This is a genomic window from Afipia birgiae 34632 (assembly GCF_000308295.2).
GTDB classification, from domain to species: Bacteria; Pseudomonadota; Alphaproteobacteria; order Rhizobiales; family Xanthobacteraceae; genus Afipia; species Afipia birgiae.
The window spans coordinates 2,376,077-2,433,747 of the sequence record NZ_HG326652.1 but is presented as its reverse complement, the minus strand read 5'-3'; the positions used below and the strand labels follow the sequence as shown (position 1 = coordinate 2,433,747).

Sequence of the window (57,671 nt, the reverse complement as noted above, 5' to 3'; positions counted from 1 at the left end):
GCATAGGGAACTATGGTAGCCTTCAACCGCTTCCAGAGCGGAACGCGGCCTGAAGTCGCCGTTAGATATCCGGATGCGAACAGGAAGATCGGAACACAGGGTCGCAGGGCTGCATCGATCACTTTTATCCATGATGCATCGATCGATTGTGGCAACGAGTGAATTCCGATCACCATCAGGATGGCGATGCCCCGCATGGTGTCGATTCCGGAATCCCGGTTTACGGCTGGCGTCTCCGGCGAGGTCCGGCGAGCGGGAACGTGTGCGACCGCCGTCATTGTCATTGCGCGCGCCTTTGCGGAGTGCCAACGGAAGCGGGTGCGACAGCGCGGTGCGTGCGACGATCGAAAGCGTTATTGAGCATGCGCCGCAGCGGGGTCTCGAAGAAGCGATAGGACAGGACGCTCGCTCCCGCGAGCATTGCCACGGCGACAGGCAGCGACCACAGCTTTCCCCCGGGAATGCCACCCAGATAGCGTGCGCCGAACGTCAGAACGACGGTGGCGACTGGGATGTGAAGCATATAGCAGGAGTATGTATATGAAGAGGCGCGGTCGAACCCGAGCTGCGACACCGCGGTGGGTGTTTCAGATACGTCGTGCTGTATCGCGAGCACGGCGATTGCATAGACGACGACAAGCGCTGCCATATCCGGGAGCAGCCAGCCCAGAGCAAAAAATAGCACCAAACCAGCCGTCAGCATTCCGGGGACGATAGACCAGCGTGCGATCTGATGCCGGAACACATAACAGGCAACGCCAAGATTGAATCCCGGCAACGCCCTGAAGACGCCCCCCTTGTTGATCCACTCAGCCCATGGCTCGCTGCCAGTTGCGATTACGTAGATGCTGTTGGCAAGGGCAGGAAGCACAACAAGCGGAATCACCAGTGCTCTATGCCGCGCGGCCAGGAGAGCAACGATCGGAAACAGGAGGTAGCAGAACATTTCGGCTGACAATGACCAACTCGGGAAATTGAAGGTCAGCCGTTGCCCATCGATCGCGTGAAGCAGCAGAAGTTGTGCGGGTAGATCAGACAAGGGGTAGCGGGCAGGATTGTCGGTCTTCGCAAGTCCGAAGTATATCGCGGCGGCAACAGCGAGATAGAACGCCAGCGTTGCCAGATGAAGCGGATAGATGCGGGCCAGCCGGCGCCAAATGAAGCGTCCAGCCGATGCGAGGTCATTGACCTTGCCGAGATACTGGCTTGCGATGACAAATCCGGACACCACGAAGAAGAGATCGACGAACAGATTGAAATGCTCGGTGTGGTCGACCATGAAACGCCCAGCAGGATGATCCTTGACGTAATCCGCATAATGCAAAAGAACGACAGCGGATGCAGCGATGATCCGTAATCCGTCCAGATGTCGGGTGTCGTTGCTCTTCAATAACCGATCCTCAGTTGGTGTGCGCCTGACCGATTTGTGTTGCGTCAGGGTGCGACGCTTCGCTTCCTAGAATCAGCGCGCGGGCGTCGCTGAGAAAGCGCCATAATCAGGTCGATGACAGCGCCGCGATCGGATGAGGCTAATGCGTTCCAGCGCGCCAAATTTTCTGTTCCGCGAGCTGCAAATGATGTCCGCCATGCAGGTTCCGATAGCGCAGCGGTGATCGCACTCGCAGCGGCAGCGGGATCATTGGAGTCGATGAGAATGCCGGATTGACCCAGCACTTCACGGAAGATGGCCGCATTGGGTGCCGCGATCGGAAGACCTGCATACTGGGCCTCCAGCAGAGGCAGACCGAGGCCTTCCTCGTGAGATGTGCAGATAAAAACATCCGCGCCCTGAAGAATCTCGCGGACCCGCTCGCCGGATTGGTATCCGTGCAGGATCACGCCGGGACTTTGCTCAAGGATACCCCAATCGTCTCCCCAGCCGCGTCGCCCCACAATCTCAAGGGTGGCATCGCTAAAATTTTGCTCGCGCAGCGCTGCAAGAACCCGGGCTGCGGCCACAAAGTTTTTGCGCGGCTCCACAGTGCCGAACGCGACGAGGCGAAGCGGTTCCGATTTTCCAATCGGTCTCATGCGGTCATCCGGACGCAAGTCGAACACGTTACGTACCGGCGGGCGGTACAATGTGATGTCAGCGTCGGGCCGGCAGTGAGCGGAGAGCTTGCGCTTCGTGTCGGCGGAATTGACCAGGAAGCGAGGGTAGTTCTCCACTGCGAGCTTGAAGGAGGGTGCCATATAGAGCCGCGCGCGCCGGTTGAGGTCAGCGCGGCGGGACAGCAGGAAGATGTCGTGAATGTAGGGAATGACTCGCGTTGCCAACGGCCGCAACAAGGGACTGGGAGGGAAGCCGGGGCAGAGCAAGATCGATGATGCATCAGCCAGACGTAACGGTAGTCCAAATGTTTGCGTTGCGATCATCCGGCCGGTGCCGCGCGCGGTCACGGGAGTGACGTCGAGCGGAGCAAGCGCCTCCCGCGAGAACAACTCGAGCGTGATGCGTTCCAGGCCGGTGACGTGACGTCCGAGATGGGTATGGTCAACATAGACGGTCATGGGAGTCCGATCTCAAGATTCATCAGTAAGCCCGAATTGGTTTGCCGGCGGCGGCCCGTAGCGCCGGTGCAGTCGTTTCACGCGGCAACAGCAGCGTGATGAGAGTGATGAACTGCGCTAGCTGAATGTTCTTCGACGAAAAGCTGACGGAACTCGCCGCGATCACCAGGATTAGCAGAACGATTGCCCACGCTGCAGGGTTTGCGCGTTTGAGAATTTCCACAAACAGGCAGATCAAGCCGATGGTCAGCAGAATGGTGTGAATGAGTCCGAACTGGACAACGCAGGAGATCCAGAAGTTCTCAATTCCATAATTGAGCCCAAGCTGTGCCTGCAGTGCATTTACGCGGGTGGGATTTGGGCCCATCACCAGCTCCTGCCAGTCAAAATGGGACAGAAGGTCGAATGTCGCAAAGCGCGCGAGAGCACTGCCTTTGTCTGATGAGAACCGCAGCAGCATCTTGTCGAAGATTCCGAGGTCGAATGCTGCGAAAATTCCAGCCGCCGCGATAAATAGCAGGCAAAGGGTGGCAATCACCGTCGGAAGCGAAACCTGCTTTCCGCGCAATATCAGCCAGACTGCCTTTGCTGCGACAAAGCCCAGCACCAAGAGAACCGTGATCAGGGCGGTTCTGCCGCCGAATGCCATCAATGATCCGAGACAGAAGGCAATCAGCGCGATGCGAAGCATGGCGAGGGGGCAAAGGGCGGGGCGAAGAACCAGTGCGAGAATGTACGCTCCCACGAGGCCCGATGCGGTCAACGGATGCCCGAGCAGCGCTGACGAACGCCATTCCCCAACGACCAGTACGTCGCCCAGCGTCAGTGGGATTAACCGGTGACCGGAAAAGTATTCGTAGTATCCGAGACACACGTTGAGCAGGATGGTGAGATGGGTGGCCCAAATCAGTGGCTTTCGCTGGGTCGGCGAGAGTTGCCAGATGGCGAGACACAGCACGACTGGAAGGAGAAAGGTATCGATGATCACGGTGAATGGGCGTGTCAGTACGAACATCTGAACGAGCAGAAGTGACCAGCACGCAAGATAGACAAGGATGAGCTTCGATCCTGAGAACATCCGGTCGATCTCGCCGACCGGATCGGCGTTGCGCAGGAGCAGAAGGCCGAAGGCAAGAAATGTGAGGTAGGTTGCGGGGTGGAGCTTCTCGTAGAAGCCGCCACCGGCAGTTACGTAGTGTATTTTCCAGTGGGTCAGCATTGCCGACGACAGCGTGAATGTCGCGATCACGGCCAGCAGCAACAGCAGGACAATCATCCGGTCTATCAACCAGCCGGCCATTGCGGGTTCGCGGCTTCCCGCATGGGGCGGGCGCGGGAAGCTTGTCCTGACGGGAACCGCGCCACGATGCGGCGGGAACGGGCCGTTTGCTGGAATCGCGCCCATAATTCGGGTCATCGGTCCGCGCGCCTTCATTCCGCCGGTCCCGGCTTCAGCGCGGCGCTGCCGTATGGCTTGAGATAGGCCGAGCTGCGATAGTAGTCATAGAACCGCAGTCGGCTGAGATCGACCCGTGTCAGCACCGTACCGAGAATCCTGTCACGGACCGGGGACAGCAGGTTGACGGTGTGCGTGACAACTTCCTGAGGGGTCTGATCCCATCCCATGGCAAGAATGATGCGGTCGGACAATTCGGCCAACGCGCGACCGTCCACCAGAGGTACAAGCGGCGGTGAATCGATGATGATCAATTCATAGTGCTGGCGCAGGTGATCGAGGATCTCGACGATCCGCTCGGAGAACATCAACTCGGTGATGATATCGACATCTTTCACTGCCGGTGACGGCAGGATCGAAAGGCCGGAACTCCGGTCCAGCAGAATGGCCCGATCCAGCGAGACTTGTCCTTTGGCGACCTCCATCAGTCCCGCGTTGGCATGTGGGGACAGTGCGCGCGTCAATTGCGGATTGCGAAGATCGCCATCGATCAAAAGGGTTTTGATACCGAGTGTGGCAAGCGACAGGGCGAGATTGGCCGCAAGCGTTGTCTTCCCTTCGTTATCCAGCGCTGACGTTACCAATACGACTTTCAGCGGCTGGATACGCATCGTGCGTTGAATCGCAAGACGGACAGCGCGGATCGCTTCCGCGAAGAATGTGCCGGGTTCGTCGATGGCGTAGCGCATCAAGGGCGGCTGCAACGCAGGCGGCAACAGTCTCATGGTCCTGGGATTGTAACGGCCGAGTTCATCCCGCCCGCGCTTTGCGCGCGCCGCAAGCTCGCGCGTGCCGATCAACGGGACGGCGGCGAGCGCGGGGACACCTGAAACGGCCTCCGCCTGTTCAAGCGTTTTGATGCGGCGGTCGAGATAGTCTGCCAGAAATGCGAAAATGCACCCGCCACCGAGGCCGATCATCAGGGTCAGGCCAAGAATAAGCATGTTTTTGGGCGAAGAGGGCCTGATCGGGATGCTCGCTCTCGTCACCACGCGGGAGTCGGGCATTTCGAGACTCTCCTGCGCCGAGGTTTCCTTGTATCGGGCCAGATAGGACTCATAGAGCGTACGGTTCGCTTCGGCTTCCCGCTGCAACTCACGAAGCCGGACCAGAGCCGAACCAGAGGAGCTTGATACTCCCTGTACCTGATCGAGGCTTTGCTGCAAGGACGCTTCGCGAGACTTTGCGACATCGTAGTCGTGTCGCGTGCTGTCGAGAATGCGGCGGATTTCCTCGTTGATGAGACGCTGTGTGTCCTTCAACTGCGCGCGCACATTGGCGACGAGGGGGTGCCGCACCCCGTACTTGCTCGAAAGGTCGGCTTCGTTCTTTGCGATGTCGGCATACTGCGTTCGCAGCTTGGTGATCATCTCCGAGGTGATGGCGGCGTTGATGCCGCCAGCGTCGCCACCGGATTTGGCTAGTTGCTGCACCTGGTCGTACTTTGCACGCGCCTCGGCGGTTTGCGCCCGGGCGGCGATCAGCTTGTTGTTGAGATCCGTGATCTGCTGATCATTCACCGTGACGCCCTGCGCCACGGCGAGGTTATTGGTGGAGCGAAAATCCTCGACCGCCTGCTCGGATGTGACGACCCGCGATTTCAACCCCTCGATCTGGCCATTGAGCCAACTCGCGGCGATCTTGGTCGCGTCGTATTTGGCGCGAACCTGTTCCTCGAAGTAGCTCTCGGCAATTGCGTTGGCGATCGCTGCCGCCTTTCGCGGCTCCTCTGAGCTGATGCTGATATCCACGAGAAAGGTCGTGCCTTGCCGGGTCACCTTCATCCGCTTCTGAAGAATCTCGACGGATCTTGCCCTTGCTGCGTCCTCCGGGCTTGCCCCGGCGGCCGGGCCGCTGCTGCTAAACAGGCGCCTGACGGGATCAAGAAGTCCCGGCTTCGGCGTGAATTCCGGATCGGCGGTTAGCTTAAGTTTGTCCACCACGCGATGCAGGATTGCGACGGATTGGATAAGGAGGGCCTGGCTTTCGATGGTGGCGTCATCGGTGCCGAAATTCGACAGGACCGTCTGGCTGGTATCCACCACGTTGGCGCGGCGAGGATCCACGAGAACCGTGGATGTCGCCGTATATAAAGTACTCACGGCGATGAGATAGACCAGTGCGAGCGCAATCAGAGACAGCGGCGCTGCGGCAACAGCCTTCCAGCGCCGGCGCAGGATGCGTGCCATTTCGCGCAGATCGACGGTCGGTTGTTGCCATCGCCCGGCTGCGGCGCCGACGGATTCATCCAGGGCCTGGAGATCGGAGTCAGAACTGCGCTGTAACATTGATTCCTACCTGATGTTTGTCGAAGCTGAAGGCGGGAATATCGCTGTTACGGTCGGTATATCGATGGAAGACGGAAATTGAGCCGTATCGATTCATCAAGTATTTGATCCGCGCATCGGAGGTCATCACCGTGTCCTTGCGCGGCTGTCCAAAGAAGCGGTCGTTTTCATAGCCACCCGCGAGAGAGACGATCACGTTGCGCCGGAGTTCGTAGTCGAGACCGAGTTGGAAAGCGTTTGCGAGCACCCCCGTGGAACTGGTGTCGGATGTTTCCGTCACGATCTGTTCCGCCTTGAAATGAACGTCGAGCAGGCGGGTCGGGCGCCAGGTTAACATCGCGCGATAGGATGGGCCTTCGATCGAGCCGATAGATGCAGCATCGAAGCGCTGCTGGACGTAGCCCACACCAAATTCGCCGCTGAGAAGATTGGTAAATCCGACGGTGAAACCGGATAGTGCGCGATATCCCTGCGAATCCAGCGGCTGGGCTGGAGTGCCGCGAATGTTGCGCTGGTTGCCCTCAACTCCGGCGAACCATCCCAGAACGGGCGAGAACGCATAATCGACGCGGCCATGAAGCGAATAGATCTGACCATCGCGGCCGTCCTGATTGATGATCGAGCCGTTCTCCGCTCGGGTTTGTCCATAATCATAAGAGTCGACGCGCATGCCGACCGATGTGGTTAGCCGATTGAATTCCTTGCGAACGGTCACATCGCCGGAGAACAGGTCGTAGGGGGTCGGGGAGATTGCGTTCACCGGCGAACTGAGGGTGCCAACACCTTCATTCAGATGAGCGATCTGGAAGTTGGTGAGAACGGCAAGGTCGTGCGCGATGTCGAACCAGCCATTGCCCTTCAGGCTGGCATTGGTCTGATTAAGGCTGGAATTCTCATTATATATTGTCGACTGAGCGTCCAGCTTCAGATCGATGCCGTGCCGCTCCCACAACGTATGGGCGCGCAGCGAGGGTTGAAGCACGGCCGCGATATCCGCCCGCTTCGTCGTGTTCGACGAGAAGACATTGCTGTCGTAAAGGGCACCGGATATCAGCTTGGGGCTGAACATCCAGGAACCAGCCCGAATTCCGACCGGCTCGTACCCCGGCTGCTGTCGCTTATTCACCGGCATATCCTCGGGTTGGATCTCGTTGCGTGTCTCCGAATCCGTCAGATCGGGTAGCGAGGATGGTTCGAAGACCCGTTGCGTATTCCAGGGAGCAGAGAGTTGTTCAGTGCTCGATGGTATGACCTGTGCGTACGACGGCGCGGCGAGACCAAGCATGAGAGCGGTTGCCGGCAGCTGTGCCTTTCCCAGCCTTGCAAATTTCGATCCGCGATGCGGTCGCGGCGGTGCCGCTCGTTCGCGGCTTCCGACTTCCTCGAACACTATCAACGCAACAGCACTCTTCATTAATTGTCCCGTAAGGGAAGCTCGCACGCCCGGCGGAGGTCGCCGGTGCCGGATGTCTCGGAGTAGCCCAGAAAATCATCGTGCCTTCGTCCAAAGAAACGTCATGGTGGATTCGGTTCACGCCAGCGATATCGTCACGAACGTCCTTCCCCCGGTACGCGAGAAACGCTTTCTGCGCATCTCAACGCGAAACATCGAACATCGTTCTGCGTCGCAGAGAAATTTGCATCGCAAAGAGACGGTACTATGGCGGTGCACATCTGCTCGGCGTGCAAAATCATTTTTGCAATTCGCTGGGTGGAACGTTGAAATGTGAAATCGAAATGACGATTTAGAAGAATCAAAAGAAGCGCTCGGGGACGCGGATGTTGTCGCCCGGATAAATCAACACGGGTGCATCAAGCGGATAGATTTCTTCGCCAGCGCCGCCGGCGCGCCGCAAGAACACCTTGTTCTCGTTAGCGCGATAGGTGAAACCGCCTGCGCTCGCAATTGCATCGAGCACGGTCATTCCGACGCGATACGGATATTCGCCACTCTTCTTGACCTCGCCGAGGATGTAGAAGGGCCGATAGAGCGCAATCTCGACATTGACTCGGGGGTCGCGGACGATTCCCTTCGATAAGGCGGCTGTAATCGCGCGTTCCAGCTGGCGCGTGTTGGATCCTGCGGCCCTGACGCGGCCGGCGAGCGGAATGGAAACATAGCCAGCGCTGTCGACCTCATATTCACCTGCGACATCGGGCTCACCATAAACCTTAACGCGAACCCTGTCGGTGGGGCCGAGCACATATGTTCCCGCGTTGGGAGCAGCGGAGGATTGTTGCTGTTGAGCCTGAGCGTTCGTCTTGATGAGAATGTTGAGGCTGCAAGTTGCCACAACGACAGAAAGAAGCAGGCGCGCGACGCGCGTAGACATTTGCGACATGACTCAACCCCACTCAGGCACGCGACTTGCAGACATCAATCGGAGCGAATGACTTCCTTGATGCAGCATGGAGTGATAGTCGGGAAAAAAACGGCAAAAGAATGTGATGGGTTGTTCCAATGTGCCGCCGGATTGTTCTGCCATTGATTGTGGCAACCACGACCGGCTCGTTCGCGATTGTTGCTCGCGTGCCATGCGTGATGCAGATTTTTACAGCACGAGAACTGTCGCACCCTCGATCGCGATGCATGACAGGATGCCCGTTCGCCACGCGCCGGTGTCGATGTTAATCCTGTTCTCACGAATATCCGGGTGATCCACCGGAGTGTGACCGTGCACGATCACCTTGCCATGATTGAGCTCCGAGTTCAGGAACTCGTCGCGGATCCAGAACAGATCCTCAGCATCTTGTAGGTTCATTGGAACGCCAGGCCGTATTCCAGCGTGGACGAACAGAAAGTCTCCACAAACGAAGCTGTTGCGGAGACATTGCAAGAACAATTCGTGTTCGCGGGGAAAGACCTCCAGCAATGATCGCTGAATTGCGAGTGGTGCTTCTGTTTCGAGCCGTGTGCGCGGAACAACATTATAGGACGCGAGTGTCTGGAGGCCTCCGAGCCTTGCCCAGTGATGGAGAGTGCCTGCGTCTTGCCATAGAAATCGCTCCAAGATCGCTTCATGGTTGCCGCGCAAGCAAATGGCGTGCCGGCGCACAAGGCGGACTGCGAGCACGCTGAGCACGCCACTCGAATCGGGTCCGCGATCGATATAATCGCCGAGATAGACCTCGATGACGTGCTCAACGGGCCGGCGGCGGATATCGTCGTCGATCCGTGCAATGGTTTCTGCCAAGAGATCCGAGCGTCCATGAATATCTCCCACGGCGTAGACGCGCGTGCCCGGAGGCACGACGGCGGAACTCGTGCGTAAACCACGCGGGGTTGGGGCGCCGGATCGCATCAGGAAGTTTCGTCTTGAAACAGTTTCACGGTCAAATGGATGAATCCGTGATGACAGACGCTCCGCCAGTGGAAGTCAAAAGAAAATCATCCGGATCGCCAGTATAATGAGCGCCCAAACCGCGACATTGGCGAGAATGATCCAGTTTCTGAGTCGGTGATTCGCCTTCACAGAAGGCGTTAAGGAGGCCGCATTCATTTGGTCAGCGATCATCGCTGGTTCCGCTGAAGGCGCAGACGACACAGGTGAGTCGCCGCCCGTTGTCTCGATCTTCCGTAGCCGGACAATCATCTTGCGAGCTCGCTGTGAGCCTAATCCATGTTCCCGGAGAATCTAAAGACTCTCCTTTAGTTTTTAGTGAACGATCTGCACAAAGTATCAGTGTATCAGCGCGGCCGCATGTACCCGATCTCAACGTCACAATGCGCCTGTTCGATCGGATAATCGACTCCCTTCTTGAATCTTGTCCACGTCCTTGATTGTGCATGGCAGTGTCAACGAAATTGCAGCGTAAGAAATCGGCATCGCACTCTAAGCGCTTCGCAGCGCGACAAATTTTCGCGTCGCAAAAATGTTTTGAACCTCATGCGTGACTCGCGTGCGCGAATTTTTCGTTTTGCTGCCCCATTTCGTACAAAACTTTAGGAAAGCTTGCTCGCCGTTGGAGGTGGTGCCTTCGTTGTTCGAATCGTGCTTCGCGCCTGCGAAGAATTCGAAGTGACGCTGCCTTCTGCATGCGTTGAGTTTCGTCCGATAGACGTCAAGTTGAAAGCAAGGGCAAATGGCCGCGACAGTCACGACCCGTTTTGTTCAGGACAACTCAGCAACGTCGTGGAAGGGGCCGCGGCTGATCTCGGTTCGCCCGGTCGAGTACGCGAGCAGCAGTCCCTACCGAATTCGCAACGCCTACCGCTCTCGCGCTGCCGTTCGCATGTCGCACAGCGAACCGGCCGTTGCCGTCAGTAAGCGGATCTTTGATGCATCGGCTGCCGCGTTGGCGCTGTTGTTCTTCGCCCCGTTGTTCATCGCAATCGCGATTGCCATCAAGACAACGTCACGCGGACCGGTGTTCTTCCGGCAGTATCGCTACGGGTACCGCAATCACCTGTTCAAGATTTACAAGTTTCGTTCGATGGATGTGAGCATGGGCGATGCTGCGGGTATCCAGCAGACCGTCCAAGGTGATTCCAGGGTGACCCGCGTTGGGCAGATTCTGAGAAGCACGAGTCTCGATGAGCTTCCGCAACTGATCAATGTGATCAAGGGAGATATGTCGCTTGTCGGTCCGCGCCCTCATGTGCCGGGGATGCTCGCAGCCAATATGCCTTATGAGGATCTGGTTCCTTACTATTTCCAGCGGCACACCGCGAGGCCGGGCATCACGGGCCTGGCTCAGGTGAGTGGCTGCAGAGGCAGCACAGTCGAGCCGGATCTGGCGATCGCGCGGATCGATCATGATCTCGATTACATCGAGAAGTGGTCGCTGCGGATGGATATCACCATCATCGCACGTACGGTCCGGCGGGAATTCCTGTCAGGCAGCGGCTTTTAAGGAAATGATTCGTTCTGAATCGTCCGGCTATCCCGCATTCGCTATCTCGTATCTTTGGGGGCAACAATGACGCAGCGACAAAGTCGCATTATTCCCGTTCTTCTCTCGGGTGGGACAGGTTCGCGGCTATGGCCACTATCTCGTGAAACTTACCCCAAGCAGCTGCTCTCCCTGCTTGGGGAGAAAACCCTGTTGCAGCAAACTGCGCTGCGCGTGAACGACTCCGCGATGTTCAGCGGGATGATGGTCGTCGCGAATGCGGAGCACCGCTTTGCCATTGCGGAGCAGTTGCGTGCAGTAGGTGTAGCGGAACCAACCATTGTTCTTGAGCCGTTCGGGCAGAATACGGCGCCGGCTATCGCCGTTGCCGCGCTTGTCGCCCAGGAGTCCGATCCGGATGCGATCATTCTCGCCATGCCGGTCGACCATTGGGTTGGTGATGCGGCCGCGTTCCGTGCAGCAATAGACGTTGGCATGAGAGCGGCACAGGCGGCCCAGTTTGTGTTGTTTGGACTACGACCGACTGCAGCGGCGACCGGATTCGGTTACATCCAAGCGCGTGACGAACTCGCCTCCGCGCCCGGCGTCCATCAGGTGGCGGGCTTCGTGGAAAAGCCGGATCTCCTCACCGCCGAGCGGCTTCTTGCTGCCGGCAACTATCTCTGGAACAGCGGAATCTTTCTGCTGCCGGCGCGATTGCTGATCGAGGAACTGGCGCGGCTGGCACCGGACATACTGGCGGCATGCAGGGCCGCACTGGCAGGCGCGACCCGCGATCTGGATTTTCTGCGTCTCGATGAAGCTGCTTTCCGTGCATGTCCATCCGTATCGCTCGATTACGCCGTGATGGAGAAGACAAATTCCGCCACGGTTGTTCCGGCAGATTTTGACTGGAGCGATGTCGGGAGCTGGTCGGCGCTGTGGGACATGGGCGACAAGGATCGTTCCGGTAACGTGGCGATTGGCGATGTCGTCATGGAAGATGCCAGCGGATGTTACGTCCGCGGAGAGGGGCCTCTGGTCGCCGCACTTGGGGTGGATGATCTCATAATTACAGCGACGCCAGATGTCGTTCTTGTTGCGTCAAAGGACCGGGATCAGGACGTTGCCAAACTCGTCGGACGGCTGAAAGCCAGCGGTCATCGTTCGGCGACCCAGACCCAATCCGTCCATCGCCCGTGGGGCTACTATCAATCGATTCACGCCGGCGACCGGTTTCAGGTCAAGCGGATCACGGTCAATCCGGGAGCCAAGCTGTCGCTGCAGAAGCACTTCCATCGTGCGGAGCATTGGGTGGTCGTCAATGGTACGGCCATCGTCACGCGGGACGACGAAGAGATCCTGCTACGCGAGAATGAATCGATTTTCGTTCCGCTCGGATGCATGCATCGCCTTGAAAATCCAGGAAAGGTGCCACTGAACCTGATCGAGGTGCAGTCGGGTCCATATCTCGGCGAGGACGACATCGTTCGCGTGGAAGATATCTACCACCGGGTTTGAACCTGATCGAAACACTCGGCCGTTTGCGTCGGGGTTCGTGCGATGAGGCAACAGAAAGGCGGCGGCGATGACAGCTGTTCGACAAGTCAAGAACGCGTTGAAAGAAACCTTCCCGGAACTCTGGCTGCGGTGGCATTTCATGCACCGTCCAAAAACAGCAGAGGTGGAACTGTCGTTTCTGGACAGAATCGTGTGCAGGGATGCGGTGACCATCGATGTTGGCGCAAACTGCGGTCTCTATACACGTGAACTGGCGCGGCTTTCCCGGTGCGTGCATGCATTCGAACCTTCGCGAACGATGGCCGACGTTCTCCGGCTAACTTCGGCGTCGAATGTGATCGTTCACGAAGTGGCGCTGTCTGACCATGAGGGAAACGCGGAGCTTCTGATCCCGCAAAGTGAGCAGGGCGCTGTTCATGGTCTCGCGTCGCTCGAGCCGCAGGTGGCACTTTCGGCGAAATCCTGCACGGTCCAGAATGTGCCGATGGCTCGGCTCGATGACATGATTGATGACAACGTCGCGTTTGTGAAAGTCGACGTGGAGGGGCATGAGCTGAATGTTCTGAACGGCGCTGTCGAATTGCTCGAGCGAAGCCAGCCGGTTTTCCTCGTTGAAGCCGAAGACAGACATCGGCCGCTGGCGACTGAATCGGTTTTCGAATTCTTTCAGGAAAGAGGCTACAGCGGGTTCTTTGTCGAAGATGGTGACATTGTTCCGGTCGACCAGTTCGATGTGGAAATTTTCCAAGACCCGGATTCGCTGCTATCGAACGGCGGGCGCAAGGCCGGTCAGGCCTATATCAATAACTTCTTCTTCTTCCCGTCCGGCAAGGACGGATGGGAAACGCTCGCCGGCTAGACAGCGAGTTACATTTCACTCACAGCTCCCGACGATGCGCGCTGAAAGCGCCACAGAATGGTTTGACCAGACAGGATTATTGATGCGGATCACTATGGTTGGGGCGGGATATGTCGGACTGGTTTCGGGAGCATGTTTCGCTGATTTTGGGCATCATGTTGTTTGCATCGACAATGATGGGAAGAAGGTGGAGGCGCTCAACCGGGGTGAAATTCCGATCTACGAGCCGGGCCTCGCAGAGCTTGTGGCTGGTAACGTCAAACAACGCCGTCTGAGTTTCTCCGACGATATAGCGGCAGGAGTTCGCGGTGCGGACGTTGTTTTCATCGCTGTCGGAACACCTTCACGCCGAGGCGATGGACATGCTGATCTGTCGTACGTTTATGCCGCCGCCCGCGAGGTTGCAGGCGCGTTGTCAGATTTCACGGTGGTCGTGACAAAATCCACAGTTCCGGTCGGGACCGGCGATGAGGTCGAGCGGATCATCCGCGAACAGAATCCCGATGCGAAGTTTGCGGTGGTTTCGAATCCTGAATTTTTGCGCGAGGGCGCAGCAATCCGTGATTTCAAGCATCCGGATCGCATCGTCATCGGCACCGATGATGCCCGCGCGCGCGAGATGATGGCCGAGGTGTACCGGCCTCTCTATCTCAATGCCGCGCCCATCGTTTATACCGATCGTCGTACGGCGGAGCTGACCAAGTACGCCGCGAACTCCTTTCTCGCAACCAAGATCGCTTTTATCAATGAGATTGCGGATTTGGCGGAGAGAGTCGGCGCCAATGTACAGGAAGTAGCGCGGGGCATTGGTCTCGATAACCGCATCGGCGCGAAATTTCTGCATGCGGGTCCGGGATATGGCGGCTCGTGCTTCCCGAAAGATACGCTGGCTCTGATCAAAACCGGACAGGACAATGAATCGCCGTTGCGGATCATCGAGACTGTCGTTGCGGTAAATGACCAGCGCAAGCGCGCCATGGCTCGCAAGGTTGCCAATGCATTCGGAGGCAATCTGCGGGGAAAGTCGGTGGGCGTGCTGGGAATGACGTTCAAACCGAATACCGACGACATGCGTGACGCGCCGTCGATTCCCCTGATCACTGCGTTGCAGGACATGGGTGCGAACGTGCGCGCCTTCGATCCTGTTGGCATGGAACAGGCGAAGAAGGTGCTGGAGGATGTCACTTTCTGCAGCGATGCCTATGAGTGTGCGAAGGGGGCCCATGCGCTCGTTATCGTCACGGAGTGGGAGCAGTTCCGCGCGCTTGATCTCAAGGAGATGGCAGTCACCATGGCCACACCGGTGATCGTCGATCTCCGGAATATCTATTCGCCGGACGAAGTAGCGCGGAACGGGTTTCTGTATTGCGGGGTGGGGCGGCCGCAACCCGCGACCTATTGAGATGATGCGCCGTCATATGGCGATGGCGTCGCCAGCTGCTTACTTTTTGGCTGGCGCAGGCTTGCGCGAGGGAAGGGTGATGACGGTCTCAAGCTCATCTTTCCTTGCCGGCTTGCCGCGTTCGTCGACGAGGGGACGGCAAGTTTCTGTCCGGTTGTCTTCGACCGGAGCGTCAAAGGCCCGGAGCCATTCCCGATCCAGTGATCGCTCCACTCGGTCAACGCGCTGAAGGACAGGCCCAGCGATTGACCCTTCTTTGTCAACGGATACTCGATCCGCGCGCGCTGTCCTTCCTCGCGGTACTCCTGACGCACCATCAGGCCGTTTTCCACAAGGCGGTGAGACGGCTCGCGTAGAACGGAGTGCGGGAGGCGCCGCGATCCGGTCCCTCTTGGCGGCTGGACTGCGGACAAACACGGCTGCATGATCGGCCCCGCCAAATTGCAGGGAACGTCATGCCTCATCTCGTCTGTCACTATTCCGCGTCAACCGACATGCCTCCGATGCAGGACGTCATGCTGGCGCTTCACCGCGCTGCTGCGTCTACCGGTGTCGTCAAGGCTGAGGATCTCAAGATCCGGGCGCAGCCGTTCATTGATTATCTCGTCGCAGGCGAGCAGCGATCGTTCTTTCACCTCTCGCTTTACCTTCTGGCGGGGCGAACGCGGGAGCAGAAGGAGCGTCTCAGCGTTGCGTTGCGGCAGGAGCTCTCGGAGCTTCTGCCCGACATCTACAGCATCAGTGTCGACATCCGAGACATGGATCCGGAGGCTTACAAGAAGCGGTTGCTCGACGTTCCGCCTCGTTCCGTGCGGCAGGGTTAAACCAGCAGCGGCTTCGCCGCGGTCGCCATATCCTTCAGCAGCGGCAGGAAGCGATCAATCATCTCTCCGGTGGTGATGCGGTCCACATGCGCGCCGATATTCGCCGCCGCCACGACGGCGCCGTCGTAACGATGAATCGGGACCGAGATCGAACGGAAACCGGGCTCCGCTTCGCGGTCGACCAATGAGTAACCCTTGTTCCGGTCGCTGATGATGGTGGCGATCACGATGGACTTGTCGGTGACTGTTTCCGGCGTCTGGGCGGCCAGCGTCATCGATTCGATGGCGGTTGTCAGCTCGTCATTGGAGAGGCGGCCGAGCAGAACGCGGCCCACAGAGGTGCAATAGGCCGGGAGCCTGTAGCCGATATCGATCCCGGCGGAAAATACCCGCGCAGGGCTGGCTCTGGCGACAAAGACGGCTTCCTGCCCATCCAGGATCGCAAGCGAACAAACCTCGTGGGCCTTTGTCGAAATCCCGTCCATCAGTGGCTGCATGACGGCAACGATCTGATTGGAAGAGAGATAGGCCGAGGCCAGCGCCAGCACACGCGGGGTCAGCGAAAACAGCCGTTCGTCCCCCGCCACAAAGCCCGACTTCTGGAGGGTCAGGAGGATTCGGCGTGTAGTCGCACGCGGCAGATTAGACGCCTTGGCGATATCGCTCAGTGTCATTGGCCGGTGTTCGATGCCGAACGACTGCAGCACACGAAGGCCGCGGTCGAGGCTTTCGATGAACTCGCCCCCGTCGCGCCTGGCTTCTTCTTCCTCTGCGGTGCGCTTTACGCGGGGCATGCTGGTCAAGTTCTTTCGGTTCATGTGTCGATCCGATCAACGAGACCATATTTCGCCGGATTATGCACCAGCCGCGTTGATCGTTGTCAAAAGCGATTTGAAATCGAAGGAGAGATCGGCGGCCTGCTCCGGCGACGGTGAAATGCCGCTGCCAATCAGCCGCCGGGCAGCCATTTGATCGCCCGCGCGGCTGACGCTGTCCACCGCGCACAGCTTATTCTGTTTGTAGTAGAAAACCGAGAATTGTCCGCCTTCCAGCGATCCGCGCACCGCCTGCCGGTCGAAGTTGCGCGAGATCCCGACAGTTTGCAGTTTCGCATCGTACTGATCGGACCAGAAGCGCGGGACGCTGCCGTAAGGTCCGGTTTTCCCGGCGATCGCCAGTCCGGCGGCCTTGGCCTGATCCTGGGCATTTTGGACCGATTCCAGACGCAGCCAGTCTCCGGCATAGGCATTGTAGTGATTGGCGCAGTCGCCGGCGGCATAGATGTCAGGATCGTTGGTCATGCCGTGGTCGTCCACCACGATCCCGTTGGTGCAGTTCAGTTGCGCATCGCGCGCAAGCTGATCGTTTGGCACGCCGCCGATTCCGACGAGCACGAGATCTGCCCGCAGGCGCGTGCCGCCCGATGTCGCCACGAACGCTGCGCGGTCGTTTTCTCCGCCGATTGCCGCGATCGATTCATTGAGCCGGACGTCAACGCCGTGCCTTGTATGCAGATCGAGCAGGAATTGCGAGACGAGCGGCGAGACCGAGCGTTCGAGCAGCCGCGAGGCGCTCTCGATAACGGTCACCTTCTTGCCGAGCTTGCTGGCGGACGCCGCAACCTCAAGGCCAATAAAACCGCCGCCGATGACAACAATCTCCGCGGCATTCCGCAGCCGCTCCTTCAGATCGACCGCGTCCCGGATCGATCGAAGATAACAGACGCCGTCGAGGTCCGAGCCCGGAAGGGTCAGGCGGCGCGCATGAGAGCCGGTACCGATGAGCAGCTTGTCGAAATCGAGTTTGGTGTTGCCGTTGATCGAAAGCTGCCGCGCATGCCGGTCGATCGCGTGCACGCGCGTCTCGAGAATAAGATCGATCTGCTTCAGCTTGAAGAATCCCTCGTCGCGAAGAACCAGATTATCCTGCGTGACCTTGTCGAGCAGGAAGTCCTTGGACAGGGGAGGCCGCTGATAAGGCAGCAGATGATCGTCGGCGACGACTGTGATGCGCTCCGCGTATCCGGAGTCGCGCGCGGACAGGGCCGCCTGAATCCCGGCATACGACGCGCCGACGACGACGAGCCCGCTCATGACTGTGCCTCCGGAACGTGGACGGTGAGGGATGTGACCGAGGGTGGAATCTTCAATTGGCAGCTCAAGCGGCTGTTGGGTTTGCGAGTGGCGGCAACCGACCCGAGCAGTTCGAGTTCCTCCGGCTGCGGCGGAGCCAGCAGGCCTGAAGCGCTTTCTTCTACGTAGACGTGGCACGTCGCACAATCGAGACAGCCGCCGCATTCCGCATCAATGCCTGAAACGCCATTGCGGATGGCGGCGAGCATGACGCTCGTTCCGCTGTCGATGTTTACGACGGCCTCGGAGCCGTCCGGCTGAATGAATTTGATCTGAGCCATTATCAACGCATCCGTTGCTGGGCCTTGCTAGCGAAGTTCATTTAACGAACATATGGGCGTTCATCGAACATATCAATTCAAAATTCCCGAGATGCTGGTTCTTGGTGAAGCCAATCATTCAGGCTGGATTTCGCATTTGCAGCATAAATAGGCGCTCACAGCTCCAAATTGCGCTTGCACGTTTTCTAGTTTGGAGTCAGTCTAACAAATATCGCACATGTGTTCGTTCATCGAACATTGATTTTGGGCGAAGAAGCAAGATGCGGGACACCGAAGTGATGAAGTGCGGGCCAATCGCAGCAGTCGTGCAGGCATTTGCCGCGGGCGATTTTGCTTCTCCCGGGTCTCGCCTGTTGCGGCGGAAAGGTTTTCAATCGTCGAAGCATCTCGGCGAACCGGGACTTCAACCGGCCTGCGTGCGGGCCGTCGATGTTTTCGGCAAATAATCCTCTCGGGACTGGAAGGAAAAAGCAGCCATGATGAGCCAAGAGCAGAACGATCTGATCACCCGCACAGGCCCTGCCGACCCGGCTGGAAAACTGATGCGGATGTACTGGCAGCCGGCGGCACTGGTCGACGAGCTCGAAGGTCCGCGACCGATCCGGGCGGTCAAATTGCTGGGCGAGAACTTCGTTCTGTTTCGCGATGAGCAGGGCCGTTACGGATTGATGGATCGCGATTGTCCGCATCGCGGTGCAGACCTCGCCTTTGGCCGGCTTGAAAACGGCGGTCTGCGCTGCGCCTTCCACGGCTGGCTGTTCGATGTTCAGGGCAACTGCCTCGAAACTCCAGCCGAGCCGGTCGGCTCATCGCTGTGCAAGAACATCAAGCAGCGCGCCTATCCTGTCGTGGAGAAGGGCGGCATCCTGTGGGTCTATCTCGGTGAAGGTGAGCCGCCTGCATTTCCGGAACTCGACTGTTTCGTCGCACCCGATGCCTATACGTTTGCGTTCAAGGGGCTGATCGAATGCAACTGGTTGCAGGCGCTCGAAGTCGGCATCGATCCGGCGCACGCCTCGTTCCTGCACCGCTTCTTTGAAGACGAGGACCTTGAGAAGTCCTACGGCAAGCAGTTCCGCGGCGCGTCTGCCGGCAGCGACATGCCGATGACGAAAATTCTACGCGAGTACGATCGTCCGATTATCAACGTCGAGAAGACAGAGTATGGCCTGCGGCTGGTGGCGCTGCGCCAGATCGATGACGAACTCACCCATGTGCGCGTCACCAATCAGTTGTTTCCGCACGGCTTCGTCATTCCGATGAGCCAGGAAATGACGATTACGCAGTGGCATGTGCCGGTCGACGACACCCACTGCTACTGGTACGCGATCTTCACCAGCTACACCAAGCCGGTCGACAGGAAGAAGATGCGCGAGCAGCGCCTCGAATTGTACGAACTGCCGGACTACGTGTCTCGCCGCAACAAGACCAACGATTACGGCTTCGATCCGCACGAGCAGGCCACCGAGACCTATACCGGCATGGGACTGGACATCAACGTGCACGATCAGTGGGCCGTTGAGTCGATGGGGGCGATCCAGAACCGCACGCGCGAGCATCTTGGGCAATCAGATAAGGGGATCGTGCAATATCGCCGGCTGCTGCGTCAGGAAATCGAGAAGGCCGTTGCCGGTGGCAAGCCGCTATTGTTCCTCGACGAAGCGCATGCGCGAAGCATCCAGGGGCCTGCGACGATGGACGGCATCGGGCCGACGCGCGGCTGGGAAATCTACTGGATGGAAGTCGACGTGAAGCGGCGGCGTGGTGCGCCTTGGGCTGCGCCGATTCCAACCGAGATCGCAGCAAAGGTGCCGCATCTTACCGCGGCCGAGTAAGGGTTTGCTGAGCCAATGTCAGGGAAAGCAACGTCATTGAGCTTTGTCGCACGACATCGTCTTTGGTCGGAGGAGCAGAACGAAGCGGCAGTCCGGCTTCGGCGCATTGTCGAAGAAAAGGGGCTGGATACGATTCGTTTGTCGTTTCCCGACCAGCACGGGATTCTGCGCGGCAAGACGCTGGTTGCGAGCGAAGCGCTGCGTATCCTTGAAAGCGGCTGCTCGATCACGACCACGATGCTTGCGAAAGACACCTCGCATCGCACGGTGTTTCCGGTGTTCACCGCCGGCGGCGGTTTCGGGATGAAGGAAATGCAGGGCGCGGCTGACGTGCTGATGGTTCCCGACCCGTCGACCTTCCGCGTGTTGCCCTGGGCTCCTACCACGGGCTGGATTCTGTGCGACGTTCATTTCGCTGACGGTCGTCCCGTGCCGTTCGCGACGCGCGGTTTGTACAAGTCGGTGCTGAACAAGCTGAGCGCGCGCGGCTACGATTTCGTGGCGGGGCTTGAGGTCGAGTTTCACGTCTTCAAGGTCAACGATCCGAAGATGCGGCCAGCGGATGCAGGCCAGCCCGGCGAACCGCCGGAAGTCAGCCTCCTGTCCCACGGCTATCAGTATCTGACCGAGCAGCGCTACGACCAGATGGAGCCGGTGCTTGAACTGATCCGGCGCGATGTCGTCGCGCTCGGCCTGCTGCTGCGGTCGATCGAGGTCGAATTCGGCCCCAGCCAGTGCGAGTTCACCTTCGCGCCGACCGTCGGGCTCGATCCGGCCGATACGATGGTGCTGTTCCGCAGCGCCGTGAAGCAGATTTGCCACCGCCACGGCTATCACGCGACCTTCATGTGCCGCCCGCGCATCCCGAACGTCGTGTCGTCGGGATGGCACTTGCACCAGTCGCTGGTATCCCGTGCCGATGGACGCAACGCCTTTATGTCCGATACCGACAGTGAATTCCTGTCGGACTTCGGCAAGGGCTATCTCGGTGGATTGCTGGAGCATGCCCGCGCGGCGACCGTGTTTACGACGCCGACGATCAATGGCTACAAGCGCTACCGGTCCTATTCGCTTGCGCCGGACCGTGCGATCTGGGGCCGGGACAACCGTGGCGTCATGATCCGCGCTTTGGGCGGTCCGAAGGACCCGGCTACACGGTTTGAGAACCGGGTCGGCGAGCCTGCGGCCAATCCGTATCTGTACATGTCCTCGCAAATCCTGTCGGGGCTGGACGGCGTAGACCGCGCGATTGACCCCGGACCCTCCGCGGATACACCTTACGAGACCAAGGCCAGCCTGCTGCCGAAGTCGCTGCGCGAAGCGGTTTTCGCGCTGAACGACGATCCATTTTTCAGGAACGCAATGGGCGCGGAACTGGTAGACTATTACGTGCACATCAAGAACGCCGAGATCGATCGCTTCCAGGCCGAAGTTACCGAATGGGAGCAGCGCGAATACTTCGAGATGTTTTGATGCAGCGCGCCGAACGAGCTTGACGTCAATAAAACAAAACAGGAGCAGGGGACCACATGAACAAGGCAGTGAAATACGCGTGCGCTCTGGCGGTTGCCGGACTGATGTCGGGAGCGGCTCATGCCGACACGATCAAGGTCGGCGTCATCGGCACCATGTCCGGGCCGTATGCGCTGTTCGGCCAGAACTTCAAGGCAGGCATCGAGGCCTGGGTGGCGGAGCACGGCTCCAAGGTCGCAGGTCACGATGTCGAGTTCATCTACCGCGACGAGGAATCGCCGAACCCCGCGAAGTCCAAGGCAATCGCGCAGGAACTGCTGGTCAAGGACAAGGTGCAGTATCTCGCAGGTGTCTATTTTACGCCCAACGCATTGGCGGTAGCGCCGCTGCTTGAAGAATCGAAGACGCCATTGGTTGTTTTCAACGCCGCGACGTCCGCTATCGTCGAAAAGAGCCCCTTCATTGTCCGCACCTCCTTTACGATGTGGCAGAACACCGTGCCAGCCGCGAAAGTCGCGAAGGCGAAGGGCGCGAAGAAGGTTGCCATCGCAGTCAGCGATTACGGCCCTGGCATCGATGCCGAGGCGGCGTTCAAGAAGACGTTTGAATCGGATGGCGGGACGATTGTCGAAGCGATCCGCATGCCGCTTAACACCACTGACTTCAGCCCGATCATGCAGCGCGTCAAGAGCTCGGGCGCCGATACGATCTTCACGTTCCTGCCGGCCGGCCCGCCGACGCTGGGTTTTGTGAAGGCGTATATCGACAATGGTCTTAAGTCGGGCGGCGTCAAGCTCATCTCGACCGGCGACGTCGTGACCGAACCCGATCTTCCGAACATCGGCGATAACGGTCTGGGTATTCTGTCGACGTACCATTACGCGGTGTCGCATGCGTCTCCGGAGAACAAGGTTTTCCTTGAGAGGCTCGCCAAAGCAGGCACGACTTCCGACAATGTGACCATGACTTCGGTGGCGGCTTATGACGGAGCGCGCGTGATCTACAAGATGATCGAGGCCACCGCCGGCAAACGCGATCCGGAGAAAGCCGTCGCTGCGGTCAAGGACATGAAGTGGGTCAGCCCGCGCGGTCCGGTGTCGATCGATCCGACGACACGGCACATCACGCAGAACGTTTATCTGCGCGAAGTCGCCAAGCAGGACGGCAAGCTGATCAACAAGGAGCTTCAGACATTCGAAGCTCAGCCCGATTGGGCGCTGGTCAAGTAAATCACAGAACTGCCACGCATGGATTGGCGCGAGTTCGCTCGCGCCAATCTTTTAACTAACGGACAAGTCGATCAGTCATGCCGCACAGCCCGGATTCCCTGCGCTTGATCAATGCGCGGATCTACCGATCCGCCGATGACATGCGGCCGGCCAATACGCTGGTCACCCGGAAGGGCGCAATCCACTGGGTTGGCGACAGGAAAGATGCGCCCGAGGCCGACCGCACCATCGACATGCAGGGTGCAACGGTTATCGTGGGTCTGACGGACGCGCACGTTCATCTGTTCGCGATCGCGAACGAGCGGCAGCAGATTCAATTGAATGGGCCGGGCGTCCGCGCTGTTGCGGATGTCCTAGATCATGTGGCGGTGGCGGCAAGTGGGAACCCGTCCGCACAGTGGATCAGGGCGGTCGGTTTCGATGAGAACAACCTCGCCGAATCTCGCTATCCCACGCGGGATGAAATCGACGCGGTCGCTCCTAATCATCCCGTCATCATCCGCCGCTTCTGCGGGCATACCGCGATTCTCAACAGCGCCGCGCTGAAATTGCTTCAGATCAATGAGGGTGTATCAGACCCGCCGAGCGGATCATTCGGTCGTGACACGTCCGGGCGGCTGAACGGCAGCGCCAAGGAAAGCGCCGCTGAAGCTGTATTCCGGGCGATTCCGGCCATCGATCCGGCCATGATGGCGGCCGCCCTGCGCGAAACAATCGAAGACAGCATCCGCATGGGCCTGACCGCCGCGGTGGAAGCCGCGGTGGGCTTCACCAGCGGATTCGACGATGAGTTCATGGTATGGAATTTGCTCCGCCAGGATACGTCGTTTTCGCCGATCCGCCTCGGGTTCATGTATCAGCTCGATCCGAAGGATGCTGCCGCGCGCGGGTTCACACCTCGCCGCGATCCTGACTGGCAGGCGATGACGTTGAAGTTTTTCGCCGACGGCATCGTCGGCGCGCGCACCGCAGCGGTGAGCAAGCCGTTTGCCGATACCAATTCACAAGGCTTCTTTATGCACGATGAGGCCGATCTCGAACGCGTGATCGTTGACGCGCATCTCGGCGGCTGGCAAACGGCGACGCATTGCGTGGGCGACCGCGCGTGCGCATGCGTGATCTCGGCATTCGAGAAGTCCGAGAGGGCGCTGCCCGGACAAGACCGGCGCCATCGCATCGAGCATTATTTCTGCCCGCCGGATGGTGGTCTCGCGCGCATGAAGGCGCTCGGAGCCCTGATCGTCACGCAGCCGAGTTTTCTGGCGCGAATGCGCCGCTCGATTCTCGCGGCGTTCGGACCGGATGCACACAGCAAGTATCCCGCGCGCTCTGTGATCGATGCCGGTGTCACTTACGTCGGCAGTTCCGACGCGCCGACCGGGCATGTCTCGCCGTGGGTCGGGATGGCGAATGCCGTGGATCGCGGCGCGTCATTGGGCGCTCCCATCGGTGCGAATGAAGCGCTGACCCGGCGTCAGGCTGTCGGCAGTTACATGCATGGCGGGGCTTTCGCGATGAAGCAGGAGGATTGGCGCGGTACGCTCGTGCCGGGCATGGCGGCGGATTTCATTGCCATCGACCGCGATCCATTTGATGCATCCACCGATCTTGCCGCGACCAATGTGCTGATGACGGTGCTTCGCGGCACCGTGCGTCATGATACGCTGTCAGCCGCGGCCAAGATGCCGGCGGAGGCGTACTGATGTTAACCGCGCTGAGCATCCTGCTGGACGCCGTTGCCTACGGGATGGTGCTGTTCACGATTTCCATCGGCTTGTCGATCATGATGGGGCTGATGCGCGTTGTGAACCTTGCCCATGGCGCGTTCGCTATGATCGGAGGCTACATCGCGTCCTACGCGCTGAAGACAATGGGCATCAGTTATCCGATTGCGATCGTACTGGCGGTGGTGGGGACGATCATCATTTCGATCCCCTTCGAAGCTCTGCTCTACCGGCGCATCTATCGCCGCTCCGATGCCCTGACCCAGCTCCTGCTTACCATCGGTATTACCTTCGTCATTATCGGTTTAGCGAACTTCATCCTTGGGCCGACGTCGAAACCGATTCCGCTGCCGGCAGCGCTGAGCGGCCCGTTCGACCTCGGTTTCCGTATGATCTCGACGCATCGGCTGCTGGTGATTGCGTGCGGCCTCGTGACCGCGTTGGGGTTGTGGCTGTTGATCGACAAGACGGAGTTTGGCGTGCGGATGCGCGCGGCCGTCGACAATGGCGACATGGCGGAATCACTCGGCATCCGGACGCAGTGGATCTATTCGGCGACATTTGCTCTGGCAGTCGGTCTGGCGGCATTCGGCGGCGTGCTGGGCGCGGAAATGCTGCCGATCGAGCCATTCTATGCGCTTCGCTACATGGTGACGTTTCTGGTCGTGGTGTCGGTGGGAGGCGCGGGATCGATCCTCGGCGCGCTGTCGGCATCGCTTTTTCTCGGGCTTGCGGACACCACCGGAAAATATCTCGCGCCGGAGTTCGGCGAATTCTTCTTCTATCTCGCGGTTATTCTGACAGTGTTCCTGTTCCCGCGTGGTCTTCTGGGACGGGCGCACTAAGATGGCCGAAGACATCATTAAATACGATGTGGCGCGGCGGGGATTTCCGTTCCAGCAGGAAGCCTTTGGCCTGCTGACAATCGCCTTCGTGGGCGCTGTCGGCTATTTCGTGTTTCCCGACGATCTCGCGTTCCTGACGCGACTGATCAGCATCACGTTTCTCGTGCTTTCGCTTGATCTCGTCACGGGCTATTGCGGTGTCGCCACGCTGGGGCAGGCAGCGTTGTTCGGGGTCAGCGCGTATGCGGTAGGCAATGCCTGCATCGCGGGAATTACTAATCCGCTGATCCTGCTCGCGATCGGTGCCTTTACCGGCTCCGTGACCGGATTGATTTCCGGAGCGCTGATCACGCGCTTCCATGGTCTGCCGCAGCTCGTGCTGTCAATTGCCATCGGTCAGCTTGTCAGTTCGCTCGCGAACAAACTGTCGTCGCTGACCGGCGGCAGCGACGGCCTGTCCGGCATCACGCCCGCGCCGATCTTCGGCGTGTTCTCGTTTGATATGTATAGCCGGACGTCATACGTCTTCTCGCTGGCGACGCTCGCGGTCGTCATGGTTCTGCTGCTCAGGTTCGTTCAGTCTCCGTTCGGTCTGTTGTGCCGTGGCATCAAGGACGACAGCTTGCGCGCGCTGATGATCGGCGCCTCGGCCTATCCGAGACTTGTCGCGATGTATGGCGTGTCGGGGATCGTTGCGGGTATCGGCGGCGCGCTGATGGCGATCAACACCGGTGTTGTCGGGCTCGACAGCGTCAGCTTCGAGCGATCCGCCGAAGTTCTGGTCATGCTGGTGCTGGGCGGAGCCGGGAACCTATGGGGCGCGCTGGCCGGCGCGGTGATCTTCCAGATCTTCGAGCATATCGTCTCGGCGGCGAACCCGTTCCACTGGATGACGCTGGTCGGATTGCTTTTGATCGTCATCGTGATTTTCGCCCCGCGCGGCCTTGGGTACAGCATCGCTTCGCTCTGGTCATCCCTCTCGCAGCGGAGGTCGGGATCATGACGTCGCTGCTCGAATTGCGGAATGTGTCGAAGTCCTTCGGCGGCCTTCACGTCAACCGCGACGTATCCTTCAGTCTTGGCAAGGGCGACCGCGTCGCGCTGATCGGGCCGAATGGTGCGGGCAAGACCACTCTGGTGAACGTCATTTCCGGCGATCTTGCTGCGTCTGATGGCAGCGTGTTCTTTGAAGGCAATGACGTTACCAATGTTTCCATTCCGGGGCGCGTCCGGCAGGGGCTGGCGCGGACGTTCCAGATCACCCGCCTTTTCACCAGTTTGACGGTCGCGGAAAACGTCGCGCTGGCTGTCATGCAACGCAAGGGCATGACGCGGCAATTCTTCTCAGTCGCGACGTTTGCGCCCGCCGTCCGCGACGAGTGGATGCACATCCTGGGCATCCTCGGCATCGCCCACCTGTCGCAGCTTCCCGTCGCGAAACTTGCTTACGGCCAGCAACGGCTGCTCGATCTCGCCATCGGCCTTGCGCTGACGCCGAAGGTCCTTCTGCTGGATGAGCCGGCGGCGGGCGTTCCACACGACGAAGCGCCGAAGATACTTGAAGCAATCAATCGCCTGCCGCCCGACATCGCGGTTCTGATGATCGAACATGACATGGACCTTGTGTTCAGGTTTGCGAAGCGCGTGCTCGTGCTTGCCAATGGTCGCCTGATCTTCGAGGGCAGTCCGGAGGATGTGACCAAAGACGACGAAGTCCGCCGCGCCTATCTGGGGAGCTATGCCGATGCCAGCCGCACGGCTTGAGGTCGAACGCCTGAGCGCGGGTTATGGCCCGACGCAGATCGTCTCGGAGATGTCGTTCGAAGTGCCAGCCGGCGGCCGCCTTGCGGTCCTCGGACGCAACGGCGTCGGCAAGACAACGTTGCTCGCGACGCTGATGGGGCTTTCGACGCGGCATCACGGCCGTATTCTTGCGGACGGCAAGGATATCAGCGCATTGCGAACCTCTGCGCGGGCGCTGTGCGGCATGGGATATGTGCCGCAGACGCGCGACATTTTCGGCTCGCTGACCGTGGAAGAAAACCTGTCGACAGGCTTCAAGACACGTGAGCGGCAGGGATTGTCCGAAATCTACGAGATGTTCCCGCGGCTGGCAGAGCGAAGACGTCACCTCGGCCTTCAGTTGTCCGGAGGCGAACAGCAGATGCTGTCGATGGCGCGAACGTTGCTGGGAAAGCCGTCGATCCTGCTGCTGGATGAGCCTCTCGAAGGGCTCGCGCCGGTGATCTGCGACCAACTGATGGAAACCATTTCACGGCTCGCCACCAGCGGCGACATGACAATTGTGCTTGTCGAACAGCAGATCGAACGCGCGCTGAATTTCGCCGACCGCGTCATGGTGGTCGAGCGTGGTCGCTCGGTCTGGGAAGGCGGGTCGGCGGAGCTGAAATCGGACCGGTCGCTGGTCAACCGTTTGCTTGGTGTAGGCATTCACTGATCGAATTGATACTGTAACAGGGTCAACAAGAAGAAGACGCCCATGACGTTGATCTATCCGCGAGAAAGCAACGCCGCACACGCGCCACGGCTGTCGCCGGCCTACAAGAGCACGGTGCTTCGCTCTCCCACCAAGCCGCTGGTGATTATTCCGCATACGCTGTCGGAACTAACCGGGCCGGTTTACGGCCACGAGACCGTACGTGACAACGACAGCGATCTGACGATCCAGCACAAGGGCGAGCCGCTCGGCGAGCGCATCATCGTCCATGGCCACGTTCGCGATGAGGGCGGCCGCGGCGTGCCGAACACGCTGCTCGAGGTGTGGCAGGCCAATGCCTGCGGGCGCTACATCCACGTCGTCGATCAGCATCCGGCACCGCTCGATCCGAATTTTACCGGCGCAGGCCGCGCGCAGACCGATGCGGAAGGATACTACCGCTTCATCACCATCAAGCCGGGTGCGTATCCGTGGGGCAATCATCCCAATGCTTGGCGGCCGGCCCACATCCACTTCTCGGTGTTCGGGTATTCCTTCGTCTCGCGTATCGTGACGCAGATGTATTTCCCCGGCGATCCGCTGTTCGCCTACGATCCGATCTTCAATTCGGTGACGGACGAGAAGGCGCGGATGCGGATGGTGTCGAGCTTCGATCTCGAAAACACCAAGCCTGACTGGGCGCTGTGCTATCGCTTCGACATTGTATTGCGCGGGCGCAATGCCACGCCGCTGGATAACGACTGATGAGCAACATCACGCCTTCGCAAACCGTCGGTCCCTATTTCAAGTACGGCCTGACGCCCGGCAACGACTATGCGTGGAATGACGCCTTCGGCAACGATCTGGTGACAGCGGATGTCTCCGGTGAACGCATCCGGATCGTCGGGCAGGTGTTCGACGGTGATGGCAGGGTCATTCCCGATTCCATGCTGGAAATTTGGCAGGCCGACGCGCAGGGGCGTTTTGCCGATCCGCAGGATACGCGCGCGATGCCGAATGCTGCGTTCAAGGGTTTCGGACGCTGCGGCGCCGATGCCAAGGGCGGCTTTGAATTCCGCACCATCAAGCCCGGTCCGGTGCCGGGGCCAGGCGGCAAGCCGCAGGCCCCGCACATCCTTCTGGCCGTTTTCGCTCGCGGCATGACGCAGCAGGCGATCACGCGGATCTATTTCGGGGACGAGGCTGCGAACGCTGCCGATCCGATTCTCGCGCTGGTACCCGCCGAGCGCCGCGCGACGCTGGTCGCGCAGCGTGAGCCGGGTGACGTCGTGACCTACAGGTTCGACATTCACCTGCAGGGCGACAGGGAAACCGTGTTCTTTGACGTGTGATCCGGTCCGAGGCGGATTACCGCCGGCGGCATTTTCGCTGAACCAGTCGGTTGGACAGCTGTTACTTTCTAATAGCTCTAAATTCTAATAGCTCAAAATACGCCTGTAACCCGTTGAGGATGCGGGGGGAGGCCGTCATAGTGGCAAGCTCGAACAGTTTGCCGAATGACAAGTCTCTTCGATCTGATCGTCGACGACTACCGGATTCTCGATAGCGAGAATCGACCGGTCGAAGACACCTTTTCCCAAAGCATGATCTGGCTGGATAATCCCGGCTGCGTTCTTCAGCCGGGTAATTTTCACTTGCCCGCCGATCTTCGCACCCACGGAACCATGAAGCCCGGTCTCTATATGACCATCGTGCTGGAGGGCACTGGCGAGAGTTTCACCAACGACGGTCTTGAGAAGGTTCGCTATTCCGAGAACCTCTTGCTGGGGATGGCAATACGTGAGCCAACGCCGTGCAGCGGCGAAGCGCCCCGCGGCCCAATCCGAGCCGTCGGTATTGGTTTTCCCCGCGCCTCGATCACGGCGTTGGGACTGGAGCAGGAGTTTGTCGATCTGTTCAGGACCACAGAGCGGCCTGTTCTTGTTTTCTCGGTACAGGCCCCGCCGCGAATTCAGGCCATTGCAGCGGAAATCCTGTCACCGGCACTCGATGGACCAGCCGGAAAATTGCTGATGAGCGCGCAAGCGACCGAGATTTTGGCGAGAGGAATGTTCGCGTTGCGTCACAACGTCGAACTGAAGCAATCCCGTCGATCATAAGCGGGCGCGTCTTCAGGGCGCGAAAGACATGATTGACGCTGACTTGCGCTATCCGTGGAGCATCGCAGAACTCGCGCGCCGCGCCGGAACCAGCAGCCGGTCGTTCAACCTGCGTTTTCGCGCAGCTTACGGTATCAGCGCCATCGATTATCTAAGAACCAGACGGCTTGAGATCGCGCGCGAGGCGCTGGTGTATCAGAACATGACGGTGACTGAAGCTGCCGATCTCGTCGGCTATACCAACCCGGCGAATTTCGCAACCGCGTTCCGGAAGCACTTCGGCTTGGTTCCAAGTCTTTGCCGCAGTTTGTCCTGAACGAAATCTTCAATCGCCGCGCGCGGCGTTATGCGTACTGCGTCCTAAATGCCGCACGGGCAAAGCAATGCGGCTACCTTTGAGAAGGTCAACATAACATCAAAGGGTTTTTGCGCGCACGCAAAGGCATCGGTCGCGCAAATCTGCTTTCTCCATCAATGGGGGCTGAAAAGCCTGGCAAGATGGGGAAGTTGAGATGGGGCGGCAGTTTTCGGAAGATGTTTTGCGCGTGACGATGAGAAGCGCGCTTGGTGTCGCGATTCTGGGAGGTGTCTGTCAGGCAACGCCTTCGTTCGCGCAATCTTCGGAGCCGCCGTTGGAGAAGCAATCGGCAACGACTCTTCCAGAAGTCAGGGTCGCAGGCCAGCGTGCACGGCCGCGCCGCGCGTCGCGCGTCGCGCCGGCTCCTGCTCCGGTTCAGCCGATTCCGGCTCAGGTCGGCGAAAGTGGTACCGGTCCGGTTGTGGGCTACTCCGCCCGGCAAAGCGTGACGGCGACGAAGACTGACACTCCGTTGCTGGTAACACCGCAGTCCATCTCGGTCGTGACGAAAGACCAGATCAAGGATCAGGGCGCGCAAACAGTTCAGGACGCGCTTCAGTATACACCGGGTGTTTCGATTCAGGGCTACGGCGCCAACGCCTTCTTCGACGGTTTCAAGGTGCGGGGATTCGATGCCCCGCAGTATCTGGATGGTTTGCGGCTGCCCAAGGACGGCCTCTCGTTCGCGATGCCGAAGATCGAAACCTACGGTCTGGAACGGCTGGAGGTGTTGAAAGGCCCGTCTTCCGGCCTTTATGGGCAGACCGATCCCGGTGGCTTCATCAATATGATCAGCAAGCGGCCGACCGCGACGCCGCACTACGAAGTTGAAGGCACATTCGGCTCGTTCAATCGCATCCAGGGTGCGTTCGATATCGGCGGTCCGATCGACAAGAATGGCGAGTTTCTTTACCGCGTGGTGGGTCTCGCCCGCCAGAGCGATACGCAGACCGATTTCGTGCAGGACAATAAGGTCTTCATCGCACCAAGTTTCACATGGCGGCCGACGACGGACACAAGCTTCACGATCCTCTCGCACTATCAGAAGATCGACAACAAGGGGTACCAGCAGTACGTGCCCGGACAGGTGTCGTTCCTGCCGAATCCGAACGGGCACGTACCTTACAGCCGCTATATCGGGGAGCCCGGCCTCGACGGCTACAAACTTGAGCAAGTTGCCATCGGCTATGCATTCGAGCATCGCTTCGACAACAATCTGCAGTTCCGGCAGAACCTGCGTTACATGGAAGTGACCAACAATTTACAGAGCGTACGCTCGGAGGGAATGGTCCCGGGCAGCAACTCGCTGGTGAGCCGCAGCTATAACTACATCAACTCAAAGGCGCAAAACCTGACGCTGGACAATCAGCTACAGGCGGATTTCCGAACAGGCGCGCTGACGCACAAAGTTCTCGTGGGCATGGATTATCTGCACCAGACGGGAAGTTCAGATTACAGAAATACTTTTATAACGCCGATAAATGCCTACAACCCTGTCTATGGAGCGGGTGCGGTTCAGCCGGCGAGTTCCCCGTGGGTCGGTCAAAATCCCCCGGGTATGGTCACTTGAAACTCCCCCACTCGATAATCGCGGTCAGCGCCGCTGAACAGCGGTAGCCGATCAGGCAGGACGTTTATTTTCGGTCCCTTTAACCAGCAAGGGGCCGGGGAGTTGAACGTCTTGAAGCCACACCTGCAAAGCACGGTATTTACGTTACTCGATCGCAACGCCAGCCAGCGCGAGATCCACAGGCTGACGGGGGTCGACCGCAAGACGATCCGGCGTTACCGGGCGCTGCGGGCTGGTACGGAGGCAAATTCCCCCGGGGAAGTGACCACCGGCCCGGTGAGCGCGGACGGCCAAATTCCTCCACCCCGACCACCGGCTTCTGGGGCATCGGGAGCGACGGCCGCCGGCAGCCTGGCCCGTTCGGCTTGCGAACCGCATCGGACGTGGATCGAAGAACAGGTCCGCCTGAAGCGGAATGCGCAGGCGATTTACCAGGACCTGGTCGATCAATTTGGCTTTCCGTCCAGCTACCAGAGCGTCAAGCGGTTTGTGCGCACGTTGCGACACAGCGATCCCGAGCAGTTTGATCGACTTGAGTTCCTCCCCGGCGAGGAGGCCCAGGTCGACTATGGCGAGGGCGCTCTGACGATTGATCCCAGGAGCGGCCGGTACCGCCGTCCCCGCCTGTTCGTGATGACGCTGCGCTACTCGCGGCGCAGCTTCCGGCGGGTGGTGTGGCAATCCAGCCAGCAAGTCTGGGCGCAGCTCCACGAAGAGGCGTTCCGGTATTTTTGGCGGGGTCCCCAGCTATGTCGTGCTCGACAACCTGAAGGAAGGCGTCCTCAAGCCGGATTTGTACGAGCCCGAGCTCAACCCGATTTACAGCGCGATGCTGGCTCATTACGCCGTGGTCGCCGATCCCGCGCGGGTGGCCGATCCCAATCGGAAAGGATGCGTCGAGAGCGCGATTCAACATACCCAGGGCACCGCGCTGGCCGGACGGCGCTTCGAGACACTGGAAGCCCAGAACGAGTTCTTGAGGCACTGGGAGGAGAATTGGGCCTCCAAGCGAATCCACGGCAGCACGCGGCGTCAGGTCGAGGCGATGTTCCAGGAGGAGAAGCCCCACCTGCGGCCGTTGCCAGTGGCTGCCTTCCGCATCTTCACCGAGGTCGTTCGGACCGTCTGCGACGATACCACCGTGCGTGTTGATAGCAGCTATTACGCCGCGCGGCCTGCGCCCATCGGCAGCCAGGTCGTGGTGCGGATCTACGCCTCGACGATCGAGATCCGCGATCGCCACACCCATGCGCTGCTGCGTGTTCATCCCCGGATGGCGCATCCCGGTTCGGTCGTCCTGCCGACCAGCGAACGGCCGTTCAATCCGTCGCGGCAAACCGCGGTGCTGCTGGCGAGCGCCGAGCGCATCGGTCCGCAGACCAGGGCGCTCTGCCAGCAAGTGTTCGACACCGAGGGGCGCCCCGGACAGCGCGCGATGTGGGGCATTGTCGGGCTGAGCCGGAAGTATCCGGCACGGCTGGTCGAGCAGGCCTGCGCGCACGCCATCGGCAACCGCATCTACCGTTACAAGCACGTGCGTGCGACCGTCGAGCGGTTGTTCGAACAGGCGATCGCGCAGGTTGGAGCGACGCCACAGCCGGCATCGCCGCTCACCCAGGATCATCCGCTGATCCGCGCTCCAGCCGAATACGGCGATCTCTTCAGCCGTGCCGCGCGGCACGATGCCGGCGCCAATGGCCGGCAGGCCGAGGCTCACGACGACCGCGCCCCTGCAACCCGCGCTCGTGGCGCCTGCGCAACCCCGACCAGCTCCGGCGCCACGAGCGCTCCCGCGGCTTCTCACCTCAAACTGGAGACCAAACCACATGATGACCATGCCGGAAATTGAACGTTGCCTGCGACAGCTGCGCCTGTCGGGCGTTCGCGACACGCTGCAGACGCGTGTGCTGCAGGCGCAGGGCGCCAACCAGCCCTTCCTCGAGACCTTCTCCCTGATCCTGCAGGACGAACTGGACCGTCGTCAGTCCCGCCTTATCGAGCGACGATACCGGCAATCCGGGCTCGACGAAAAGCTCACGCTCGCCGAGTTCGACTGGTCCTTCAATCCCAAATTGCCGCGCCAAACCTGCTTCCAGCTCCACACCCTGGCGTTCATCGCCGCCGGCGAGAACGCGCTGCTCGTCGGCAAACCTGGCACCGGGAAGTCCCACATCGCCAAGGCGATTGCCTATCAGGCGATCCTGCAAAGCCACAAGGTCCAGTATCTTGAGACCGACGACTTCTTCCACCGCTACGTCCTGAACTCCCCGGCGCAACGCGAGGTCCGGCTGCGAACCATCATCGACTGCGATCTCCTCGTGCTGGACGATCTGTTCCTCGCCCGCGCCATCCCTGACGACGCCGGCGCCTTTGCTGCAGACCCTGATCCATCAGCGCTACAAACTGCGCCGCAGCGTCATCGTCACCTCCAATCGCGTCGTGCAGGATTGGGGAACATACCTGGGGGACAACACCATGAGCACGACGATCCTCGATCGCCTGATGCATTATTGCCATCTGCTCGAGTTCGATGGACGAAGCTATCGGCTCAAAGAGGCCGCTGAAGCCCTTGCCCGGGAAACAATGTCAAACTAACAATCATCATGTCCTGCCTCGCGGGGTGGAGGAATTTGACTGACCACACCCGGAGGAATTTGAAGTGACCCGCGGAGTTCGCTGTCTCCCTTCATGCTGTTGAACAACAAGATTGATCAGATCGGCTTGTATGCGCAGGATCAGATCAAGCTAGATCGATGGACGCTGTCGCTAACCGGCCGGCAGGATTTCGTGAATACTGAGCTGGAGAGCCTCGCATTCTATCCGAAGCCAGGCACTTATCGCCGTAGCGATGCAGCGACAACCGGCCGCGTGGGTCTGAACTATCTGTTCGACTTCGGCCTGTCGCCTTACGCCAACTACTCGACATCCTTTGTCCCGAATGCCAATGCGAGCCGGAACGGACAGGCGTTCAAGCCGACGACTGGTGAGGGCTGGGAGGCGGGGGTGAAGTTTCAGCCTGTTGGCACCAATCTGATGCTCACCGCGGCCTATTTCGACATCAAGCAGAACGACGTCCTGACATCTGATCCCGTTGATTTCCTCTTCAGCGTGCAGACCGATGCGGTTCGTTCACGCGGTGTCGAGCTGGAAGCGCGCGGCAACATCACGCGCGAACTCGAAATCATCGCGGGCTATACGCATACGGACGCCAAGATCACCGCGAGTGCTGTCGGCGCTCAGGGAAAATACGTGAACGGCGTGCCGATCGATCAGGCCTCGCTATGGGCGAAATATACCTGGTTCGATGGTCCGCTGGCGGGCCTCGGCCTCGGTGCAGGCGTCCGCTATGCCGGCGAGAGCTATGGCGATCTCTACAACACGTTTGTTCTTCCGGACTACACGCTGTTCGATGCGAGCGTGAGCTATGACTTCGCCTACACACGGCCGGATCTGAAAGGCTGGAGCGCGCAGGTTACAGCAAAGAACCTGACAAACCGCTACTACGTCGCATCGTGCCTAACCGGTCTGGCTTATTGCGGCCTTGGAACAGCGCGGACTGTCCTCGGAACGCTGAAATACTCCTTGAATTAAGGAGCATCACATTGACAGGCAGTAGCAAATCATTGCGCCGATGGGGTTGGACTCACAAATGGTCCAGCATCATCTGCACCGTATTCATGCTGATGCTCTGCATCACCGGCTTGCCGCTGATCTTCCATCACGAGATCGATCACCTGTTGCACGAGGAAGTGCAGGCGGCGCCGGTGCCGGAAGGAACTCCGCGTGCCAATCTGGATCTGATTGTGAAGAACAGTCTGTCAAAAGATCCGGGAATGGTGCCGCATTTCCTGATCTGGGACCCGGATGATGCCAATGCTTTGATGGTGAGCATCGGCAAAACGCTGGAGGCCAACCCTGTCGACAACCGCATCGTCCGCGTGGACGCTCACACCGCCGCCTATCTCGATGCGCCGGATGTCACCGGACGTTTCACCTACATCATGCTCAAGCTGCACACCGACATGTTCGCCGGTCTTCCGGGAAAACTGTTTCTCGGGCTGATGGGTATCCTGTTTTGTGTCGCGATCATTTCCGGCATCGTCGTCTATGCGCCGTCGATGCGAAAGCTGAAGTTCGGCACCTATCGCCGCGACCGGCTGCGCGTGGTCCGCTGGCTGGACATCCACAATGTTACCGGCATCGTGCTGGTGATGTGGATGCTGGTGGTAGGATTCACCGGTGTCATCAATACCTGGGCTGAACTTGTCATCAAGGTCTGGCAGTTCGGACAGCTCGCGGAAATGACCGCGCAATACAAGGACAAGCCGCTGCCGGCCAATCCGTCATCCATCGATGCGGCCGTGCAGGTCGCGATCAAGGCTGAGCCGAACATGAGGCCGGCCTTTGTGGCGTTTCCCGGCACGATCTTCAGCAGCAAGAGCCACTACGCTGTCTTCATGCGCGGCAACACGCCGTTGACGGCGAAGCTGCTCAAGCCGGCCTTGATCGATGCGGAAACCGGTGGGCTGACCGACAGCCGGAACCTGCCATGGTACGTCGCGACGCTGCTGATCTCGCAGCCGCTGCACTTCGGCGACTATGGCGGCATGCCGCTGAAAATCATCTGGGCGATTCTCGATATCATCACCATCGCCGTGCTGATCACCGGCCTTTACCTCTGGCTGCGCCGGCGTCAGTCCGGTGTCAGTATCGAGCGCGTCGTTATCGATGCCTCGGCTTCAGACCATCGCCCGGCCTATACGTCATGAAGTACAAATCGCAGCTACGCCGTCAGACCAACGGTCAGATTTTCGCGATACCGATGGTGCTCGGCGTGCTCAGCATCGTCGGTCTTGTCTCCGCGCTGGTCGGGGACGGGGTGTGGGATGGCGTGTCCTGGGCGACGCTGGCGATTCCGATCCTGCTGTGCGGATACTTCTTTCTCAAGCGCAGCTGAACGTCACACCGGCAGCGCGATAGTGTACTTCACCTGACTGAGCGCAAAACTCGACTCGATCGAGGCGATGCCGTCGAGGCGCGTCAGCTTGGTCTTGATGAAATTTTCATAGGACGGGAGGTCGGCTGTGACCACGCGCAGCAGATAGTCGCGGTTGCCGGTCATCAGGTAGCATTCCAGCACCTCTTTCCATTTCGAGATCGCCTTGGCGAAGCGGTCGAGGTCCTCTTCCTTCTGCCGTTCCAGCTTGATCGAAATGAAGACGCTGACCGGAAGTCCGACGGATTTCTGATCGACCATGGCGATGTAACGCGAGATTACACCGCGCTCCTCGAGCAGTTTCACGCGGCGGTGGCAGGGCGATACCGACAGGCCGACCTGATCCGCGAGGTCCTGCATGGTGACGCGGCTGTCGGCCTGAAGAATCGTCAGGATTTTGCGATCGATCGCGTCGAGATTTGTCATTGGAATGAAATCTCATAAATGTTCATGCGAATAGTATCATATCCCAATAATCTGGCGCCGGTCGATATGATTTGAGATTTTTGTGGCGCAGGAGGGACTAGCATCTGGGCGCGAACCCAAATCCTGGTGACCATCATGCCCATCGATCCCTCGCGTCTGGAAATCCTGTCGGCCCTCACCAAGAAGGTGCTGTGGCTATCGTCGTGGACCATCCACCACGCCAACCATGTCCGGCCGGATTCCTACGGGCTGAAGGTCGGAGGCCATCAGGCCTCAAGCGCTTCGCTGGCGACGATCATGTCGGCGCTGTATTTTGGCGTGCTCAAGCCGGAGGATCGCGTCGCGGTGAAGCCGCACGCCAGTCCGGTGTTTCATGCGATCCAGTATCTGCTCGGGCAGCAGACCCGCGAGAAGCTGGAGAATTTTCGCGGCTTCAAGGGCGCGCAGTCCTATCCCTCGCGGACCAAGGACATCGACGACGTGGATTTCTCCACCGGCTCGGTGGGTCTCGGTGTGGCGCAGACGCTGTTCTCGTCGCTGGTGCAGGATTATGTGAAGTCGCACGGCTGGATGAAGGATCGGCCCGAAGGCCGCATGATCGCGTTGGTAGGTGACGCTGAACTCGACGAGGGCAACATCTTCGAGGCGCTGCTGGAAGGCTGGAAGCAGGGCCTGCGTAACACCTGGTGGGTGATCGACTACAATCGCCAGAGTCTCGACGCGGTGATTCACGAAGGGCTGTGGGAGAAGCTCGAGATCATGTTCCGCAATTTCGGCTGGGATGTGGTGATCGTGAAATACGGCAAGCTGATGCAGGCTGCGTTTGCCGAGCCGGGCGGTGAGGCGCTGCGGAAGTGGATCGATGGCTGCCCGAACCAGATGTATGCGGCGCTGTGCTTTCAGGGTGGTGCTGCGTTCCGCAAGCATCTGCTCGATGATATTGGCGATCAGGGGGCAGTGACGCGCCTGATCGAAAAGCGCACCGACGACGAACTGCTGGCGCTGATGTCGAATCTCGGCGGCCACGACATGGCGAGCATGCTGGAGGCCTTCGAGGCGATCGACCATGATCGGCCGGTGTGCTTCATCGCCTATACGATCAAGGGCGTCGGACTTCCGTTCCAGGGCCACAAGGACAATCACGCCGGGCTGATGACTGTGGCGCAGATGGAAACCTTTCGCGCGGCGCAGAACATCCGTCCCGGTCACGAATGGGATCGGCTGGAAGGCTTGCCGCTCGATCACGCGCGCATCGAAAAATTCCTGAAGGACGTGACGTTTGCGCGTGACGGCGCGCGGCGGCTTGATGCGCCGAAGATTGAGGTGCCGGCAAAGCTCGGCGTGACGCTGACGCCGCGCATGGCGACGCAGCAGGGATTCGGACTGGTGCTGAACGAACTCGCCCGCAGCAATATCAAACTGGCCGAGCGCATCGTCACCACGTCGCCCGATGTGACGGTCTCCACCAATCTCGGCCCGTGGGTGAACCGGCGTGGCCTCTTTGCCATGGCGGAGAACACTGATCTGTTCCGCAAGGAGAAGATTCCGTCGACCTTTGCGTGGGATTATTCGCCGAAAGGCCAGCACATGGAGCTTGGCATCGCGGAGATGAATCTCTTTATCATGCTTTCCGCGCTCGGCCTGTCGCACTCCATTAACGGCGAGCGGCTGCTCCCGGTGGGTACGCTGTACGATCCGTTCATCGAGCGCGGCCTCGATGCATTGAATTACGCCTGTTATCAAGATGCGCGCTTCATGGTGGCGGCGACGCCATCGGGGATCACGCTGGCGCCCGAAGGCGGCGCGCACCAGTCGATCGCAACGCCCTTGATCGGCATGGCGCAGGACGGACTTTCGTCCTTCGAGCCCGCATTCGTCGACGAACTGGCGGTGATCATGCGCTGGGGTTTCGATCACATGCAGCGCGACGACGACGGCGGTTCGGTTTACTTGCGGCTGTCGACGCGTACGCTGGACCAGCCGCAGCGTACGATGACGCTCGAGCTTGAAAGCGACATCGCGGCGGGCGCGTACTGGCTGCGCAAGCCCGGGCCGAACGCCGAGCTCGTGATCGCTTATACTGGTGCTGTTGCGCCGGAAGCTATCGAGGCGACGGGGCTGCTCGGCGAGTCGCGCCGGGATATCGGTCTGCTGGCGGTGACTTCGGCGGATCGGCTTCACGCCGGCTGGACGGCGTCGCGCAAGCTTCGCCGCAGCGGCGGGCCGCGCGAACCGAGTCATATCGAGCGGCTGCTTGCGCCGCTGCCGCGTGACTGCGGGCTCATCACGGTGATCGACGGACATCCGGCGACACTGGCGTGGCTCGGCAGTGTTCACGGCCATCGCGTCGAGGCGCTCGGCGTCGAGAAATTCGGCCAGACCGGCACCATCAATGATCTCTATGGCCACTATGGTCTGGACGCCAACACCATCATTGATGCCGCAGCGAGCCTGACCTTCGGCGCGCCGATCAGGCATCGCAAGATGACGATGTAACCGCGGCGCGTCCGGGCGCTTTAACCACGCGCAACTTCCGGTGCCCGTCCGGTGAAATGCCGAGTTGACCGGACGCGGCAACAGCAGCACCATTGGCTCCTACGGGATAAGGTGCTGAATGACCGAGCTTTCCAACCGCCAGTCCGACATTCTGAACATCGCGCGCGCCTCCGGGCGGGTCACGGTGGAGGATCTGGCGCGGCGCTTTGAAGTGTCGGCGCAGACCATCCGCAAGGACCTGAACGACCTGTGCGACCGCCGCTCGATGACGCGGGTTCATGGCGGCGCGATCATCGCGTCGGGCGTGGAAAACCTCGCTTACGAAGCCCGCCGGTTCGTCGCGGCGGAAGAAAAGAAAGCCATCGGCATTGCGGCGGCGGCGCAAATTCCCAACGGGTGCTCGCTGTTCATCAATATCGGCACTACGACGGAAGAAGTTGCGAGCGCGCTGACGGCGACGCATGAAGATCTGCTGGTCATCACCAACAATCTGAACGTGGCGATGCTGCTGTATCGGCATCCCCGGATCGAGGTCATCGTGGCTGGCGGTACGGTCCGGCGTGCGGACGGAGCAGTGATCGGATCGACTGCGAACAACCTGATCACGCAGTTCAAGGTCGATTACGCCATCGTCGGCGCATCCGCGATCGATGAGGAGGGCGCTTTGCTCGACTTTGATTATCGCGAGGTGCAGGCCGCGCAGGCCATCATCGCCAACGCGCGCAGCGTGATGCTGGTGGCCGACAGCACCAAGCTCAGCCGCAACGCGCCGGTGCGGATCGCGCATCTGAGCCAGATCCATACGTTCGTGACCGATCTGCCGCTCCCGGCCAGGCTTCAGGCCATTTGCAACAGCCGCGGTATCGAGGTGATCGCCGCGATGCCTGACAAGCCAGCCGACGTGGCCTGACGGCCGCTTCCCGCGAGGGGAATGACGCGCGGCAGACTTTCAGGTTGATCACGTTGAGCGGTGGCGCCAAAACCAGCCGCGCTCGCTATCACCACTATAATATATTGATATTACGTCTTTTTTTGCGCATGGCTAGGGCGGGTGCTCGCGAATTCATCACGCCGCTTGCTTTCGTTTATCGTTGTGATTTAATCATAATCGAAAGCGAAATCGCTATAAGTGAAAATAGCGAGCGCCCGGGAGACGCGGTGGGACAGGTTTTCGACCTCGCAATTATTGGTGGAGGGATCAACGGCTGCGGCATTGCCCGCGATGCCGTGGGCCGCGGGAATTCCGTCTTCCTTTGCGAAATGAACGATCTCGCCAGCGGCACCTCGTCCTGGTCGAGCAAGCTGATCCATGGCGGTCTGCGCTATCTCGAATATTACGAGTTCCGTCTCGTTCGCGAGGCGCTGCTGGAGCGGGAAGTGCTCTGGCAGATCGCCCCCCACATCATTCGTCCGCTGCGCTTCGTGCTGCCGCATCATGCCGGGCTGCGTCCGGCCTGGCTGCTGCGGCTCGGTCTTTTCATGTACGACTATCTCGGCGGGCGGCGCCTGCTCCCTGCCACGCGCACGGTTGACCTGAGCCGTGATCCGGTCGGCCAACCGCTGGTCCCCGGCCGCTTCACCAAGGGTTTCGAGTACTCGGACTGCTTCGTCGACGACGCGCGCCTTGTGGTCCTCAACGCGCGCGATGCGGCGGATCGCGGTGCGGTGATCCGCACGCGGACGCGTGCCGTCGAGGCGAGGCGGCAGGGCGATTGCTGGCAGGTTCTGCTGGAGGACACTGTCACCGGTGCGAAAAGCAGCATCCAGGCGCGGGCGCTGGTCAACGCGGGCGGTCCATGGGTCGAGGATGTGTTGAACCGGGGCGCCGGAGTTAATGCCAAGTCCAAAGTCCGTCTGGTTCAGGGCTCGCACATCGTGGTGCCGCGGCTTTACGACCACGATCGCGCCTACACATTCCAGAACGCCGACGGTCGCGTGGTCTTCGTCATTCCGTTTCAAAACGATTTTACGCTGATCGGAACCACCGATCGCGATTACGACGGTGATCCATCCAAGGTCAAGGCCTCGGCGGAGGAAATCGCCTATCTGTGCCAGTCGGTGAATGACTATCTTGCCAAATCCGTGAAGCCCGAAGACGTGGTGTGGGCCTATGCCGGCGTGCGTCCGCTCTATGACGACGGCGCCAGCGAGGCCAAGGCGGCCACTCGGGATTACGTGTTCGAATACGATGCGCCGGGCGGGCTGCCGCTGCTGTCGATCTTCGGCGGCAAGATCACGACCTACCGCCGCTTGTCCGAAGAGGCGCTGGAGCGGCTGGAGCAATATCTTCCCGGAAAAGCAAAGCCCGCGGGCTGGACCGGCACCACGCCGTTGCCCGGTGGCGATCTCGACGTGTCCGCGATCCCGGCACTGGCGGATGAATTGGTCCGCGACAATTCGTTCCTGTCGCGTGCTCTCGCGCTTCGCCTTGCGCACGCCTATGGTACGCGGGCCAGCAAGGTTCTCGACAAGGCATCATCCGCTGCGGACCTCGGACAAGTGTTTGGCGACACGCTGACGGAACGTGAAGTCCGCTACCTGATCGCGCACGAATTCGCGCGTACCGCCGAGGACATTGTCTGGCGACGGTCCAAGCTGGGCCTGCGTCTCTCCGCTGATGAGGTGAAGGCGCTCGACGACTGGATCGCCAAGCATCGCAGCGGTCTCAACACACCGCTGAGGGAAGCCGGAGGCCGCGGATGAGCGTCACCCTCGATCAGGTTTCGCGCGAGGTTAACGGCGTTCCCTGGATTCGAGATGTGACGCTGACGCTTGAGCGCGGCACCTTGAGCGTGCTGCTCGGGCCGACATTGTCAGGCAAGACCTCGATCATGCGGCTGCTGGCCGGGCTCGACAAGCCGACCGCCGGCCGCATCCTTGCCGATGGCAAGGACGTCACCGGCTTCGATGTGCGCAAGCGCTCTGTGGCGATGGTCTATCAGCAGTTTATCAACTATCCGACGCTGTCGGTTTACGAGAATATAGCGTCGCCGCTGCGGGTGCAGGGTGTGGCGCGCGACGAGATCGAAACCCGCGTGCGGGACGCGGCGAAACTGCTCAAGCTGGAGCCTTATCTCAATCGCACGCCGTTGCAGTTGTCAGGCGGCCAGCAGCAACGCACCGCAATCGCGCGGGCGCTGGTCAAGGGCGCGGACCTTGTGCTGCTCGACGAGCCGCTCGCCAATCTCGATTACAAATTGCGCGAGGAATTGCGCACAGAGCTGCCGCGCATTTTTGAAGAGTCCGGCGCGATCTTTGTCTATGCCACAACCGAACCCTCCGAAGCGTTGCTGCTCGGCGGCCGCACGGTCTGCATGGGCGAGGGACAGGCGCTGCAGGTCGGCGCGACCCCGCAGGTCTATCGGCGTCCCGACACGGTGGAAGTGGCGGAGGTGTTTTCCGATCCGCCGCTGAACACTGTCGGCATCGAGAAGAGGAATGGATCGATCATCTATTCTGGCGGCGAGCGCGCCCCGGTGGCTGGTCTTTATGAAGGCCTCAGTGACGGCACCTACAAGGTTGGGTTTCGTGCACACCAGCTCAACGTCGCCGGTGCATCTCCCGGCCGGCATGCGTTCGTTACCACCGTCAGCGTTACCGAGATCACCGGTTCGGAAAGCTTCGTGCATCTCAAGCGCGAGGGCTACAACTGGGTCGCGGTGCTTCCGGGTATTCACGAATTCCTGCCGGGGCAGGATCTCGATGCGATGCTCGACCCGAACGATCTTTTTATTTTCGATCAAGCCGGCCGGCTCGTTGCCGCGCCGACGGCAATGTGAGGACTAGTGATCCGATTCTGACATTCGTATGATACTTTTCGCAGGCACCTTTTACGAATGTCAGAATCAAAGGATCACTAGAATTATAATTAACGAGTGTCCTTTCGAATTCGACGTTCGCTAAGGGACATGCTGCAAATTTGAGCGAACGTCGAATTCGGGACACTCGCATGGCTCGCATCGACCTTGTCGATCTGGCGCATTCCTACGGCGGCGACGCCTATGCGCTGAAACCTATGACCATGACGTGGCGGCAGGGCGGTGCTTATGCGCTGCTCGGACCATCCGGCTGCGGCAAGACCACGCTCCTCAACATTATATCCGGCATTGTCACTCCGTCGCACGGCAAGGTGCTGTTTGACGGCACCGATATCACGCGCTCCACCACGCGCGAGCGCAACATCGCGCAGGTGTTCCAGTTCCCCGTGATCTACGACACCATGACGGTGGGCGAAAACCTCGCGTTCCCGCTCAAGAACCGCGGCCAGCTGCGCAAGGCGATCGATGCCCGCGTCGCCGAGATCGCCAAGTTGCTCGATCTCACGCCCTATCTCGATCGCAAGGCGGTGCGGCTTAGCGCCGACGCGAAGCAGAAGATTTCGCTGGGGCGTGGTCTCGTGCGCTCGGACGTCGCGGCGGTGCTGTTCGACGAACCGCTGACGGTGATTGATCCGCATCTGAAATGGGAACTGCGCTCCAAGCTCAAGGCGCTGCACCAGGCGCTCGATCTGACCATGATCTACGTGACCCACGATCAGACCGAGGCGCTGACCTTTGCCGATACGGTGGTGGTGATGCACGACGGCAGCGTTGTGCAGAGCGGTACGCCAGAAGAGCTGTTCGCCAAGCCTGCGCATACCTTCGTCGGCTATTTCATCGGCTCGCCCGGCATGAACATTGTGCCGGCTGTCGTGAAGGGCAACGAGGGAAGGATTGACGGTCATACCATCCGGCTGAACCGGACCTATGATAGCCTGCCGGTTGGCGCCAAAATCGAAATCGGTGTGCGGCCGGAATTCGTCCATGTCGCGGCGCCCGCGCCGGGTCTGCTCTCGGCGCAGATCGAGCGGATCGACGATCTCGGCCGTGTGCGCTTTGCGCGCGTGCGCATCGGCGATGCCAAATTCGCGGCCAAAGTTCCGAACGGCTTCTCCGTGCCGGACAACACTGCCGGTCTCGTTTTCGATCCTGCTCATATCCACGTCTATGCGGACAGTCTTCTGGTCGAAGGGCGCGCCTGATGGACAAGACGATCAACAACAAGGCCTGGTTCCTGGTGCTGCCGGTGTTCCTGATCGTGGCGTTCTCCGCGATCCTGCCGTTGATGACGGTGGTCAACTACTCGGTGCAGGATACGTTCGGAAATAATCAGTTCTTCTGGAACGGGGTCGGCTGGTTCAAGGAGCTGCTCGATCCCTCGACCGATCTCGGCGACCGGTTCCTGGCCTCACTCGGCCGCAATCTGCTGTTCTCCGCGATCATTCTCGCCATCGAAGTGCCGCTTGGAATTCTGGTCGCGCTGTCGATGCCACGCGAAGGTTGGCGCGTGGCGGCGTGCCTCGTCATTCTCGCGCTGCCGCTGCTGATTCCGTGGAACGTGGTCGGCACCATCTGGCAAATCTTCGGACGTCCCGACATCGGCTTGCTCGGCTATACGCTGAACAAGATGGGGCTGGATTACAATTACGTGTCCAATAGCCTCGATGCGTGGGCGACCATCATCGTCATGGACGTCTGGCACTGGACCAGCCTCGTTGCGTTGCTGTGCTACGCCGGTCTCAAATCCATTCCGGATGCCTATTATCAGGCGGCGCAAATCGACGGCGCATCGCGCTGGGCGGTGTTCACTGCGATCCAGCTGCCGAAGATGAAGCGTGTGCTGCTGATCGCGGTGTTGCTGCGGTTCATGGACAGCTTCATGATCTACACCGAGCCGTTCGTCGTCACCGGCGGCGGCCCGGGCAACTCGACCACTTTCGTCTCGATTGAACTCGTCAAGATCGCCCTCGGCCAGTTCGACCTTGGCAAGGCTGCCGCGCTGTCGATCGTCTACAATCTGGTCATCCTGATCGTGTGCTGGGTGTTTTACACGGTGATGACGAACGCCGATAATGAGCGCGCGCAAACGACGGGAGGTGCGTGATGCATACCATTCCCGGCCGTCGCATCATTATGGTCCTGTTCCTCACCTTCCTGCTGTTGCCGATCTATTGGCTCATCAATATGAGTTTCAAGACCAACACCGAAATCGTCACCACGATGACGTTGTGGCCGAGTAATCCAACGCTGGTTCACTACAGGCGCATCTTCACGGATTCGAGCTGGTACTCCGGATATATCAATTCGCTGCAATACGTCATCATCAATACTGTCATCTCGATCTCCTTCGCGCTGCCTGCCGCCTATGCGTTCTCGCGCTACCGGTTCCTCGGCGACAAGCACCTGTTCTTCTGGCTGTTGTCGAACCGCATGGCGCCGCCGGCGGTATTCGCGCTGCCGTTCTTCAACCTGTATTCGGCGATCAATCTGTTCGATACGCCATGGGCGGTCGCGCTGGCGCATTGCCTTTTCAATGTGCCACTGGCGGTGTGGATACTTGAAGGATTCGTGTCCGGTGTGCCGAAGGAGATCGACGAGACCGCATTCCTCGACGGCTATTCGTTCCCGCGTTTCTTCGTGAAAATCCTGATGCCGCTGATCGCAAGCGGCATCGGGGTCGCAGCGTTCTTCTGCTTCATGTTCTCATGGGTGGAATTGCTGCTGGCTCGGACGCTGACGTCGGTGAACGCCAAGCCGATCGCCGCGACGATGACACGCACTGTTTCGGCGTCCGGAATGGATTGGGGCCTGCTGGCCGCGGCTGGCGTCCTGACCATCATCCCCGGTGCGCTGGTGATCTGGTTTGTCCGCAACTACATCGCGCGCGGTTTCGCGCTGGGCAGGGTGTAACATGGAACACATCGCATGGATGGCCTGGACAGCCCCCACAGCGATCTTCTTCTGCCTGCTGGCGGGAACGCTCGCGACCATGACCTGGCTCGCGTTGCGGTATCCCGAAGCAGAGCGTGTCGGGGTCCTGCGTATTCCGACGACCCGCGGCGATCGGTTGTTCATTTCGCTGATCGCGGCTGCGGTCATTCATCTGTTGTGGATTGCATTTGCGGGCACGAATCCGATTGCGATGCTCCCGATCGGCGAGGGCGTCGAACTATCGAGTTTGTGGATCGCCACTGTGATTTCGCTCGTCTCGGCTGTTGTTATATTTCGCAACGTCTAGCCGTGTGAAAGAGAGGCAGATCCGGGATCAACCCGGACCTGGAGTTGTGTTCAACGGAGGAAATCATGCGACAAGCTACGAAGAGAGATCGTCTTTTGACGATGGCAAGCGCAGTGGCATTGATAGCAGCATCGGCTGCGGTCAGCGCACCTGCTTTCGCCGATGAAGCGGCGGCAAAGAAGTGGATCGATGCCGAATTCCAGCCTTCGACACTGTCGAAGGACGACCAGATGAAGGAGATGCAGTGGTTTATCAAGGCCGCGGAGCCCTTCAAGGGTATGGACATCAACGTTGTCTCCGAAACCATCACCACTCACGAATACGAGTCGGGGACACTGGCGAAAGCTTTCACGGAAATCACTGGCATCAAGATCAAGCACGATCTGATTCAGGAAGGTGACGTTGTCGAAAAGCTGCAAACTCAGATGCAGTCCGGCAAGAACGTCTATGACGGCTGGATCAACGACTCGGACTTGATTGGCACCCACTTCCGGTACAACCAGACCGTGGTCCTTTCGGACTACATGGGGGGCGAAGGCAAGGACGTCACCAACCCGATGCTGGATGTCGATGATTTCATCGGGAAGTCGTTCACCACCGCTCCGGACGGCAAGCTTTATCAGTTGCCCGACCAGCAGTTCGCGAACCTTTACTGGTTCCGCTACGACTGGTTCACCAATCCCGACTACAAGGCGAAGTTCAAGGCCAAGTATGGCTACGAGCTTGGCGTGCCGGTGAACTGGTCGGCCTATGAAGACATCGCCGAGTTCTTCACCAACGACATCAAGGAAATCAACGGCGTCAAGGTCTATGGCCACATGGACTACGGCAAGAAGGACCCGTCGCTCGGCTGGCGGTTCACCGACGCCTGGTTGTCGATGGCCGGTAACGGCGACAAGGGCATTCCGAACGGCAAGCCCGTCGATGAATGGGGCATCCGCATGGAAGGCTGCCGTCCGGTCGGCTCGTCGGTCGAACGCGGCGGCGACACCAACGGACCCGCGGCGGTCTATTCGATCGTCAAGTATCTCGACTGGATGAAGAAGTATGCCCCGCCGCAGGCGCAAGGCATGACCTTCTCCGAGTCGGGCCCGGTGCCTGCGCAAGGCGCGATTGCCCAGCAGATGTTCTGGTACACCGCCTTTACCGCCGACATGGTGAAGCCGGGTCTGCCGGTGGTGAATGCGGACGGTACGCCGAAGTGGCGCATGGCTCCGTCGCCGCATGGCTCGTACTGGAAGGAGGGCATGAAGCTCGGTTATCAGGACGCCGGTTCGGCGACGTTGCTGAAGTCGACGCCTGCGGACCGCCGCAAGGCAGCTTGGCTCTATCTTCAGTTCATCGTCTCCAAGTCGGTGAGCCTGAAGAAGAGCCATGTCGGTCTCACGTTCATTCGTGAATCCGACATCTGGGACAAGTCGTTCACCGAACGCGCGCCCAAGCTCGGCGGTCTGATCGAATTCTACCGCTCGCCTGCGCGCGTGCAGTGGTCTCCGACCGGAAACAACGTGCCGGACTATCCGAAGCTGGCCCAGCTTTGGTGGCAGAACATCGGCGATGCGTCGTCTGGTGCGAAGACCGCGCAGGCGGCGATGGACTCGCTGGCTGCGGCGCAGGACTCGGTGCTTGAACGCCTCGAGAAGTCGGGTGTGCAGGGCGCCTGCGGTCCGAAGCTCAACAAGAAGGAGACGGCTGAGTTCTGGTTCGCGAAGTCGGAGAAGGACGGCAACATCGCTCCGCAGCGCAAGCTCGCGAATGAAAAGCCGAAGGGCGAAACCGTCGACTACGACACGCTGATCAAGTCGTGGCCGGCGTCGCCGCCGAAGCGTGCCGAAGCGAAGTAAGCGGCATCGCACAGATCAAGATGAGAAAGGCTGGGAGAGATCCCGGCCTTTCTCTTTTGATGCAGCGCACTCTGTCGGGTGTTGTTGACAGGCCGTCGCCGTTTGGCTGTACTTCACGCACTGATGACTCCGTGACTTTCTGTATTCAGGAACAAGGAGATCTCGCAGGCGGCACAGAGCCACAACGAGGCTGCGCATTTTCAAGGCGGCCGTTGGCTGTTGCCGACAAGGTTCACGCAAAAACGCATAGCTAATCGACACAAGAAATAGGCGAGGCGATCGCTAGGATCGCGACGTGACCAAGGCGATCGCTAGAATCGCGGCACGTTGGGGGAGGGTAACCGGGGATGCTGGACTTCGTTCAGCAGTTGGTGAGCGGTATTGCGCTCGGCTGTGTCTATGGCCTGATCGCACTTGGCTTTGTCCTTGTTTACAAAGCGACCGAGGTCGTCAACTTCGCGCAAGGCGATCTGATGATGCTGGGCGGCTTCTTCGCCTTCACCTTCATCAGTCTGCTCGGCTTCAACTACTGGCTTGGATTTGTCGCCGCGGTCGGCGCCATGGCGCTGTTCGGAATGCTGGCCGAGCGCCTCGTGGTGCGGCCGATCCTCGGCTATCCGCAGTTTTCCATCATCATGGCGACCATCGGACTTGGCTTCTTCCTGCGCTCGGTCGCGGGAATGATCTGGGGCACCGACGATCTCAAGATCGAGACGCCGTTTAGCCAGGGCGTGCTGCGGCTGGGCAGCCTGGTGCTGGCCTATGACAAGCTTTCGGTGATCGCCGCGACGATTATCCTCTGCGGCGTGCTGTATCTCTTTTTCAACAGGACCACGCTCGGCACTGCGATGCGCGCCAGTTCCGAGAATATGCTCGCGGCCTACTACATGGGCATTCCGGTCAAGCGCGTGGTGTCGATCGTCTGGGCGATCAGCGCCGCGGTCGCGACCTGTGCCGGCGTGCTGCTGGCGCCCATCACCTTCGTCCACTCCAATGTCGGCCTGGTGCTGGGACTGAAGGCTTTTCCGGCCGCTGTGCTCGGTGGATTCGGATCGATCCCCGGCGCGGTGGTCGGCGGAATCCTGATCGGCGTGATCGAAAGCATGGCCGGCTTTTATCTGCCCCAGGGATGGAAGGATGTCGCGCCCTACATCGTGCTGCTCGCGGTACTGCTGCTGAAACCCGAAGGCATTTTCGGGCTTCACACGCGGAAGAAAGTCTGAGGGGCGCCGATGCGGTTTCTTTTCAAGACAGACTATAACGACGACATCCGGCTGATCCCGCATAGCGGATACATCTGGTCCTACGGCGCGCTGCTGGCGCTGCTGCTGATCGCGCCGTTCGTTCTGAGCAGTTATCTCGTCAGCCAGCTCGTTTTCGTCTGCATCTATGCCATCGTCGGCGTCGGGCTGATGATCCTGACGGGGTTCACCGGGCAGGCCTCGCTGGGGCACGCGGCGTTCCTCGCCATCGGAGCCTACACCGCCGCCTATCTTCAGCAGATGGGCGTACCATTCGTCGTCTACTTTCTGGCGGCAGGCGCGCTGACCGGATTGATCGGCGCAATGGTCGGATTTCCGGCATTGCGGCTACAGGGGATCTATCTCGTGATCGCCACCATCTCGTTCGCGCTGATCGTGGAGGAGATTCTGGCGCGCTGGGAAAGCGTCACGCACGGCAACGACGGCATGCGTGTTCGCGCAATCCAGATGTTCGGCGGCAGCATCACGCGCGACAGCCCGACCTTCTATTACATGTGTCTCGGTCTCTTGATCCTGGTCATCCTCGGCACGCTCAACCTGATGCGGTCTCCGACCGGGCGCGCATTCGTCGCCATCCGCGATAGCGAAACCGCAGCCAAGAGCATGGGCATCAACGTCTCACGCTACAAGGTAAAGTCGTTCGCCCTCAGCGCCGCGATCACCGGCTTCGCGGGCGTTCTCTTTGCCCACAAGATGTCCTTCATCAGCCCGGAGATGTTCACACTCCAGCTGTCCATCGAATTTATCATGGTGATCATCATTGGCGGCGTGATCAGCCTGCACGGCGCAGTGCTGGGCGCGATCTTCATCGTGATGGTCGATCCGTTCCTGACCTCCTGAAGGATGACATTCCGGGCGTCGCTGCAGGTCTCGCAGCCACGTTCGGCGCAGGCGTCGAGCAGGTGGCCAGCATCAAGGCGAATGTCGCGGCAATCGCCTCGGCCAATGGCCTGAAGGGCGCGATCTACGGCCTGATCATCATGCTGTTCATCCTGTTCGAGCCCTACGGCATTTATGGCCGCTGGCTCAAGATCAAGCTCTTCTTCCAGCTCTTCCCGCTCTACAAGCGCGCGACCTTCAAGCGGCAGAAGATCTATGTCAAATCGGAGCGGAACCGATGAGCTGTTTCCGCGCCGAAAATCTTTCGCTTCACTTCGGCGGGCTGAAAGCGGTGGATTCCGTCAGCTTCGCGGTGGAGAAGGGCGAGATCCTCTCGATCATCGGTCCCAACGGGGCAGGCAAAAGCTCGATCTTTAACCTGATTTCGCGCCTCTACGAGCCGACCGCGGGCCGGCTTTATTTCGAGGATCAGGACATCACCGAGGAGCCGCCTTACGGCATCGCCAAGCTGGGCATCGCGCGCACCTTCCAGAACATCGAGTTGTTCGAAAATGCCACCGTTCTCAGCAATCTTCTGGTCGGGCGGCACCGGCACTCCACCACCAGCCTCTGGCAGGAACTGTTGTTTCTGCCGAATGTCCGCCGCGACGAAAAAGCGCATCGTCGCCGCGTCGAGCAGGTCATTGATTTCCTTGACCTTGCCGCCCATCGGGACAAGCTCATCTCCGGATTACCCTATGGGGTGCGCAAGGTGATCGAACTGGCCCGCGCGCTGTGCACCGAGCCGAAGCTGATCCTGCTCGACGAACCCTCGTCCGGGCTGAATGTGGAGGAGACCGACGACATGTCGTTCTGGATCCGCGACATGAAGACCGAGCTTGGCATCACCGTGCTGATGGTCGAGCACGACATGACGCTGGTCAATCGCGTCTCCGACCGGGTGATCGCGCTGAACTACGGCAAGGTGCTCGCCATGGGCGCGCCGGCCGAGGTGCAGGCGCATCCCGATGTCGTCGCAGCCTATCTCGGCACATGAGGACGATGTCATGAGCACGCCCGAGACCATTCTCAAGCTCAGCAACATCGAAAGCTATTACGGGCCGATCATGGCCATTCGCGGCATCAGCCTAGAAGTGCCGCGCGGCAAGATCGTCACGTTGCTGGGCGCCAACGGTGCGGGCAAGACCACCGTGCTCAAGACGATTTCCGGCATTCTCGATCCGCAGAAGGGCTCCATCGAATTCAAGGGGCAGCCGATCCAGCGCATGGAGGCCGACAGGATCGTGCGGCTCGGCCTCAGCCACGTGCCGGAAGGCCGCGAGGTGTTTCCGTTCCTCAGTGTACGTGAAAACCTGATGATGGGCGCCTATCCGCGCAAGGATCGCGACGGCGTCGCCGACGATCTGGAGCGGGTCTACGGCTATTTCCCGCGCCTGCGCGAGCGCATCAATCAGCCGGCCGGGCAGCTTTCCGGCGGCGAGCAGCAAATGCTGGCCATCGGCCGCGCGCTGATGAACCGTCCGGCGCTGCTGCTGCTGGACGAGCCGTCGCTCGGGCTGTCGCCGATCCTGGTGAAGGAGATTTTCACGATCATCAAGCGCGTCAATGAAGAGCAGGGCATGTCGATCCTGCTGGTCGAGCAGAACGCGAAGGTGGCGCTGGAGACTGCGGATTACGGGTATGTGCTCGAAATCGGGCGCGTGGTGATGAACGACACCTGCGAGCGCCTGATGATGTCGCAGGACATTCAGGAATTCTACCTCGGCGCCAAGGAAGATGGCGCGCGGGGCGAACGGCGCTGGAAGAAGAAAAAGACTTGGCGATAGAAGTCCGGCGACAAGACCGGGCGTTAAAGGGCAGGAGAGAGTGGCGCTGCGTCGCGAGTACGCAGCGGAAGACAGGGAGCAAGCAATGGCGAGACCCGCAGTGATCACCGTCGCGGATACGATCGCGAAGAGCTTTCTGCTCGCGGTTGAAACGCGTGGCGATAAGCCCGCGATCCGGGAAAAGCATCTCGGCGTCTGGCAATCCACGAGCTGGCGCGAGTGGCTGAAGACAGCCAAGGAAATCGCCTACGCACTTCATGCCGTCGGCTTTCAGCCGGGCGATGTCGCCTCCATCGTCTCGAATGCGACCCCCGAATGGGTCTTTGCCGATATGGGCGTGCTCTGCGTCGGCGGCGTCTCATCCGGCATCTATCCGACGGATTCGACGGCTCAGGTCGAATACCTGATCAACGACTCCCGGACGCGGGTGATTTTCGCCGAAGATGACGAGCAGCTCGACAAGGTGCTGTCGTGCCGCGCCCGGTGCCCGACGCTCGAGAAGATTGTTGTGTTCGACATGGAAGGCCTCAGCGGATTCAGCGATCCGATGGTGATGTCGCTAGACGAATTCATGGCGCTCGGGCGCAACCATATGAACGGCCGCGACGCGCTATGGGACGAGATGATCGCGAGCCGCGGCACGAACGATCTCGCCATTCTGGTCTATACCTCGGGGACCACCGGGCCTCCGAAGGGCGCGATGCATTCCAACCGCAGCGTCACCCACCAGATGCGCTACGCCGACTATCTGCTGGTGCCGACAGATCACGAGGAGCGGCTGGTGTTCCTGCCGCTGTGCCATGTCGCTGAGCGGATAGGCGGCTACTATCTGTCCATCGCGGTCGGCTCGGTGATGAACTTCGCCGAAAGCCCGGAAACCGTGCCGGACAACCTGCGTGAGGTGCAGCCGACCGCATTTCTGGCCGTGCCCCGGATCTGGGAGAAATTCTACTCGGCCATCACCATTGCCCTGAAGGATGCAACGTCGCTCCAGCAGTGGATGTATCGCCACGCGCTCGGCGTCGGACAGCGCCTCACCGAATACAGGCTTGAGGGTGAAACGCCGCCGCTGTCGCTGCGGCTGGCAGGCAAGGCCGCCTATTGGCTGGTGTTCCGCAACATCCGCCGCATGCTCGGGCTCGACCGCGTCCGCATCGCTTTCACCGGTGCTGCGCCGATCTCGCCCGATCTGATCCGCTGGTATCTCGCCATCGGCCTCGACATGCGCGAGGTCTACGGCCAGACCGAGAATTGCGGCGTGGCGACGCTGATGCCCAACGAGCGCATCAAGCTCGGCTCGGTCGGAAAGGCTGCGCCGTGGGGCGAGGTCAAGATCTGCCCGAAAGGGGAAATTCTCATCAAGGGCGATTTCCTGTTCATGGGCTATCTGAACCAGCCGGAGAAAACGGCCGAAACCATCGACGAGAATGGCTGGCTGCATACCGGCGACGTCGGCACCATCGACAACGAGGGCTTTGTCAAGATCACCGACCGGATGAAGGACATCATCATCACGTCCGGCGGCAAGAACATCACACCGTCCGAGATCGAGAACCAGCTCAAGTTCTCGCCCTATATCTCGGACGCGGTGGTGATCGGCGACAAGCGGCCGTTCCTGACATGTCTGGTGATGATCGATCACGAGAACGTCGAGAAGTTCGCGCAGGATTACGACATTCCCTTCACGAACTACGCGAGCTTGTGCCGCGCGCCGGAAATCCAGGATCTCATCAAGCGCGAGATCGAAACCGTCAATGCGAACTTCGCCCGTGTCGAAACCATCAAGAAATTCCATCTGATCGAGCGGCAGTTGACGCCCGAGGATGAGGAGTTGACCCCGACCATGAAGCTGAAACGCAGCTTCGTGAACAAGTCCTACGCAGCCGAGATCGATGCAATGTACCGGGTGAGCGCTGTGGCGTAAGCTCCCCCGTTACTATTGCGTCACAAGAAGCGCATTCCGCGGCCCGCAGGGGCCGCTCAGCGGCGAAGGTAACAAGGCCCGGCCTTCGCTGAATATGGGCCAACAGAGAGGAGACCGTTATGTCGAAATCGTTCAAGGCGTTGGGCCTTGCGGTGGGCGCGCTCGCGCTGACCCAGTCGCCGGCCTTCGCACAGACCAAAGTGACCAACGAGGGCATCTCACCGACCGAGATCGTCGTCGGATCGCATCAGGATTTGTCCGGCCCGATCAAGGTCTGGGGCGTGCCGGTGTCCAACGGCATGAAGATGGCGACGGACGAAATCAATGCCGCCGGCGGCATCAACGGCCGCAAGATCAAGCTGATCATGGAAGACAGCGGTTACGATCCGAAGCGCGCGGTGCTGGCGTCGCAGAAGATGATCGAGAAGGACAAGGTCTTCGCCATGGTTGGCCCGATGGGCTCGCCGACTGTTCTTGCCGCGCAGGACATCCTGTTCGATGCGGGCGTCTTGCAGCTCTTCCCGCTGACGGCGGCGGAGTTCACGTTCAAGTTCGATCCGGCCAAGCCGCAGGAGAGGCTGAAGTTCAACAACATCCTGCCGTACGTCGAAAGCACGCGGGCTGCGATCAAGCACATGGTGGAGTGGAAGAAGTTCACCAAGCCCTGCATCATGCATCAGGACGACGAATACGGTAAGAGCGTGCTCGATGGCTTCAACCAGCAGACGGCAGCGATGAAGCTGACGCCGGCGTCGGTGACCAGCTACAAGCGCGGCGCATCCGATTTCAGCGCGCAGGTCGCGAAGATGAAGGCCGACGGCTGTGATCTTGTGGTGCTCGGAACTGTGATCCGCGAAACCATCGGCGCGATGGGAGAGGCCAAGAAACTCGGTTGGGATGTGACGTTCCTCGGCGCGACACCGACCAACGTGCTCGAAGTGCCCGCGCTCGGCAAGGACGCCGTCGAAGGCCTCTATGCCGCCGCCGGCTTCGAGATTCCGTATGAAGACACCGCCAAGGGCAAGGTGAAGGACTGGCTGACGAACTACAAGAAGGCGTTCGGCACCGACGCCAACACGCAGGCTATCATCGGTTACAACGCCATGATGACCTTCGCTCACTATGCGAACAAGGCAGGCAAGGATCTGACCGGCGCGAAGATGCTGGATTCGCTCGAGTCCGGTGACGTGTTCAATGACATCTTCAACTCGCCGCCGACCAAGTTCTCGAAGACGAACCACCTCGCCACCACGGTAACGCAGGTCCAGCAGGTCAAAGGTGGCCGCTGGGTTCTGGTGAAGGATGGCCTGATGTTCTGAGCAATCTGTTCTGAGTGACATCGCGTGCGCGGGTTGCCCGCGCACGCGATTTTATTTACGGTCCGGCTCCAACAAAGAGCCAACATGCCCAATGACGATTGAAAGTGCGATCAAGACCGGCATCGCGTGCTGGTTTCCGGGAGCCACAGGCATCGATCGCCTGGCTCAACTGTCCGGCGGCGCAAGTCAGGAGACCTGGTCGTTCGACGTCCTGCATCCATCCGGAAACATCGCTGTTATTCTGCGCCGCGCGCCATCGGGCTATGGCGCCGCACCGGGCCGCGCTGCCGGGCTGGAGGCCGAAGCGGTTCTGATGCAGCAGGCTTGTGAAGCGGGAATACCGTCCCCGCGCGTGCGTTACGTACTGCGCGGGGAGGATAGCCTCGGCAGTGGCTTCATCATGGATCGCGTCGAGGGCGAGACCATCCCGCGCAAGATCCTGCGCGATGCGGAGTTCGCCAACGCGCGCAATATGCTGGCGAGCCAGCTCGGTACGGTGATTGCTGGCATTCATGCTTTGGAAAAATCCCGGCTTCCGAAACTGCGGCTGATGACGGTCGCGGGCGAACTCGACGACCTCGCGGCGGAATACAAATCGTTCGACTGGCCGCGTCCGGTGTTCGATCTGGCGCTGCGGTGGCTGCACGACAACGCGCCTGCACCAGCGGACTCGGTGACGCTGGTACACGGCGATTTCCGCCACGGCAATCTCATCATCGGGCCTGAGGGCATTCGCGCGGTACTCGACTGGGAGCTGGCGCATTTTGGCGATCCGATGGAAGACCTCGGCTGGATCTGCGTGAACTCGTGGCGGTTCGGCGAAATCGACAAGCCGGTCGGCGGGCTTGGATCGCGCGAGGACTTGTTCGCGGCGTATGAAGCCGCAGCGGGCCGCGCCGTCGACGTGCCGCGTGTGATGTTCTGGGAAACGCTGGGCACCTTGCGGTGGGGCATTATGTGTTGCGGCATGATGCAGCGGTTTCGCGCCGGCCCCGATTATTCCATGGAGCGCGCCATGATCGGCCGCCGTGCCTCGGAAACCGAAATTGATTTGTTGCGGCTGCTGGCGCCGCGTCGCCGCGCATGACAAAGGATGTATGAGATGCAGGATCAACCGACGCCGGTCGAACTGATCAACGCGGTTGCGGAGTTTCTCCGTGCCGACGTCGCGCCGCAATTGTCCGGGCACGCGGCATTCAAGCTGCGCGTCGGGCTCAACGCGCTCGATCTGGTCGTGCGGCAGCTTACGCATGAAGCATCCGGCGATGCGGCCGAGATCGAGCGGCTGTCAAAGCTGCTCGGCACGTCCGGTTCGCTCGACGACCTCAACCGTCTCTTGTCGGCGCGTATCGCAAGCGGCGAGATGGGCTTCCAGACGCCGGGACTTACCGAACACGTCTGGCAGACCACGATGGACAAGCTGGCCATCGACCAGCCGAACTATGCGTCCTACAAGCGGGAGCGGGACGGAAGCTAGGAGCGTCAGCGACGAAGCAATCCAGTTTTCCTTGTGGCTCTGGATTGCTTCGCTTCGCTCGCAATGACGCTGAACTGATTTATCGTAGTCGATGAAAGATCAGCGCCCCTTCCATTGCGGCGGGCGCTTTTCCGCGAAGGCCTTGGGCCCTTCGATGTAGTCTTCGGACGCGCCAAGCGCCTTGACGGCCGGATAATCGAACTGTTCCGCCAGCGCCTGTTCCAGTGACACGCCGAGGCCGCGATGCATCGTCTGCTTCGAGGCGCGGATCGACATCGGGCCGTTCTGCAGGATGAGATTGGCCCAGCGCTCCGCAGCCGCGAGCGCTTCGCCCTTTGGAACGACTTCGTTGACGAAGCCAAGCTCAAGTCCTTCGCGGGCCGGAACATGGCGTCCGGTCAGGATCATGCCCATGGCGCGCTTGAGGCCGATCAGGCGTGGCAGGCGGTGCAGTCCGCCGGCGAGGGCAGCGAGGCCGACACGCGGCTCGGGCAGGGCGAAGGTCGC

General features: G+C 60.0%; 51 protein-coding genes and 3 pseudogenes (2 of these 54 running past the window's edge). 40 read left to right on the top strand and 14 right to left on the bottom strand.

What is annotated here, in order from left to right; all coding sequences use genetic code 11:
• The 8 genes from BN32_RS11445 to BN32_RS11410 form a co-directional block, all read right to left on the bottom strand.
• Positions 1–278, bottom strand: partial view of an acyltransferase family protein gene (locus BN32_RS11445; RefSeq protein ID WP_347334726.1) — the beginning only. 769 nt of this gene lie to the left of the window's left edge; only the first 278 of its 1,047 coding nucleotides appear in the window; the start codon lies at positions 276–278; its stop codon lies off the left edge, out of view.
• A 2-nt stretch (positions 279–280) separates the two neighbouring features.
• Positions 281–1,390, bottom strand: a complete 1,110-nt coding sequence (locus BN32_RS25595) for an acyltransferase family protein (RefSeq protein ID WP_019198332.1) — start codon at positions 1,388–1,390, stop codon at positions 281–283.
• 44 nt (positions 1,391–1,434) lie between these two features.
• Complete coding sequence (locus BN32_RS11435; RefSeq protein WP_019198331.1) at positions 1,435–2,511, bottom strand: glycosyltransferase; 1,077 nt, start codon at positions 2,509–2,511, stop codon at positions 1,435–1,437.
• A 22-nt stretch (positions 2,512–2,533) separates the two neighbouring features.
• Positions 2,534–3,928 carry a VpsF family polysaccharide biosynthesis protein gene (locus BN32_RS11430; protein ID WP_156946970.1) on the bottom strand — a complete coding sequence of 465 codons (1,395 nt, stop codon included), beginning with the start codon at positions 3,926–3,928 and terminating at the stop codon, positions 2,534–2,536.
• A gap of 14 nt (positions 3,929–3,942) precedes the next feature.
• Positions 3,943–6,255, bottom strand: a complete 2,313-nt coding sequence (locus BN32_RS11425; protein WP_019198329.1) for a GumC family protein — start codon at positions 6,253–6,255, stop codon at positions 3,943–3,945.
• Entirely contained in the window at positions 6,236–7,540 is a 1,305-nt protein-coding gene (locus tag BN32_RS11420; protein ID WP_152343823.1) for an outer membrane beta-barrel protein, read from the bottom strand. The genes BN32_RS11425 and BN32_RS11420 overlap by 20 nt, the downstream gene beginning before the upstream one ends.
• Positions 7,541–8,009: 469 nt before the next feature.
• Positions 8,010–8,597, bottom strand: coding sequence for a polysaccharide biosynthesis/export family protein (locus BN32_RS11415; protein WP_019198327.1), 588 nt, complete (start codon positions 8,595–8,597; stop codon positions 8,010–8,012).
• A gap of 210 nt (positions 8,598–8,807) precedes the next feature.
• The gene (locus tag BN32_RS11410; RefSeq protein WP_051488456.1) at positions 8,808–9,557 is read right to left on the bottom strand and encodes a metallophosphoesterase; all 750 of its coding nucleotides are present in this window, start codon (positions 9,555–9,557) and stop codon (positions 8,808–8,810) included.
• 781 nt (positions 9,558–10,338) lie between these two features.
• Between BN32_RS11410 and BN32_RS11400 the strand changes: the two genes are divergently transcribed.
• The 4 genes from BN32_RS11400 to BN32_RS11385 all read left to right on the top strand — a co-directional run bounded on the left by BN32_RS11400 (position 10,339) and on the right by BN32_RS11385 (position 14,870).
• A complete protein-coding gene (locus BN32_RS11400; RefSeq protein WP_019198323.1) occupies positions 10,339–11,109 on the top strand; it encodes a sugar transferase in 771 nt (256 codons plus the stop codon).
• A 66-nt stretch (positions 11,110–11,175) separates the two neighbouring features.
• Positions 11,176–12,609 carry a mannose-1-phosphate guanylyltransferase/mannose-6-phosphate isomerase gene (locus BN32_RS11395; protein ID WP_040425655.1) on the top strand — a complete coding sequence of 478 codons (1,434 nt, stop codon included), beginning with the start codon at positions 11,176–11,178 and terminating at the stop codon, positions 12,607–12,609.
• 67 nt (positions 12,610–12,676) lie between these two features.
• The gene (locus BN32_RS11390) at positions 12,677–13,468 is read left to right on the top strand and encodes an FkbM family methyltransferase (protein WP_019198321.1); all 792 of its coding nucleotides are present in this window, start codon (positions 12,677–12,679) and stop codon (positions 13,466–13,468) included.
• An 82-nt stretch (positions 13,469–13,550) separates the two neighbouring features.
• Positions 13,551–14,870, top strand: coding sequence for a UDP-glucose dehydrogenase family protein (locus BN32_RS11385; protein WP_040425654.1), 1,320 nt, complete (start codon positions 13,551–13,553; stop codon positions 14,868–14,870).
• Here BN32_RS11385 and BN32_RS28215 read toward each other — a convergent pair.
• Positions 14,864–15,295, bottom strand: a complete 432-nt coding sequence (locus BN32_RS28215; RefSeq protein ID WP_430641904.1) for a winged helix-turn-helix transcriptional regulator — start codon at positions 15,293–15,295, stop codon at positions 14,864–14,866. The genes BN32_RS11385 and BN32_RS28215 overlap by 7 nt on opposite strands.
• Positions 15,296–15,325: 30 nt before the next feature.
• On the opposite strand from BN32_RS28215, the gene BN32_RS11380 reads away from it, so the two are divergent.
• Positions 15,326–15,694: a 5-carboxymethyl-2-hydroxymuconate Delta-isomerase gene (locus BN32_RS11380; protein WP_019198319.1), complete on the top strand. Its 369-nt coding sequence runs from the start codon at positions 15,326–15,328 to the stop codon at positions 15,692–15,694.
• On the opposite strand, the gene BN32_RS11375 is transcribed toward BN32_RS11380, so the two are convergent.
• Genes BN32_RS11375 through BN32_RS11365 form a run of 3 tightly spaced genes read right to left on the bottom strand, consistent with a single transcriptional unit; the run spans position 15,691 to position 18,107 of the window.
• Entirely contained in the window at positions 15,691–16,488 is a 798-nt protein-coding gene (locus tag BN32_RS11375; protein ID WP_040426308.1) for an IclR family transcriptional regulator domain-containing protein, read from the bottom strand. The genes BN32_RS11380 and BN32_RS11375 overlap by 4 nt on opposite strands.
• Before the next feature lie 60 nt (positions 16,489–16,548).
• Positions 16,549–17,787: an NAD(P)/FAD-dependent oxidoreductase gene (locus tag BN32_RS11370; RefSeq protein ID WP_019198317.1), complete on the bottom strand. Its 1,239-nt coding sequence runs from the start codon at positions 17,785–17,787 to the stop codon at positions 16,549–16,551.
• The gene (locus tag BN32_RS11365) at positions 17,784–18,107 is read right to left on the bottom strand and encodes a 2Fe-2S iron-sulfur cluster-binding protein (protein WP_019198316.1); all 324 of its coding nucleotides are present in this window, start codon (positions 18,105–18,107) and stop codon (positions 17,784–17,786) included. The genes BN32_RS11370 and BN32_RS11365 overlap by 4 nt, the downstream gene beginning before the upstream one ends.
• Before the next feature lie 476 nt (positions 18,108–18,583).
• On the opposite strand from BN32_RS11365, the gene BN32_RS11355 reads away from it, so the two are divergent.
• From BN32_RS11355 to BN32_RS11275, 18 genes and pseudogenes are all read left to right on the top strand, one after another.
• Positions 18,584–19,942 carry an aromatic ring-hydroxylating dioxygenase subunit alpha gene (locus tag BN32_RS11355; RefSeq protein WP_019198313.1) on the top strand — a complete coding sequence of 453 codons (1,359 nt, stop codon included), beginning with the start codon at positions 18,584–18,586 and terminating at the stop codon, positions 19,940–19,942.
• 36 nt (positions 19,943–19,978) lie between these two features.
• Positions 19,979–21,415 carry a glutamine synthetase family protein gene (locus tag BN32_RS11350; protein WP_019198312.1) on the top strand — a complete coding sequence of 479 codons (1,437 nt, stop codon included), beginning with the start codon at positions 19,979–19,981 and terminating at the stop codon, positions 21,413–21,415.
• A gap of 56 nt (positions 21,416–21,471) precedes the next feature.
• Positions 21,472–22,644 carry an ABC transporter substrate-binding protein gene (locus BN32_RS11345; protein ID WP_019198311.1) on the top strand — a complete coding sequence of 391 codons (1,173 nt, stop codon included), beginning with the start codon at positions 21,472–21,474 and terminating at the stop codon, positions 22,642–22,644.
• Positions 22,645–22,721: 77 nt separating this feature from the next.
• Positions 22,722–24,347, top strand: a complete 1,626-nt coding sequence (locus BN32_RS11340; protein WP_019198310.1) for an amidohydrolase — start codon at positions 22,722–22,724, stop codon at positions 24,345–24,347.
• Positions 24,347–25,213: a branched-chain amino acid ABC transporter permease gene (locus BN32_RS11335; protein ID WP_019198309.1), complete on the top strand. Its 867-nt coding sequence runs from the start codon at positions 24,347–24,349 to the stop codon at positions 25,211–25,213. The genes BN32_RS11340 and BN32_RS11335 overlap by 1 nt, the downstream gene beginning before the upstream one ends.
• A 1-nt stretch (position 25,214) precedes the next feature.
• Positions 25,215–26,216: a branched-chain amino acid ABC transporter permease gene (locus BN32_RS11330; RefSeq protein ID WP_019198308.1), complete on the top strand. Its 1,002-nt coding sequence runs from the start codon at positions 25,215–25,217 to the stop codon at positions 26,214–26,216.
• Positions 26,213–26,977: an ABC transporter ATP-binding protein gene (locus tag BN32_RS11325; RefSeq protein ID WP_019198307.1), complete on the top strand. Its 765-nt coding sequence runs from the start codon at positions 26,213–26,215 to the stop codon at positions 26,975–26,977. The genes BN32_RS11330 and BN32_RS11325 overlap by 4 nt, the downstream gene beginning before the upstream one ends.
• A complete protein-coding gene (locus BN32_RS11320) occupies positions 26,958–27,671 on the top strand; it encodes an ABC transporter ATP-binding protein (protein WP_040426307.1) in 714 nt (237 codons plus the stop codon). The genes BN32_RS11325 and BN32_RS11320 overlap by 20 nt, the downstream gene beginning before the upstream one ends.
• A 42-nt stretch (positions 27,672–27,713) precedes the next feature.
• Complete coding sequence (gene pcaH / locus BN32_RS11315) at positions 27,714–28,415, top strand: protocatechuate 3,4-dioxygenase subunit beta (RefSeq protein WP_019198305.1); 702 nt, start codon at positions 27,714–27,716, stop codon at positions 28,413–28,415.
• Positions 28,415–29,002 carry a protocatechuate 3,4-dioxygenase subunit alpha gene (gene pcaG, locus BN32_RS11310; protein ID WP_019198304.1) on the top strand — a complete coding sequence of 196 codons (588 nt, stop codon included), beginning with the start codon at positions 28,415–28,417 and terminating at the stop codon, positions 29,000–29,002. Before pcaH ends, pcaG begins: the two co-directional genes overlap by 1 nt.
• 165 nt (positions 29,003–29,167) lie before the next feature.
• Positions 29,168–29,770 (top strand): hypothetical protein, encoded by a 603-nt coding sequence (locus tag BN32_RS11305; protein WP_244438131.1) that lies wholly within the window; start codon positions 29,168–29,170, stop codon positions 29,768–29,770.
• Positions 29,771–29,798: 28 nt separating this feature from the next.
• Entirely contained in the window at positions 29,799–30,086 is a 288-nt protein-coding gene (locus BN32_RS27700) for a helix-turn-helix transcriptional regulator (RefSeq protein WP_244438130.1), read from the top strand.
• Positions 30,087–30,402: 316 nt separating this feature from the next.
• Complete coding sequence (locus BN32_RS11300) at positions 30,403–31,698, top strand: TonB-dependent siderophore receptor (protein WP_244438129.1); 1,296 nt, start codon at positions 30,403–30,405, stop codon at positions 31,696–31,698.
• Between the two features lie 66 nt (positions 31,699–31,764).
• Positions 31,765–33,547 (top strand): annotated as a pseudogene (istA, locus tag BN32_RS11295) (IS21 family transposase).
• Positions 33,525–34,293: pseudogene (gene istB / locus BN32_RS11290) on the top strand (IS21-like element IS1631 family helper ATPase IstB). Before istA ends, istB begins: the two co-directional pseudogenes overlap by 23 nt.
• Before the next feature lie 93 nt (positions 34,294–34,386).
• A complete protein-coding gene (locus BN32_RS11285) occupies positions 34,387–35,289 on the top strand; it encodes a TonB-dependent siderophore receptor (RefSeq protein ID WP_019198301.1) in 903 nt (300 codons plus the stop codon).
• Between the two features lie 11 nt (positions 35,290–35,300).
• Positions 35,301–36,467 carry a PepSY-associated TM helix domain-containing protein gene (locus BN32_RS11280; RefSeq protein WP_040425653.1) on the top strand — a complete coding sequence of 389 codons (1,167 nt, stop codon included), beginning with the start codon at positions 35,301–35,303 and terminating at the stop codon, positions 36,465–36,467.
• On the top strand, positions 36,464–36,655 hold the full coding sequence (locus BN32_RS11275; RefSeq protein WP_019198299.1) for a hypothetical protein: 192 nt from the start codon (positions 36,464–36,466) through the stop codon (positions 36,653–36,655). The genes BN32_RS11280 and BN32_RS11275 overlap by 4 nt, the downstream gene beginning before the upstream one ends.
• A gap of 3 nt (positions 36,656–36,658) precedes the next feature.
• Here the strand turns inward: BN32_RS11275 and BN32_RS11270 are convergent, their stop codons facing one another.
• Positions 36,659–37,120, bottom strand: coding sequence for an Lrp/AsnC family transcriptional regulator (locus BN32_RS11270; protein ID WP_019198298.1), 462 nt, complete (start codon positions 37,118–37,120; stop codon positions 36,659–36,661).
• A 135-nt stretch (positions 37,121–37,255) separates the two neighbouring features.
• On the opposite strand from BN32_RS11270, the gene BN32_RS11265 reads away from it, so the two are divergent.
• The 17 genes and pseudogenes from BN32_RS11265 to BN32_RS11185 all read left to right on the top strand — a co-directional run bounded on the left by BN32_RS11265 (position 37,256) and on the right by BN32_RS11185 (position 57,164).
• Positions 37,256–39,616, top strand: a complete 2,361-nt coding sequence (locus BN32_RS11265) for a transketolase (protein WP_019198296.1) — start codon at positions 37,256–37,258, stop codon at positions 39,614–39,616.
• Between the two features lie 118 nt (positions 39,617–39,734).
• Entirely contained in the window at positions 39,735–40,526 is a 792-nt protein-coding gene (locus tag BN32_RS11260) for a DeoR/GlpR family DNA-binding transcription regulator (protein WP_019198295.1), read from the top strand.
• A 248-nt stretch (positions 40,527–40,774) separates the two neighbouring features.
• A complete protein-coding gene (gene glpD / locus BN32_RS11255) occupies positions 40,775–42,319 on the top strand; it encodes a glycerol-3-phosphate dehydrogenase (RefSeq protein ID WP_019198294.1) in 1,545 nt (514 codons plus the stop codon).
• Complete coding sequence (locus tag BN32_RS11250) at positions 42,316–43,395, top strand: ABC transporter ATP-binding protein (RefSeq protein WP_019198293.1); 1,080 nt, start codon at positions 42,316–42,318, stop codon at positions 43,393–43,395. The genes glpD and BN32_RS11250 overlap by 4 nt, the downstream gene beginning before the upstream one ends.
• Before the next feature lie 170 nt (positions 43,396–43,565).
• Positions 43,566–44,636 (top strand): ABC transporter ATP-binding protein, encoded by a 1,071-nt coding sequence (locus BN32_RS11245; protein WP_019198292.1) that lies wholly within the window; start codon positions 43,566–43,568, stop codon positions 44,634–44,636.
• A complete protein-coding gene (locus BN32_RS11240; RefSeq protein WP_019198291.1) occupies positions 44,636–45,538 on the top strand; it encodes a carbohydrate ABC transporter permease in 903 nt (300 codons plus the stop codon). The genes BN32_RS11245 and BN32_RS11240 overlap by 1 nt, the downstream gene beginning before the upstream one ends.
• Positions 45,538–46,344, top strand: a complete 807-nt coding sequence (locus BN32_RS11235) for a carbohydrate ABC transporter permease (protein WP_019198290.1) — start codon at positions 45,538–45,540, stop codon at positions 46,342–46,344. Before BN32_RS11240 ends, BN32_RS11235 begins: the two co-directional genes overlap by 1 nt.
• Before the next feature lies 1 nt (position 46,345).
• Positions 46,346–46,672: a DUF2160 domain-containing protein gene (locus BN32_RS11230; RefSeq protein WP_019198289.1), complete on the top strand. Its 327-nt coding sequence runs from the start codon at positions 46,346–46,348 to the stop codon at positions 46,670–46,672.
• A gap of 65 nt (positions 46,673–46,737) precedes the next feature.
• Entirely contained in the window at positions 46,738–48,516 is a 1,779-nt protein-coding gene (locus BN32_RS11225) for an ABC transporter substrate-binding protein (RefSeq protein WP_082773536.1), read from the top strand.
• 347 nt (positions 48,517–48,863) lie between these two features.
• A complete protein-coding gene (locus BN32_RS11220; RefSeq protein ID WP_019198287.1) occupies positions 48,864–49,739 on the top strand; it encodes a branched-chain amino acid ABC transporter permease in 876 nt (291 codons plus the stop codon).
• 9 nt (positions 49,740–49,748) lie between these two features.
• Positions 49,749–50,899, top strand: a pseudogene (locus tag BN32_RS11215) (branched-chain amino acid ABC transporter permease).
• On the top strand, positions 50,896–51,654 hold the full coding sequence (locus BN32_RS11210; protein ID WP_019198286.1) for an ABC transporter ATP-binding protein: 759 nt from the start codon (positions 50,896–50,898) through the stop codon (positions 51,652–51,654). Before BN32_RS11215 ends, BN32_RS11210 begins: the two are co-directional and overlap by 4 nt.
• 10 nt (positions 51,655–51,664) lie before the next feature.
• Complete coding sequence (locus BN32_RS11205; protein WP_040426303.1) at positions 51,665–52,444, top strand: ABC transporter ATP-binding protein; 780 nt, start codon at positions 51,665–51,667, stop codon at positions 52,442–52,444.
• 85 nt (positions 52,445–52,529) lie between these two features.
• Positions 52,530–54,368 (top strand): AMP-dependent synthetase/ligase, encoded by a 1,839-nt coding sequence (locus BN32_RS11200; RefSeq protein WP_040425652.1) that lies wholly within the window; start codon positions 52,530–52,532, stop codon positions 54,366–54,368.
• A gap of 119 nt (positions 54,369–54,487) precedes the next feature.
• Positions 54,488–55,687 (top strand): ABC transporter substrate-binding protein, encoded by a 1,200-nt coding sequence (locus BN32_RS11195; protein ID WP_019198283.1) that lies wholly within the window; start codon positions 54,488–54,490, stop codon positions 55,685–55,687.
• 91 nt (positions 55,688–55,778) lie between these two features.
• Positions 55,779–56,774 (top strand): phosphotransferase family protein, encoded by a 996-nt coding sequence (locus BN32_RS11190; protein ID WP_019198282.1) that lies wholly within the window; start codon positions 55,779–55,781, stop codon positions 56,772–56,774.
• A gap of 15 nt (positions 56,775–56,789) precedes the next feature.
• Entirely contained in the window at positions 56,790–57,164 is a 375-nt protein-coding gene (locus BN32_RS11185) for a DUF6285 domain-containing protein (RefSeq protein WP_040426299.1), read from the top strand.
• Positions 57,165–57,263: 99 nt separating this feature from the next.
• Here the strand turns inward: BN32_RS11185 and BN32_RS11180 are convergent, their stop codons facing one another.
• A protein-coding gene (locus BN32_RS11180) for an enoyl-CoA hydratase-related protein (protein WP_019198280.1) crosses the window boundary here: on the bottom strand, positions 57,264–57,671 show its 3' portion. 372 nt of this gene lie beyond the right edge of the window; only the last 408 of its 780 coding nucleotides appear in the window; the start codon falls outside the window, past its right edge — the gene reads right to left on this strand; it ends in the stop codon at positions 57,264–57,266.

Coding starts and splice junctions, on each gene's coding strand:
- BN32_RS11435 (WP_019198331.1), bottom strand. CDS start 2,511: ATGACCGTCTATGTTGACCATACCCATCTCGGACGTCACGTCACCGGC.
- BN32_RS11430 (WP_156946970.1), bottom strand. CDS start 3,928: ATGACCCGAATTATGGGCGCGATTCCAGCAAACGGCCCGTTCCCGCCG.
- BN32_RS11425 (WP_019198329.1), bottom strand. CDS start 6,255: ATGTTACAGCGCAGTTCTGACTCCGATCTCCAGGCCCTGGATGAATCC.
- BN32_RS11420 (WP_152343823.1), bottom strand. CDS start 7,540: ATGCTTGGTCTCGCCGCGCCGTCGTACGCACAGGTCATACCATCGAGC.
- BN32_RS11415 (WP_019198327.1), bottom strand. CDS start 8,597: ATGTCGCAAATGTCTACGCGCGTCGCGCGCCTGCTTCTTTCTGTCGTT.
- BN32_RS11410 (WP_051488456.1), bottom strand. CDS start 9,557: ATGCGATCCGGCGCCCCAACCCCGCGTGGTTTACGCACGAGTTCCGCC.
- BN32_RS11400 (WP_019198323.1), top strand. CDS start 10,339: ATGGCCGCGACAGTCACGACCCGTTTTGTTCAGGACAACTCAGCAACG.
- BN32_RS11395 (WP_040425655.1), top strand. CDS start 11,176: ATGACGCAGCGACAAAGTCGCATTATTCCCGTTCTTCTCTCGGGTGGG.
- BN32_RS11390 (WP_019198321.1), top strand. CDS start 12,677: ATGACAGCTGTTCGACAAGTCAAGAACGCGTTGAAAGAAACCTTCCCG.
- BN32_RS11385 (WP_040425654.1), top strand. CDS start 13,551: ATGCGGATCACTATGGTTGGGGCGGGATATGTCGGACTGGTTTCGGGA.
- BN32_RS28215 (WP_430641904.1), bottom strand. CDS start 15,295: ATGCAGCCGTGTTTGTCCGCAGTCCAGCCGCCAAGAGGGACCGGATCG.
- BN32_RS11380 (WP_019198319.1), top strand. CDS start 15,326: ATGCCTCATCTCGTCTGTCACTATTCCGCGTCAACCGACATGCCTCCG.
- BN32_RS11375 (WP_040426308.1), bottom strand. CDS start 16,488: ATGCCCCGCGTAAAGCGCACCGCAGAGGAAGAAGAAGCCAGGCGCGAC.
- BN32_RS11370 (WP_019198317.1), bottom strand. CDS start 17,787: ATGAGCGGGCTCGTCGTCGTCGGCGCGTCGTATGCCGGGATTCAGGCG.
- BN32_RS11365 (WP_019198316.1), bottom strand. CDS start 18,107: ATGGCTCAGATCAAATTCATTCAGCCGGACGGCTCCGAGGCCGTCGTA.
- BN32_RS11355 (WP_019198313.1), top strand. CDS start 18,584: ATGATGAGCCAAGAGCAGAACGATCTGATCACCCGCACAGGCCCTGCC.
- BN32_RS11345 (WP_019198311.1), top strand. CDS start 21,472: ATGAACAAGGCAGTGAAATACGCGTGCGCTCTGGCGGTTGCCGGACTG.
- BN32_RS11340 (WP_019198310.1), top strand. CDS start 22,722: ATGCCGCACAGCCCGGATTCCCTGCGCTTGATCAATGCGCGGATCTAC.
- BN32_RS11335 (WP_019198309.1), top strand. CDS start 24,347: ATGTTAACCGCGCTGAGCATCCTGCTGGACGCCGTTGCCTACGGGATG.
- BN32_RS11330 (WP_019198308.1), top strand. CDS start 25,215: ATGGCCGAAGACATCATTAAATACGATGTGGCGCGGCGGGGATTTCCG.
- BN32_RS11325 (WP_019198307.1), top strand. CDS start 26,213: ATGACGTCGCTGCTCGAATTGCGGAATGTGTCGAAGTCCTTCGGCGGC.
- BN32_RS11320 (WP_040426307.1), top strand. CDS start 26,958: ATGCCAGCCGCACGGCTTGAGGTCGAACGCCTGAGCGCGGGTTATGGC.
- pcaH (WP_019198305.1), top strand. CDS start 27,714: ATGACGTTGATCTATCCGCGAGAAAGCAACGCCGCACACGCGCCACGG.
- pcaG (WP_019198304.1), top strand. CDS start 28,415: ATGAGCAACATCACGCCTTCGCAAACCGTCGGTCCCTATTTCAAGTAC.
- BN32_RS11305 (WP_244438131.1), top strand. CDS start 29,168: ATGACAAGTCTCTTCGATCTGATCGTCGACGACTACCGGATTCTCGAT.
- BN32_RS27700 (WP_244438130.1), top strand. CDS start 29,799: ATGATTGACGCTGACTTGCGCTATCCGTGGAGCATCGCAGAACTCGCG.
- BN32_RS11285 (WP_019198301.1), top strand. CDS start 34,387: ATGCTGTTGAACAACAAGATTGATCAGATCGGCTTGTATGCGCAGGAT.
- BN32_RS11275 (WP_019198299.1), top strand. CDS start 36,464: ATGAAGTACAAATCGCAGCTACGCCGTCAGACCAACGGTCAGATTTTC.
- BN32_RS11270 (WP_019198298.1), bottom strand. CDS start 37,120: ATGACAAATCTCGACGCGATCGATCGCAAAATCCTGACGATTCTTCAG.
- BN32_RS11265 (WP_019198296.1), top strand. CDS start 37,256: ATGCCCATCGATCCCTCGCGTCTGGAAATCCTGTCGGCCCTCACCAAG.
- BN32_RS11260 (WP_019198295.1), top strand. CDS start 39,735: ATGACCGAGCTTTCCAACCGCCAGTCCGACATTCTGAACATCGCGCGC.
- BN32_RS11250 (WP_019198293.1), top strand. CDS start 42,316: ATGAGCGTCACCCTCGATCAGGTTTCGCGCGAGGTTAACGGCGTTCCC.
- BN32_RS11245 (WP_019198292.1), top strand. CDS start 43,566: ATGGCTCGCATCGACCTTGTCGATCTGGCGCATTCCTACGGCGGCGAC.
- BN32_RS11240 (WP_019198291.1), top strand. CDS start 44,636: ATGGACAAGACGATCAACAACAAGGCCTGGTTCCTGGTGCTGCCGGTG.
- BN32_RS11235 (WP_019198290.1), top strand. CDS start 45,538: ATGCATACCATTCCCGGCCGTCGCATCATTATGGTCCTGTTCCTCACC.
- BN32_RS11230 (WP_019198289.1), top strand. CDS start 46,346: ATGGAACACATCGCATGGATGGCCTGGACAGCCCCCACAGCGATCTTC.
- BN32_RS11225 (WP_082773536.1), top strand. CDS start 46,738: ATGCGACAAGCTACGAAGAGAGATCGTCTTTTGACGATGGCAAGCGCA.
- BN32_RS11220 (WP_019198287.1), top strand. CDS start 48,864: ATGCTGGACTTCGTTCAGCAGTTGGTGAGCGGTATTGCGCTCGGCTGT.
- BN32_RS11210 (WP_019198286.1), top strand. CDS start 50,896: ATGAGCTGTTTCCGCGCCGAAAATCTTTCGCTTCACTTCGGCGGGCTG.
- BN32_RS11205 (WP_040426303.1), top strand. CDS start 51,665: ATGAGCACGCCCGAGACCATTCTCAAGCTCAGCAACATCGAAAGCTAT.
- BN32_RS11200 (WP_040425652.1), top strand. CDS start 52,530: ATGGCGAGACCCGCAGTGATCACCGTCGCGGATACGATCGCGAAGAGC.
- BN32_RS11195 (WP_019198283.1), top strand. CDS start 54,488: ATGTCGAAATCGTTCAAGGCGTTGGGCCTTGCGGTGGGCGCGCTCGCG.
- BN32_RS11190 (WP_019198282.1), top strand. CDS start 55,779: ATGACGATTGAAAGTGCGATCAAGACCGGCATCGCGTGCTGGTTTCCG.
- BN32_RS11185 (WP_040426299.1), top strand. CDS start 56,790: ATGCAGGATCAACCGACGCCGGTCGAACTGATCAACGCGGTTGCGGAG.